This is a genomic window from Streptomyces sp. NPDC003720 (assembly GCF_042875075.1).
Classification (GTDB): Bacteria; Actinomycetota; Actinomycetes; order Streptomycetales; family Streptomycetaceae; genus Streptomyces.
Window position 1 is genome coordinate 1 of the sequence record NZ_JBIANZ010000021.1, and the last position, 41,568, is coordinate 41,568.

The following is a 41,568-nucleotide window of genomic DNA, read 5'->3' on the forward strand; positions in this document are numbered from 1 at the left end:
GCCTTCGGCCGGGGGGACCCCCAGAGCACGCACCGGACGCCGCGACGCCCGCCCTGCGGGCGAACGACGCGACTTTGCGGACACGACCTAGGCCGCCCAGCGCCCCGCGGCGCCGTCGGCGTCCTTCAGTCGCGCCCTTCCGGCCGCTCGATCCGGCACAGGCAGAACGGGTGCCCGGCCGGATCGGCGTACACCTGGAAGTCCTTCTTCTCCCGGTCCGCGAGGTCCAGCGGCCGGGCTCCCAGCGCGAGGACCTTCTCGTGGGCCGCGTCGATCTCCGCCCAGGTCGACCCCCCGTCGAAGTCCAGGTGGAACTGCTGCGAGTCCCGGTCGGCGCGCGGCCACTCGGGCGGGGTGAACCCCTCGGCGCGCTGGAAGGAGAGCCGCGGCCCGTCGGGCACCCGCAGGACGACCCAGTCGTCGTCCTCGGCCTCCGGAGTGCCTCCCGCCACCGCCGCGTAGAACGCGGCCAGCGCGTGCGGGTCGGGGCAGTCGAGAACGACGCTACGCAGACGGGCGACGGCCATGGATCCTCCTGAGGTGAGGCGGTGTCAGCAGGCGCAGAGGCAGAACGGGTGCCCGGCCGGGTCGGCGTAAACCCGGAAGCTGGTCCCGCCCTGCTCGCCCAGCGGCTTCGCGCCCAGTGCCAGCACCCCCTTCTCCGCCTCGTCCAGGTCCTCCACCACCAGGTCCAGGTGGAGCTGCTGCGAGGCGTCGGCGGCAGGCCAGTTCGGCGGGACGTGCCCGGGGGCCCGCTGGAAGGCGAGCGCCTGCCCGCCCGGCACCTTCAGGTCCACCCACTCCGCGTCCGCTTCCCCCTCCGGGGTGCCGCCGAGCACGTCGGCGTAGAAACCGGCGAGCGCGTGCGGGTCGGGGCAGTCCAGGACGACCACACCCAGCTTGGCGAGAGCCATGACTTCCTCCACGACGTCCGAGTTACCGTTGAAACCGGTTATCCGGTAACGGTTACCGCATGCTCCCGCATGGCGGGTAACGTCGCAACCGGATTGCGGAGGTGAGTGGCGGACATGACCGAGCGATCGCCCGCCCCGGACGGCCTGGCGCTGATCGAGTCCCTGGTGAACACGCTCGACATCGGCAGCGGCCGGGACACGCTCGACACGGCCGGCGGCCGGGAGCCGTTCGGGCTCACCGAGGACGAACTGCCCGGCGCCGTCGCCCTGCGCGAGTCCCTGCGGGCCACCCTGCTCGCCCACGCCGGACACCCGCCGCACCGCGAGGTCACCCCGCTCGGCGAGCTGCTGGCCCACGCCCCGCTGCACGTCACCGTCGACCCCGCCGACGGCTCGGCGGCCCTCGCCCCGGCCGACACCGGCCCGCTGCTCTCCCGTGTCGCCGCGGCCGTCGCCGAGGCCCTGGTCGCGGGCACCTGGAGCCGGCTGAAGGCCTGCGCCGCCGACACCTGCCACTGGGCGTACTACGACCGCAGCCCCGCCGGCCGCGGCCGCTGGTGCTCCATGCAGGTGTGCGGAGCGCGCGCGAAGATGCGCCGCTACCGCGCGAAGGAGCCGCACACCACCGAGATTTCGACGGCCACATAGCCGCCCTGTGGGGCAGAATGCGGGAAGACGCCGGTTCGGCCGACTGAGCCTCGGCCGAACCGGCGTCCTCCTTGGAGCGATTGGCGCCGGCGCTATGCGGTCGGCCGGCCCATCGCCCGGTACGTCCATCCGGCCCGCCGCCACAGCTCCGGGTCCAGCGCGTTGCGCCCGTCCAGGATCAGCCGGGCCGCCGCCACCTCGCCCAGCGCCGCCGGGTCCAGCTCGCGGAACTCCCGCCACTCCGTCAGGTGCAGCACGACGTCGGCGCCCCGGACCGCCTCCAGGGCGGAGTCCGCGTAACCCAGCGTCGGGAAGACCTTGCGGGCGTTCGCCATGCCCTTCGGGTCGTACACGGTCACCTGACCGCCCTGCAGATGGATCTGCCCGGCCACGTTCAGCGCCGGCGAGTCCCGCACGTCGTCCGAGTCGGGCTTGAAGGCGGCGCCCAGCACCGCCACCCGCTTGCCCAGGAACGAGCCGCCGCCGAGCGCCTCCCGGGCCATCTCCACCATCTGGCCGCGCCGGCGCATGTTGATGGAGTCGATCTCCCGCAGGAAGGTGAGCGCCTGGTCCGCGCCCAGCTCGCCGGCGCGCGCCATGAACGCCCGGATGTCCTTCGGCAGACAGCCGCCGCCGAAGCCGATCCCGGCGCGCAGGAACTTCCGCCCGATCCGGTCGTCGTACCCGATGGCCTCCGCGAGCTGCGCCACGTCACCGCCGCCCGCCTCGCAGACCTCCGCCATCGCGTTGATGAACGAGATCTTCGTCGCGAGGAACGAGTTCGCCGCGGTCTTCACCAGCTCGGCCGTCGGGAAGTCCGTCACCACGAACGGGGTCCCCTCGCCGACCGGCGTCGCGTACACCTCGCGCAGCAGCTTCTCGGCCCGCTCGCTGCGCACCCCGACCACGATCCGGTCCGGGTGCAGCGTGTCCTCGACCGCGAAGCCCTCGCGCAGGAACTCCGGGTTCCAGGCCAGCTCCGCGTCCGCGCCGGCGGGCGCGTGGTCCGCGAGGTAGGCGGCCAGCCGGTCCGCCGAACCCACCGGCACGGTCGACTTGCCGACCACCAGCGCCGGGCCGCGTAGATGCGGGGCGAGCGAGGCGACGGCCGCGTCGACGTACGACATGTCGGCCGCGTACTCGCCGTGCCGCTGCGGGGTGTTCACGCACACGAAGTGCACGTCGCCGAACTCGGCCACCTCGGCCCAGTCGGTGGTGAACCGCAGCCGCCCCGAGGACCCCTCGAAGCCGGCCACGTGCCGGCGCAGCAGCTCCTCCAGTCCCGGCTCGTACATCGGGGTCTCGCCGCGCTCCAGCATGGCGATCTTCTCCGGCACGACGTCGAGTCCCAGCACCTCGAAGCCCAGCTCGGCCATGGCCGCGGCGTGCGTGGCGCCGAGATAGCCGGTGCCGATCACGGTGATCTTCAGGCTCATGGGTGCGCTCCAGCTCGGGGACTCGGTCATGCGGTGCCTGAGCATAGTCGGGCCGCCCACCGGGCAATTTCCCAGCTGTCGCCAAGGTCACGTAGGCGGGTTCCGGGCGGCCTACTAAAATTTGAGTTACTTAACGGTAATTAGCGTCAGTATCACTGCGTCTTTGGAGCGTGAGAGACCGTGGCCGGAACGGCTGACTTCGACCTGTACCGCCCGTCCGAGGAGCACGACATGCTCCGGGACGCCGTCCGTTCGCTGGTCGAGGCGAAGATCGCGCCGTTCGCCGCGGCGGTCGACGAGGAGGCGCGCTTCCCCCAGGAGGCGCTCGACGCGCTGGTCGCGAACGACCTCGCCGCCGTGCACGTCCCCGAGGAGTACGGCGGCGCCGGCGCCGACGCGCTCGCCACGGTCATCGTGATCGAGGAAGTGGCCCGCGCCTGCGTCTCCTCCTCCCTGATCCCCGCGGTGAACAAGCTGGGCTCCCTGCCGGTGATCCTCTCCGGCGGCGAGGAGCTGAAGAAGAAGTACCTGACGCCGCTCGCCAAGGGCGACGCGATGTTCTCGTACTGCCTGTCCGAGCCGGACGCGGGTTCGGACGCGGCCGGGATGAAGACCAAGGCGGTCCGCGACGGCGACCACTGGATCCTCAACGGCGTGAAGCGCTGGATCACCAACGCGGGCGTCTCCGAGTTCTACACGGTGATGGCGGTCACCGACCCGAGCAAGCGCTCGAAGGGCATCTCGGCGTTCGTCGTCGAGAAGTCGGACGAGGGCGTCTCCTTCGGCGCCCCGGAGAAGAAGCTCGGCATCAAGGGCTCCCCGACCCGCGAGGTCTACTTCGACAACGTCCGCATCCCCGCCGACCGCATGATCGGCGAGGAGGGCACCGGCTTCGCCACCGCGATGAAGACCCTGGACCACACCCGCATCACCATCGCCGCGCAGGCGCTCGGCGTCGCTCAGGGCGCCCTCGACTACGCCAAGGGCTACGTCCAGGAGCGCAAGCAGTTCGGCAAGCCGATCGCGGACTTCCAGGGCATCCAGTTCATGCTCGCGGACATGTCGATGAAGATCTCGGCGGCCCGCGCCCTCACCTACCAGGCCGCCGCCGCCTCCGAGCGCGGCGACGCCGACCTCACCTACCTGGGCGCCGCGGCCAAGTGCTTCGCCTCGGACACGGCGATGGAGGTCACCACCGACGCCGTCCAGCTCCTCGGCGGCTACGGCTACACCCGCGACTACCCGGTGGAGCGCATGATGCGCGACGCGAAGATCACCCAGATCTACGAAGGCACCAACCAGGTCCAGCGCATCGTCATGGCGCGCAACCTGCCGTAGCCGACGCGGATCCACGCACTCCGGAAGGCGCCCCGCGGGGCGCCTTCCGTCTGTTCCGGGGCGCCTTACGACCGGTCGGTCACATGCGGGCGGGGGCGGGTGGGCGTAGGACAGAAGCACACGGGACCCGGTCGGGGTCCCAGCCTTCCCAGGAGGAGCCATGACCCAGCCCGGAACCATGACCCCGATGAGCAAGGAGATGCAGGACTGCGTCGAGGCCTGCATGGCGGCGCACACCATGTGCGAGGAGGCCATGAGTTCCTGCATGCACATGGGCGGCCAGCCCCAGATGCAGATCATGCGCGCGCTCATGGACTGCTCCGAGATGACGCGCATGTGCTCCGACATGATGATGCGCCGCTCGCCCATGGCGCAGGAGATGTGCGCGATGTGCGCCAAGGCCTGCGACATGTGCGCCGAGGCGTGTATGTCCATGCCCGACGACCAGCAGCTCATGCGCTGCGCCGAGGCGTGTCGCCGCTGCGCGGAGATGTGCCGGACGATGGCGGGCGCCCGGATGTGATCCGGAGCGCCCGCGTGTGATCAAGGGCACCTTCCTGGTGCCCTTGATCGTTTGTGCGGCAGGCTGGGCGCATGACCGAGACGGATGCGACGGCCGCCTTCGACGCCGCCGAACGGACCATGTGGGCCGGGCGGACCGAGGCCTACGCCGGGAGCTTCGGGCGCCTGTGCGCCCACACCGTGCCCGCCCTGCTGGACGCCGCCGGCGTCGGCGCGGGGACCCGGGTGCTCGACGTCGGCACCGGTACCGGGACGGCCGCGCTGGCGGCGGGGGAGCGGGGCGCGCTGGTGCGGGCCGTGGACGCCGATCCCGGGATGGCCGCCGAGGCCCGCCGGCGCGGGGTGGCCGCCGAGGTGGCCGTGCTTCCCGTACTCCCCTTCGCGGACGGCGAGTTCGACGCGGTCGTCGGCAACTTCGTGCTCAACCACGTGGGCCGTCCGCGTACCGCCCTCGCCGAGCTGCGCAGGGTGCTGCGGCCCGGCGGGCGGATCGCGGTGACGCTCTGGGGCGCCCGGCGCGGGGGCGGGCAGGAGCTGCTGGGCGCCGCGTGCGCGGCGGGCGGCGCCGTACCGCCGTCGTACCTGCCCCGCCTCGCCCCGGACGAGGACTTCGAGCGCACCCCTCGCGGCCTGGCCGGACTGCTCACGGAGGCCGGCTTCGGCGGCGCCGGGGCGGAGGAGCTGGAGTGGGACCACCGGGCGACCGTCGAGGAGTGGTGGGGCGGCGCGGCCGGTGGGGTCGCCACCGTCGGTCTCGTCGTGACGTCGCAGGACGCGGAGACCACGGGCCGCATCCGGCGCGAGTACGAGCGGCTGTGCGCCCGGTACGACGATGGGGAAGGGCGGCTCGCCCTTCCCCATGTCGCGCTGCTGGCCCGCGGGACCGCCTAGTTGCCGGAGACGGTCACCTTCTCGTCGTTCTTCAGCTCGTCCACCAGGGTCTTCACCTTCGCCTTGTCCCAGACGAGGTTGCCGCCGGAGGAACCGGAGACCGGCATGTTCATGGACTTGCCGTCACCGCCGCTCACGCCCTTCATCGCCCAGAACATCGACGCCAGGTCCCACAGGCTCATGTCCTTGTCGACCGTGAGGGAGTCCAGGCCGGCGCCCATGGTCGGGTAGAACTTGAACGGGTTGAGGACCGTCGACGGGGTGGCGACCTGGTGGGCCAGCGCGGACAAGAACTTCTGCTGGTTCTTGGTGCGCTGCAGGTCGCTCGCCGCGAAGGCGTGCCGGGTGCGGACGAAGGCCAGGGCCTGCTCGCCGTTCAGGGTCTGCTTGCCGGCCTTGAAGTCGGCGCCGGACCACTTGTCCTTGAAGCCCTGGTCGAGGGTCATCTCGACCCCGCCGACCGCGTCCACGATCTTCGCGAAGCCGCCGAAGCCGATCTCCACGTAGTGGTCGATGTGCAGGCCGGTGTTGAACTCGACCGTGCGGACCAGGAGCGTCGGGCCGTCCTCGGCGTAGGCCGCGTTCAGCTTCGTGTGCCGGCCCTGGTTCGGGTAGACCTTCCCGGACGTCGACCCCTTGTAGGAGGGGATCGCCACGTCGGAGTCACGCGGCAGCGAGATCAGGGTGTCGCCGTTGCCGCCGACGTGCAGGATCATCATCGAGTCGGTGCGCTGGCCCGGCGCCGAGCCCGTGTGCAGCTTCTTCTTGTCCTCGGCCGTCATGCCCTTGCGGCTGTCGGAGCCGACGATCAGGTAGTTCGTGCCCTCGCCGGTCTCCGGCCGGTCGATGACCTTGGAGAGGTCGACGTCCCGGTTCAGCTTGGAGTCGGCCCAGAAGTAGGTGGCCACGGATGTGACGACGAGCACGGTCACGAGCGTCAGAGCCGTCAGCTTGATCCGCCGCCGCCAGTTCGGGGCCGGACGCGGGCCCCTGCCGTAGGGCTCCTCGGGGCCGCCCGGGCCGCCTCCGCCGTAGACCTGGCCGGTGTTGTAGCCGCTGTCGTAGTCGTCGTAACCCTGGCCGTCGACGTACGAGGGCTGCTGCGGCACCCCGGCGCCGTAGGGCGCCGACGAGCCGGGCGTGCCGTAGGGGCGCTGGCCGGGCGGAACCGCCGGGCCGCGCCGCACCTGACGCATGACGCGGGCGCCTTCCGGCTGCACGCCGCCGCTGCCGCGTCCGTAGCGCGGGCCGCGGTTGTCGTCGGACCATCCCTGGGGCCAGTCATTCATGCGCCCCAGTGTGCAGGTCGGGGCCGTGGGCCCCACAAGGGTTGTCGGAAAATAAGGGCGCCGCTGTTGCGAAGCTGACACAAATTCCGTGAATGTCACTTCGTCATAAGGTAGGGGTCATGACAGATCAGGCCCCGGACGCGGATCCGGACATCCCGGGCAAGCCCACATCCGCTTCCCGCACCACGCTCAGCCACATCATGACCCACAACGACACCAACCTGCTGGGGACGGTGCACGGCGGGGTGATCATGAAGCTCGTCGACGACGCGGCGGGCGCGGTGGCCGGCCGGCACTCGGGCGGTCCTGCCGTCACCGCGTCCATGGACGAGATGGTGTTCCTCGAGCCGGTACGCGTGGGCGATCTGGTGCATGTGAAGGCCCAGGTGAACTGGACCGGCCGGACCTCGATGGAGATCGGCGTGCGGGTGCTCGCCGAACGCTGGAACGAGTCCGCCCCGGCCACCCAGGTCGGCTCCGCCTATCTGGTCTTCGCCGCGGTGGACGCCGACGGCAAGCCGCGCCGGGTGCCGCAGGTGCACCCGGAGACCGACCGCGACCGCCGCCGCAACCAGGAGGCGCAGATCCGCCGGACCCACCGCCTGGCCCGTCGCCGCGCGATCCGCGAGCTGCGCGAGCAGCGGGCGGCGGAGGGCTTCGAGGACTGATCCGGCGCGGGTCCCGCCCGCGCCGGTGAGCCGTTCGGCGGCCCTGCCCGGTCAGCCCTCGGGGCACACCACCTCGTTGCCGCGCAGCACGCTGTGCTCCGGCCGCGCCGGGTTCCCGGCCCGCACCTTGCGCACCTTGCCGGCGTCCAGGAAGTCGGACCCGGTGGTCACCTTCATCAGCGGCCCCTGCCCGCGCACCGCGCGCAGCTCGCTGCCGGGCAGGGCGGCGGCCAGCGAGCGGGCCGAGCGGTCCCAGCGGGGGTCGTAGGAGATCACCGTGCGCGTGACGTCGTGGGCGGCCGCGGTGACCGGCCGGCGGGTGGCGGCGAAGCCGGCCGCGGCGAGCGCCGCGTCGAGCCGTTTGGCGACCCCTTCGGTGCGGGTGCCGTTCTCCACCTGGACCCGGATCTGCCGCGGGTCGACCTCCACCGGGGCCGGTCCGGCGGCGGGCCGCGGCCGTTCCGCGCTGAGCGGTTCGTCCTCGCGCAGCGCCGCGAACAGCCGGCCGGACGCCGCGTCGTCCCACTTCAGGGTCGAGCCGAGCCCCTTGACCTGGTAGTTCATCTGCCCGATGGGCACGGTGGTGAACTCGGAGGAGGACGGCGAGAAGTTCCGCATCGCCCGCCCCAGGTCGAGCAGCTCGTCGGTGCCGAAGCCCACGTCGGCGCGCACCGAGCCGAGCACCGCCCGGGTCACGTCGCGGAACCGCATGGGGTTCAGCAGCACTCCGGAGGAGGTGGCCCGGTCGATCAGCGCGGCCAGGAAGCGCTGCTGCCGTTTCATCCGGCCCAGGTCGCTGGCCCCGTCGACGTGCCGGGCGCGGACGTACTGCAGCGCCTGCCCGCCCTTGAGGGTGTGGGTGCCGGGCGCGAGGTCGAGTCCGGTGTACGAGTCCTTCAGCGGTGCCGCGGTGCAGACCCGGACGCCCCCGAGCACGTCCACGGTCCGCATGAAGCTGGTGAAGTCGACCTCCAGATAGTGGTCGATCTTCACACGGGTCATGTTCTCCACGGTGCCGATGGTCAGCCGGGGGCCGCCCTCGGCGTAGGCCGCGTTCAGCCGGGCGGGGTGCGCGGCGCGCTGCCGGCCGGTGGCCGGGTCGGTGTGCGCGGGCACCTCGGCGTAGGAGTCGCGGGGCAGGCTCACCACGCTGGCCCGCTCCCGGTCCGCCGAGATGTGCACGATCATCATCGTGTCGGTGCAGTGGCAGGGCTGGCCGCCGAGGTGGTAGGCCCGACGCTCCCGGTCGCCGATCTTGTCGCGGCCGTCGGTGCCGACCAGCAGGACGTTCGTGCCGTGCCCCGCGCTGGGCCGGTTCTTCATGTCCTTGAAGGCGTCGACCCGCGTGATGCCGGCGTCCAGGCTGGTGACGACCGCGTGGCCGATCCCGGCCGAGGCGAGGACGACCACGGACAGCGTTGTCACCGCCCGCATAGCCCAGCGCGGCCGCCTGGGCCGCATCGCCCGTCCGGCCGGCCGGACGGACCTGGGCGGCCTGGGCGGCCGGGGCGGCCTGGGTACGCGGGGGGACGGCTGCGGCCGGCGTTGCGGCCTGGGGGCGTCTCCCGCGCCCTTGGCGGCGGGGGAGGGGGACCGTGGCGGGCTGGGCAATGGGAACCTCCGGACGACGGCCGTACGTGGGATCCGTGAGCACGGTAGGCCGATACGATCCTCAGCCCGCCGATCGGCCCCGGCGGCGCGCACCGGTGTCCCCCGTTCGCGGTAACGTGAGCCCCCTATGAACACCAAGCCCGACGTGCGGCACCCCGCCGTGTCTGTGATCATGCCCGTCCTCAATGAGGAGCGGCATCTGCGCGGGGCCGTCCAAGCGATCCTCGCGCAGGAGTACGCCGGCGAGCTGGAGGTCGTGATCGCCCTCGGTCCGTCCACGGACCGCACGGACGAGATCGCCGCCGAGCTGGTCGCGGAACATCCCCGCGTACACACCGTCCCGAACCCGACCGGCCGCACCCCCGCCGCGCTGAACGCGGCGATCAAGGCCTCCCGGCATCCGATCGTGGTCCGCGTCGACGGCCACGGCATGCTCTCGCCGAACTACATAGCCACCGCCGTCCGGCTCCTGGACGAGACCGGCGCGCAGAACGTCGGCGGTGTCATGCACGCCGAGGGCGAGAACGACTGGGAGCACGCCGTCGCCGCCGCGATGACCTCGAAGATCGGCGTCGGCAACGCGGCCTTCCACACCGGTGGCCAGGCGGGCCCCGCCGAGACGGTCTACCTCGGGGTGTTCCGCCGCGAGGCCCTGGAGCAGCAGGGCGGCTACAACGAGGAGTTCATCCGCGCCCAGGACTGGGAGCTGAACTTCCGCATCCGTGAGGCGGGCGGCCTGATCTGGTTCTCGCCGGAGCTGAGGGTGTCGTACCGGCCGCGGCCCAGCGTGAAGGCGCTGGCCAAGCAGTACAAGGACTACGGCCGCTGGCGCCACGTCGTGGCCCGGTACCACGAGGGCTCGATCAACCTGCGCTATCTCGCCCCGCCGACCGCGGTGTGCGCGATCGCCGCGGGTCTCGTGGTGGGCGCCGCCCTCACCCCGTGGGGTCTGGTGATACCCGGCGGCTACCTGGCGGCGATCCTCGCGGGCTCGGTCCCGGCGGGCAAGGGGCTGCCCCTCAAGGCCCGGCTGCAGATCCCGGTGGCCCTGGCGACCATGCACATGACGTGGGGCTGGGGCTTCCTGACCAGCCCCAGGTCACTGGCGAGGCGCGTGATCGCCTCGCGGCGCCCGGCGGTGCTCGAACCCCGCTGACGACGGCACACGAAGAGGGCCCCGCCTGTCCGAGGCGGGGCCCTCTTCCCGTCCGCTCGGCGCACTACCACCGGTAGGGCTTGTACACGTCCATGCACTTGGAGGTGTCCGAGCCGTTGAGGGCGTCGGAGTTCTCCGGCACGTCACCGGCCTCCGGGGCCGACTTCTTCGGATAGGCGGAGCCCGTCCGCCAGTCCGCGCCCACGACGACGGTGACGCCGGACACGTCAGTCGACCGCTTCACCTGGCTCGCCGGGATGCCCAGCGCCTTGGCCACGGCCTGTGCGTCGCCCTGCAGGTCGGCGCTCGGGTAGCGCACGACGGTCTCGTCCGCCGACACGGCCGCCGAGGTGTCGGCGGCCGCCCTGCCGTACCCGTGTCCTACGAGGACCTCGCCGATCGCGCGTGCCCGGCCCGGCACCGCGGCCCCGGACGAGGACTGGGTGGCGTTCTGCACGAGCACCCCGAGTTCGGCCGCGTCCATCGACGGGGACTTGGCCGGCTCGTCCTTGCTCTTCTTCTTCGCTTCCTTGCCGTTCTTGTCGAAGGGCACGTCGTCGCGGAGCATCTGCCACATCCTGTCGGCGCCGCCCTTCTCCGGCACCACGTGCTGCCCGTTCACCGGGTCCTCGACGTTGGGCATCGTCACCGACGTGATGCGGTTGGTCGGCACCGACTTCAGCTCCATGCCGAGGTCGTAGAGCTTCTTGACGGTGCCGATCTCCTCCGACACGGTCAGCGACTTGGTGGCCGCCTCGGCCAGGTCCGTCAGCCGGCCGGTGTCGGTGAAGATGTTCTGCTGCTTCAGCGTCCGCAGCATCGAGTTCAGGTACATGTGCTGGGCGCGGGCCCGCATCAGGTCGCTGCCCCAGGCGTGCCGCGTGCGCAGCCACTGCAGGGCCTGCACGCCCTTGACCTTCTTCCGCCCGGCCTTCATCTTCAGCCCGGAGCCGCCCGGCTGATCGGGCGTCGGACGGTCCCAGACGTTCTGGTTCACACAGACCTCGACGCCGCCGATGGCGTCCGCCATCCGCACCACGCCGGAGAAGTCGATCGTCATCCAGTGGTCGATGTAGACCCCGGTGAGATTCTCCCAGGTGGCCAGGGTGCAGCCGGCGCCGCCCCGGGCCAGCGAGGTGTTGATGATGCCGTTGGTGGCCGGATACGTCCTGCCGGTCTTCGGGTCCTCGCACTTGGGGATGTCCACGCGGGTGTCCCGGGGAATGCTCACCATCGCGGCGCTCTTGCGGTCCGCGGAGAGGTGGATGAGCATCTGCACGTCGCCGAGCGGCGGATTGCCCCGGTTGTTCTTGCTGCCGCCGAGCTTGACGTTCTCGGCGGAGTTGCGGCTGTCGGAGCCGATCAGCAGGATGTTCAGCGGAGTCTGGCCGGCCGCGTTCGGACGGGTGCGCTGCGCCTTGGAGTCGTCGGCGCTGGTCCGCCGGCCCTTCTGAATATTTCCGTTCAGATGCTCGTAATACAGATAGCCCGCACCCGCGGTGCCGATTATGACCACGGCCAGCACGGTCGCCGACCAGCGCAGCGCGCGCCGCCGGCGCGGCCGCCGGTCCGTCCCCGGGCCGCCGCCGCGGCGCCCGCCGCCATGCCGTCCGGACCCCTCCGGCGCGCCCGCCGTTCGCGGCGTGAGCGCCATCGTGTCCTCGACCGCAGGAGGCTCCCCCCGAACACCGCTCTGCGACAACTCCCCGCCCTCCCCCCACTTGCGCCAAGCAGCGGGCCCGTCCCGCGTCGGGTTAGACGCACGACGGGCCCGTTGGGTTACCTGTGAACGACGCTGAACTATGAACTGCCTTGACTGTCAACTTCCTGTGTCCCGGACCGCCTTGGCTACGAGGCGCACTGCACCTTGTCCGCCGTGGACTGGCCGTCGACCTCGGGCGCCTTCGTCGGGGCGGTCAGGGACACGCCCGCGCCCTTGAAGTCCTTGCCCAGGGTCAGCGTCATCGCGGGCAGCCCCTGGGAGTTGGTCACGCTCTTGCCGGGCTTCAGCGCCGAACCGGACAGGCCCATGACGGCGGCCAGCCTGCGCGCCTGAGCCGCCTGGCCGGGCGCGTACTCCAGCGTGGTCCTGCTCAGCTGGGCCGGGGCGTTGCCCCCGTTCTCCGACTTGAGCACGCCCGCGGTGTTCTGCAGCCAGTTCAGCTCGGCCTGGGCGCTGCCCGACGGGGCGCCGCCGTTGAGGATCCGCACCCGCACCTCGGAGGGGTCGGACTTGGTGCCCTTCAGCCGGGCGGCCGCCTCGTCCTTCGCCTTGGCCTTGGCCGCCTTCTCCTTCTTCTTCACGGCGGTGAAGGAGACGTCGTTGTTGATGGCGTCGAAGACCGCGGGCCCCTTGGCCTCGTTGACGATCACCGTCTTGTGCACGACGCCGTCGGCCGGGTTGTCGAGGACGGGGACCGTCAGGAACGTGATGTTCTTCGGCGGCACCTTCTTCAGCTCCAGCGCCACGTCCTTGAGCGTGCTGACCGAGTTGATGCCCTGGTCGACGGTCAGCGCCTTGGTGGCGGCCTCCGCCAGCTTCACCAGCTTGGTCGGGCTGGTGAGGGTGTCGCTGGAGGACATCTTGCGCATCAGCGAGCCCATGAACTGCTGCTGGACCTTGATGCGGTCCAGGTCGCCCTGGTTGCCCCAGCTGTGCCGGGTGCGGACGAACGCCAGCGCCTGCTCGCCCGCGACCTTCGACGGGCCGGCGGGCAGGTCGAGGTGCGAGTCCTTGTCCTTGACGGCGTGCTTGAGGCACACGTCGACACCGCCGACCGCCGTCGTCAGCGTCTTCACCGCGTTGAAGTCGACCATCATGAAGTGGTCCGGCGTGATCCCGGTGACCGCCTTCACGGTGTTCATGGTGCAGCCCGGGTCCCGGCCGTCCTGTCCCAGGCTGGTGTTGAACCGGACGTCGCTGGTGCCGGCGATGATCTTCTTGCTGCCGTCGGGCTGGATGGTCTCGCAGTCCGGGACGTCCACGACCAGGTCGCGCGGGATGCTCAGCGCGGTGGCGTTCGTCCGGTCCTTGGCCACGTGCAGCAGGATGTTGGTGTCCGCGTGGCCGATGCTGCCCTTGTCGCCGTAGCCCTCGTTGCCCTTGCCGGTCCGCTTGTCGGTGCCGATGATCAGGATGTTGAAGGCGTCGTCCTTGCTGAAGCCGTCCTTGGCCGCGCTGGTCTCCGTCGTGGTGACGTTGCCCTCGAGGTGCTTGAGGTAGAGATAGCCGGCCGTGCCGACGGCGACGAGCACGAACGCCGTGCCGCCCGCGGTCCAGGCCAGCACCTTCTTCGCCGTCGACTTCTTCTTCACCGGCCGCCGGTTGCGCCGCCCCTGCGGCGGCTCCGGCTCGGGCTCGGCGCCGCGGCGCCTGCGCGGGCCCGGCACGTCCGCGCCGCGCGCCTGCCTCATCTCGCGCGTCCCGCCCGCCGCCGAGTCGCCGCGACCCCGAGCTCCGCCCCCGGCGGCCCGGTTGCCCGCTCTGCGCGGGCCGGGAACGGCCGACTGCGGAGCGGAAGGGCCCAGTCGCAATTCGTATTCGCCGGTGTTCGGATTGAGCACCCACTGGTCTGCGGGATCGATGTTGTCCGCCCGCCCACGGCCTTGCGCGTCCACGGTTGTCCGAATCCTCCGTCGGGGCCACGCGGCGCCTTCCCCCTCAAAGGCGCTCGGGTCTCGGTGAAACAGTGCACGACCCCAGGACAGACCTCGCGGCCGGGTGCACCGGATCGCTCACACTATCCGCCCAGTTCAGCGTCGAGCGACGGCGGTGACAAATTCCACGTTCCTACAACCGGGCAATCCCCCTCATATTTCCGAACAAAAGTTTGTAGGCCCGGCCGTGCGGCTCACTCGCAGGAGTGCTCGTCGGCGGTGTTGCCGCGGAAGGTGGGAGCGGGGGAGGGGGCATTCTTACGGTTTTCTTCCCCACCGCCGCCGCCGGAAGCCTCCCGGGAAACGGGTTGCACCGCGACCGGCTGGTCCGCCCGCAGTCGCGCGAACAGCTTCTCGGCCTCCGGCTCCACCAGTTGGTCGCGGTTGGCGTCGTAGACGTACGACCTGCGCGGCACCGTCAGGAACTGGACGTGGTCGGTGGGGATGTCGCGCAGTCCGCGCACCAACTGGTACAAACCGCGCAGACTCGCCAGTTCCGGATCGGTGGTGAGCGAGGAGGTCGCCGCGTCGAGCAGCGGGTAGAGCTTCACCGGGTTCAGCAGCACGCCGTTGCTCTGCACCTTGTTCACGAGCGCCCCGAGGAACTGCTGCTGCCGGTCGATCCGGTCGGTGTCGCTGCCGTTGCCCAGCGACTTGCGGGCCCGTACGTAACCGAGCGCCTGTTCCCCGTCGAGCGTCACCTTCCCGGCCGGCAGCCTGAGTCTGGCGGCCTTGTCGTCGATGGGTTCCCGCAGGCACAACCGCACCCCGTCGACGGCGTCCACCATCTCCTTGAACCCGCTGAAGTCGACCACCATGTGATGGTCGACGCGGATGTCCGTCAGCTTCTCGACGGTGCGGATGGTGCAGGCCGAACCGCCCACCTGGAAGGCCCGGTTGAACATCGCGAACACCGGCTCGCTGCGGCTGCCGTCCGCCTTGTGGCAGCCGGGGATGTCCACCATCAGGTCGCGCGGCAGCGAGACGGCCGTGGCGCTGCGCCGGTCGGCGGCCAGGTGCAGCAGGATCGTGGTGTCGGACCGCTCGCTGCCCACGTCCCGCCCGTACTCCCGGTTGCCCTGCCCGGCCCGCGTGTCGGAGCCGATCAGCAGGATGTTCTGCGCGCCCCGCACCAGCGACGTGGGTCGCTCCCGCTCGTACTCGGCGAGTTCGGCGGCGGCCGCCTCGTCGGCGGTGATGTTGCCGTTGAGCTTGGCGTAGACCACCCAGCCGATCCCCGACGAGGCCATCAGGAACGCGGTCACGCCCAGTGCAGTGGCCCACACCCAGCGCCGCCGGTGCCGCCGTGCCAGGCCCTCCCCGCCGGCCGATGACCCGAGGCCGGGTCCGAGGGGCTTGCCTGCGCTGTCGGGCACGTCCGGTCACACCCCTCCATGGCGTACGAGCGTCACGTGCTGCTCCTACGACGATGGCGGCAGGGGACCGGGGGAGCCGCCCTTTACTACTCCGTTCGGGTGACGGCGGCGGAGTCGGGCGGGCACGGAGGCGGTGCCGTCACCTAGGGGCTAGGGGCTAGGGGCTAGGGGCTAGGGGCTAGGGGCCAGGGGCCAGGCGCTCAGTGGCGGGACGCCGTCACCCGTTCGCTCTCGATCCGCTTGGCCAGGCTCTCCCCGTCCAGCCGGTCCAGGTTCCGGCACAGCACCACGGACCCGCCGACGGCCAGCGGCGCGTAGAGCCCCGCGCTCAGCCCGTCCCACGTGTCGTACGGCAGCCCCGACAGCAGCCGCGACCCGGGCCCCGTCAGATCCAGCGACGGCGCCTCGGACAGCGCCCGCTCGACCACCTCGGCCCCGCTGAACTCCGCCCCCGCGACGATCAGCGCGGGGTCCTCGGGGTCCACCGGGGCGAACGGCGCGAACCGGTCGCCCTGGCTCGGCGCCTCCACCGCGTAGTCGACGAACCCGTCCGGCGTCCGGGGGAACCGCCCGCCGAGCGGCCGCAGCGCGAGCGCGACCCGCTCGCCGCGGCAGGCCCGGGCCGCCTCCAGGGTGTCGGGCCCGCTCACCACGACATCGGCGGCGGCCGGGTCGCCGGCCATGTCCGCGACCGCCCCCACCGACGAGCAGGCGAGCAGCCAGACCGCCGTCTGCCAGTGGGCGGGCAGCAGCAGCGCGACCCGGTCACCGGGCTCGACGGACAGGTCGCCCTGCAGCAGGTTCGCGGTCTTGGCCACCCAATTGGCGAAGGTGGCGACGGACAGTTCCACGCGCTCGCCCGTGGCGTCGTCGTAGAAGGTCACCAGGGGGCGTCCGGCGTCCGCGGCGAGCGCGGAACGCAGCAGGTCGGCAGGGGTGCGATCGGTGGCGTTCACCCGCGCAAGAGTACGCCGGGGCGGCCCGGCGCACCGCGTGCCGGGGCCACCGGTTCGGCGCAACGGCCGCCGACGCACCGTCAGTTCCCCGATGGCGGGCCGCGGCGGGCGTGTCCAGGATCAAGGGCATGCGTGGATTCCTCAGCCTCCCGGTAGGCGCCACCTCGATCGGCGTCACCTGCGCGGCCGCCCTCGTCCTCCCGGCCGCCCTGCCCGCGACCGCCGCGTCCCCGCGCGCGGGGAGTCCGGCCGGGGCCGCGGTCCCGGGCAGCACCCAGTCACTGCCACTGGCCCCGCTCGACCAGGAGCGCACCCCGGGGAGCGCCCCCGAACAGGGCCTGTTCCGCACCGACGTACGGCACTTCTCGCTCGTCGGGGTGATCTGGGACGACCCGGACACCGCACTGCGCGGCGCGGTGCAGGTGCGCACCCGGTCGACGGCGTCCGGCAAGTGGTCCGGCTGGCAGGACGTCGATACGCACAACGAGGAGCACGGCGCCGACCCGGCCACCGCCGAACGCTCCTCCGGCCGGGTGCGCGGAGCCACCGCGCCGCTGTGGGTGGGCGACTCGGACGGCGTGGACGTACGGGTGCGCGCCGACGCGGCGCCGGGCCGCGCCGTCGCGGGCCGCGGCCGGGGCGGCGACCCGGGCCCGGCCCTGCCGTCCGGGCTGCGCCTGGAACTCGTCGACCCCGGCGGCGGGACGACGGCCCAGGGCCCGCAGGCGGACAGCCCCCGTACCCTCCCCGCGCTGAGCAGGCGCGACACCGAGCGCGAGATGGACCGGCTGTGGGCCGACGGCGAACTGGAGGGCGCGGACGTCGGCGCGCCCCGGGCCAAGCCCTACATCGGGCCCCGTCCGGGAATCGTGACGCGCCGGGGCTGGGGCGCGGACGAGTCACTGCGCGGGCGCGGCTTCGTCTACACGAAGAAGATCAAGGCCGCGTTCGTGCACCACACGTCCACGGGCAACAACTACTCCTGCTCGCAGGCCCCGTCCGTCATCCGCGGCATCTACCGCTACCACGTCAAGAGCATGGGCTGGCGGGACATCGGCTACAACTTCCTCGTCGACAAGTGCGGAACCATCTACGAGGGCCGGGCCGGGGGAGTGGCGAAGGCCGTCCTGGGCGCCCACACCCTCGGGTTCAACAGCAACAGCATGGGTGTCGCCGTCATCGGCAGCTACAACTCGAGCAAGCCGTCCGGCGCCGCCGTGAAGGCCGTCGCCAAGCTCACCGCGTGGAAACTCGGCCTCTACGGCGCCAATCCGCGCGGGAAGACATATCTGACATCGGGCGGTGGCAATCTCTACCCGAAGGGGAAAAGCGTACGACTCAACGTGATCTCGGGACATAGGGACGGATTCGCCACCGACTGCCCGGGCAAGCGGCTCTACGCCAAGCTCGGCTCGGCCCGTTCCAGCGCCGCGCGGTACCAGGGCCGCTGAGGCCGCGTCACGGCCGCCGTCGCGGCCGTGCGCGCAGTGGAGGGAATCCTGGCGCCGATCCCGCCGGACACCGCGCGGCCGGCGGAGGTGTCGCCGACCGGTCTGCATACACTGACCGGCCGAAACGAGAAGTTCGGCCGGTCCCGGCAGGAAGCAGAGACGACAGGTGACAGAAGCGATCCTCCTGGTCGGCGGCAAAGGCACCCGGCTGCGTCCGCTCACGGTGCACACGCCCAAGCCCATGGTCCCGGCGGCCGGGGTGCCGTTCCTCACGCACCAGCTCGCGCGAGCGAGAGCGGCGGGCGTCGAGCACATCGTCCTCGCCACGAGCTACCTCGCCGAGGTCTTCGAGCCCTACTTCGGCGACGGCGCCGCGCTGGGCCTGCACATCGAGTACGTCACCGAGGTGGAGCCCCTCGGCACCGGCGGCGCCATCCGCAACGTGGCCTCGCGTCTGCACTCCGGGCCCGACGACCCGGTACTGGTCTTCAACGGCGACATCCTGACCGGCCTGGACATCCGGGCCCTGGTCGACACGCACGAGTCGACGGGCGCGGACGTCTCCCTGCACCTGACGAAGGTGACGGACCCGCGCGCCTACGGACTGGTCCCCACCGACGGCACCGGCCGCGTGCTCGCCTTCCTGGAGAAGCCGCAGACGCCGGAGGAGATCGTCACCGACCAGATCAACGCCGGGGCGTACGTCTTCCGCCGCTCGGTGATCGACACCATCCCGGCGGGCCGTCCGGTCTCCGTCGAGCGCGAGACCTTCCCGGAGCTGCTGTCCGCCGGGGCCCACCTGCAGGGCATGGTCGACTCGACGTACTGGCTCGACCTCGGTACGCCCGCGGCCTTCGTGCGCGGCTCCGCCGACCTGGTCCTCGGCCGGGCCCCGTCGCCGGCCGTCCCAGGCCGCTGCGGCGACCGGCTGGTGCTGCCCACGGCCGTCGTCGCCCCGAACGCCAAGCTGACCGGGGGCACGGTGGTCGGCGAGGGCGCGTTCGTCGCGGACGGCGCCCGGGTCTCCGGTTCCACGATCCTGCCCGGCGCGGTCATCGAGCCCGGCGCCGTCATCACCGACTCCCTCATCGGCAGCCGCGCCCGGGTGGGCGAACGCTCCGTCCTCACCGGCACGGTCATCGGCGACGGCGCGGTGGTCGGCCCCGACAACGAACTCCGCGAGGGCGTCCGAGTCTGGTGCGACGCCCACATCCCCCAGGCCGCTCTCCGCTTCTCCTCAGACCAGTAACCCTCAGAGCCGCCCAAGCTGTGTGCGCCGGGCCCGCCCGGCTGCGGGCATGCGTACTCCGCCCAGCGAGGGACGCCGGGCCCGCCCCCGCTGCGGGCATGCGTGCCGCTAGGGGCGGCACGGGTGGGCGGTGGGGGTCCCCCCGCTCGAGCGAAGCCGAGAGTGGGGGAGGCACCCCGCGAGCGCGGGCGAGCGAAAACCCCTGGGCCGGCACCAACGCCGAGCACCTGACAAGCGCGGGCAAGCGAGGCACCTCCAGCCGCACCGTCGCCGAGCACCCGTCAAAGCCGGCCCAGCCCAGCGGAGCTCAAAGCAACCCGATATCCACCCGAGGCATCTTCGGCGCCCGCCGCCGCGGCCCCTGCCCACTGAGCAGAATCAGCCGGGCCGCCCGATGCCGCTGCCCCGCATAAGGCTCAAGCAGCCGCAGCATCTCCGCGTCGTCCGCGTCCCGGTTCCGCCCCAGCACCCACCCCACGATCCCCGGCAGATGCAGATCCCCGACGGTCACCTCGTCCGCCGCCCCGTGACTGCGCTGCACCACCTCCGCCGACGTCCACGGCCCGATCCCCGGCACGACCTCCAGCCGCGCCCGAGCCTCGGCCGCCGGCATCCCCACCGCCTGCTCCAGCCGCGCGGCCACCCGCACGGCCCGCAGGATCGTCGAGGCCCGCTTGTCGTCGACGCCGGCCCGGTGCCAGTCCCAGGAGGGGATCAGCGCCCACGTCCGCGCCGCGGGCATCACCCACATCGGCCGCTCGAACGCCCCCGCGGGGCCGGGCGCCGGCTCCCCGAACCTCCGCACCAGCAGGCGCCACGCACGGTACGCCTCGTCGGTCGTGACCTTCTGCTCCAGCACCGACGGGATCAGCGACTCCAGCACCAGCCCGGTCCGCGTCAGCCGCAGCCCCGGCCGCCGGTGCCGCGCCAGCGCCACCACCCGGTGCCGGGGCACGAAAGCGTCCGGATCGTCGGCGGCTCCCAGCAGCCCGGGCAACTGCTCCAGCAGCCACTGCGCACCCGGCCCCCACGCCTCACCGAGCACCTCGCCGCCGTACGCGCGCACCCGCAGCGTGCCCGGGCCGGCCGGTGTCAGGGTGGCCCGCCACACGGACCCGTCCGGCGTGGTCCGGAACGTCGGATCGCCCGGCCCGCGCCGCAGCGGACCGAGCACCAGGCCGAGGTCCAGCGGCCCCTCCGGCGTCCAGCGCCGCACCCGGGCCGGCCCCGCGGCCTGCCGGGGTATCCCGGCGGCGGGCACACCGACGTGCCCGCCGCGCACAGGCTTGGGGGCCCCTCCCACGCCTTTCGGGCTGTGGGGGAGCGTGGGACGCGGAGCGAATCGTCCTGCCACTGGTGGTTCCTCGGGGTGCCGGGCTGTCCTAAGAGACTAGGCGGTCGCCGGGCGTGCCGGACGCGACTTCGCCCACCGGCCTCACCGCACCTCGATGAACGCCTCCGCGCCCCGCTCCGGGCGCGGCCGCGGTTCCCCTGCCGGATGGCCCACCGCCACCGCGCCCATGGGGTCCCAGTCCGCGGGCAGTCCCAGCACCTCGCGCACCGTGTCCCGGCAGAACATCGTCGAAGACACCCAGGCCGAGCCCAGCCGCTCCCCGGCCAGCGCGACCAGGAGGTTCTGCACGCCCGCGCCCGTCGCGACCACGAACATCTCCCGCTCGGCGGCGTCCCGCCGCGCGTCGCCGTAGGTGTGCGAGCCGTCCATGACGAGGCACGGCACGACCAGGTACGGCGCGTTGCGGAGCACGTCCCCGCGCCGGACCCGCTTGGCGATGGACTCCTCGCTCTTGCCGTCCCGGCGCAGGTCGGCGATCCAGGCGTCCCGCATCGCGTCGAGCAGCCGCACCCGCGACTCCTCGGACTCCAGCAGTACGAACCGCCAGGGCGTGGTGTGGTGCGGGGCCGGCGCGGTGACCGCCGCGGCCACCGCGCGTCGTACCGCGCCGGGGTCGACGGGCTCGTCGGTGAAGGCCCGTACGGTACGGCGCTGGGTCACGGCCTCCCGCACCGCCTCGGACGTGCCGAGCCGGAACATGTCGTCCCGGGCGTCGCGCACCAGCGCCCGCGCCCCCTCGCCGTCCCCGCCGTCCACCACGTGGGGCAGCCCGCGGACCACGGCGACCGGGAGTCCGGCGGCCTTGCCCTTGACCAGGTCGCCCGCGGCGGCCAGTTCGTCGGCGGTGGCGACGACGGTGGCGCCGAGCGGGTTGCCGTGCGCGTCCGTGCCGCCGCGCAGGTCGTCCAGCACGCGCACCCCGGCGGCGCCGATCGCGACGTCGGTGAGTCCCGCGCGCCAGGGCCGGCCGAAGGTGTCGGTGACGACGACGCCGACCCGGACGCCGAGGGCGTCGCGCAGTCCGTCGCGGATCGCGCGCGCCGACGCGTCGGGGTCCTCGGGGAGCAACAGCACGGTGCCGGAAGGAGTGTTGGAGGCGTCGACCCCGGCGGCCGCCATCACCAGGCCCTGCCGGTTCTCGACGATGCGCAGGGGGCCGCGCCGGGCCACCACCCGCACGGTCTCCGCGTCGATCGCGGCCTCGCGGTCGTCCGCCCGGACGACGCGGCCCTCCGCCTTGGACACGATCTTGGACGTGACGAGCAGCACGTCCCCGTCGGCCAGCCCGGGCTCGGCGGCGGCGATCAGCTTGGCCAGGTCGTCGCCCGGCCGTACCTCGGCGATTCCGGACGGGGCCCAGACCCGGTACTCGGGGCGCTGACCACTCACGCTCCCCGCACCTCCTCGGCCAGCGCCAGCGCCTCCCGCGCCATCTGCGCGGCCGCGTCCACGTCGGTCATCATCAGCGGCACGGCCCGGCAGCGGATCCCGTCCGCCTCCACCCGCTCCACCACGCCCGCGTCCACGGTGTCGACCAGCCAGCCGTCCAGCAGCCCCGAGCCGTAGTGCTCGGCGACCGCGGCGGCCGTGGACTCCACGCCCACGGCGGCGAGCACCTTGTCGGCCATCCCGCGCACCGGCGCGTCCCCCACGATGGGGGAAAGGCCCACCACGGGCACGCCGGCCTCCGCGATCGCCTCCCGGACACCGGGCACGGCCAGGATGGTGCCGATGGACACGACCGGGTTGGACGGCGGGAAGAGGATGACGTCCGCCTCCGCGATGGCCTCCAGGACGCCCGGCGCCGGCTTGGCCTGCTCGGCGCCGACCGGCACGACCGCCTCGGCGGCGACCGAGGCGCGCAGCCGCACCCAGTACTCCTGGAAGTGGATCGCCTTGCGTTCGCCGTCGATGTCCACGGCCACATGGGTCTCCACGCGGTCGTCGGTCATCGGGATCAGCCGCACCCCCGGCTTCCAGCGGTCGCAGAGCGCCTCGGTGACCGCGCTCAGCGGAAAGCCGGCGCCCAGCATCTGCGTCCGCACGATGTGCGTGGCGAAGTCCCGGTCGCCGAGCCCGAACCACTCCGGGCCGACCCCGTAGGCCGCCAGTTCCTCCTTGAGGTGGAAGGTCTCGTCCGTCCGCCCCCAGCCCTGCTCCTCGTTGATGCCGCCGCCCAGCGTGTACATCACCGTGTCGAGGTCCGGGCAGACCTTCAGCCCGAAGAGGTGGATGTCGTCGCCGGTGTTGCCGATGACCGTGACGTCCGCGTCCGGCACGGCCCGCTTCAGACCGCGCAGGAACCGGGCACCACCGATGCCGCCTGCCAGAACCACAATGCGCATGCGCCGATTCTCGCAGGCGGGTGCGACATCGTGTCAGGCAGTCACCGGACGCGGTCCGGTCCGCGCCTCGCAGTGCGGGGAGTCGTGCATCGGCATCTCGGTCAAGCCCGGGTAGTAGACGTGCAGGCTCACCGCGGGCTCCAGCGCGTCGTTCACCACCTCGTGCACGTAGCCCGGCGCGAACACCCGCTGGGCGCCGGCCGCCAGCGCGCGCGTGCCCCGCCCGGTGCGCTCGGTCAGCGTCCCGTCCAGGACGGTGAGGACACCGGAGGAACGGCCGTGGTCGTGCGGTCCGCTGCCCTGCCCGGGCACCCAGGACAGCAGCCAGACCTCGTAGCCGGGGCCGGTGCGGAGCCGGTGGTACCAGCGGGTGGCGGCGTCGTAGCGGACGAGGTGCGCCCACTGGGAGCGGTCGGCGGCGATGGCGCGGGCGAGGCCCACGAACTCGGCGACGGTGGCGGGGTGCTCACGCGGCGGCTGGAGCAGGTGCGGGACTTCGAGGATGTCGCCGGCGATCTGGAGGTCGTTGTCGCTGTTCATCGGGTGAGGGGGTTCCTCGGCGGAGAGTGGGGGCTGGGTGTCGCTCTGCGTCCGCCCGGGTCGCGGGCGAGGAGAGGTGTCCCGGATGAGGGTCAAGGACAGGGAAACGCGGCCGAGCCGGGGTGGACTCGGGAGCAGCCGGAGCGCGATGGGCTCAACAGCTGGGACAGCAACAACAGCTACAGCGCGCGCGTGCGGCACCGAGGGACCCGGCGGTGCGGGTCGAGACGGGCGCCAAGTTCGCGAGCATGCCCACAAGGACACCGGCTCACACCCGGACTGTCAACTCGGCGCCCGGAAAGTGCGACATGGTTCACCTCATCCGGTTCATCTGTCAGGTGAAAGGTTTGTTCGCCCGGATCCCGGGACACATGGCGCACAACCGAGCGCTCGAGCCTCCCGGAACGAGATCGAACGCGGGGGCGTCCTTCTTCGTACAGGGAGCTGTGCGGGGTCCGCCGCCCCAACGGGCCCTTTTCTGTGTGTCAGGGTTTAAGGCGATTTGAACACTTTCCGCACGGCCTTGGTTCCGCAGAGTGAATAACGGGCTCAATAGCAGATCTCGGCTTGACTCGCCCGGAGCAGCACACTTGTAATTTCACTCGTGTCGTTCAGCCGAAATCGGTAGCGGCTACGCACGGGGACGTGGAGACAGACGAGGGGCGCACATGACCGAGCTGGTGCAGCAACTGCTGGTCGACGACGCGGACGAGGAACTCGGCTGGCAGGAGCGCGCACTGTGCGCCCAGACCGACCCCGAGTCCTTCTTCCCCGAGAAGGGCGGCTCGACGAGAGAGGCGAAGAAGGTCTGCCTCGCCTGCGAGGTGCGCTCCGAATGCCTCGAGTACGCCCTCGCCAACGACGAGCGCTTCGGCATCTGGGGCGGTCTGTCCGAGCGTGAGCGCCGCCGGCTGAAGAAGGCCGCCGTCTGACCGGCGCCCGGTCGCCCCTGCGGCCGCCGCACCGCCGAGCGGCCGGACGGCACCCCAGCACATGTCGCGAACGGCCCGTCGCCCGTGGGTTATCCACAGGCGGCGGGTCGTCCTCATGGTCAGCCGATAGTGTGGTCGCTCGTCCGAGACGCACCGCTGTCCCCTCGGGACACAGGCGTCCACCGCAGTCCATCGAACCGGGGCCCGTACCTCGATGTCCGTGCACAGCCAAACGGCAGCTCAAGACCCGGCTGCCCATCCTGAGTTCCCGCGTCATGTGGTGACGGCGGTCCTCGTCTCCCACGACGGCGCCCGCTGGCTGCCCGACGCGCTGGCCGGACTGCTCGGCCAGGAGCGCCCCGTCCAGAACGCGGTGGCGGCCGACACCGGCAGCGCGGACGACTCCGCCCAGCTGGTCGCCGAGGCCCTCGGCGACGACCGCGTGCTGCACCTGGCCCGGCGCACCGGCTTCGGCCAGGCGGTGGAGGAGGCGAGCCGCATCGCCCCCCTCCTCACCCCCGACGAGCTTCCCTACCTCAGGCGCCCCAGCGGCTGGGACCCGGTCACGCGCTCGTGGCGCGACGACGCCTACGACCTGCCCGAACTGCCGCACGGCGAGCCCGTCCAGTGGCTCTGGCTGCTGCACGACGACTGCGCCCCCGAACCCGACGCCCTCGCGCAGCTGCTGCGGGTCGTCGACAACGAACTCGAACTCGGCCGCGACGACGTGGCGATCGTCGGTCCCAAGCTGCGCGGCTGGTACGACCGCAGGCAGCTGCTGGAGGTCGGCGTCTCCATCGCCAACTCCGGCCGCCGCTGGACCGGCCTGGACCGCCGGGAGCAGGACCAGGGCCAGCACGACCACGTCCGCACCGTGCTGTCCGTCTCCACCGCCGGCATGCTCGTCCGCCGCGACGTCTTCGAACAGCTCGGTGGATTCGACCGCCGGCTGCCCCTGATGCGCGACGACGTCGACCTGTGCTGGCGGGCCCACACGGCCGGCCACCGGGTCCTCGTCGCCCCGGACGCCGTCGTGCGACACGCCGAGGCGGCCTCCCGCGAGCGCCGCACCGTCGACTGCGTGGGCCGCACCGCCGCCTCCCCGCACAAGGTCGACAAGGCCGGCGCCATCTACACCCTGCTCGTCAACACCCGCACGGCCGCGCTGCCCTGGGTGCTGCTGCGGCTCGTCCTCGGCACCCTGCTGAGGACCGTCGCCTACCTGGTCGGCAAGGTCCCCGGGCAGGCCGTCGACGAGATCCGCGGTCTCCTGGGAACCCTGCTGCGGCCCGAGCGGATCCTCGCCGGCCGGCGCCGCCGCGGCCCCTCCCAGATCGACAAGACCGAGCTGCGCCGGCTCTTCCCGCCCCCCGGCGCGACCATCCGCGCCACCGTGGAACAGGTCGCGGGCAACTTCTCCGGCCGCTCCGACAGCGAGACCTCCTCGGCCGGCCGGCACGGCGGCGCCGTGGAGTCCGGGCCCGGCGGCGACGACGCCGACTTCCTGGAGATCGAGCAGTTCGCCCGGCTGAAGCGGATCGCCCGCAAGCCCGGCCCGGTGCTCTTCCTGGCCCTGCTGCTGGTCTCGCTCGTCGCCTGCCGCGCCCTGCTCGGCGGCGGCGCCCTCGCGGGCGGCGCCCTGCTGCCCGCCCCGGCGAGCGCCGGCGACCTGTGGTCCCGCTACCTGGACGCCTGGCACCCGGTGGGCGCCGGCGGCACCGCCGCCGCACCGCCCTACCTCGCCATCGTCGCGACCCTCGCCTCGATCCTGTTCGGCTCCACCGGACTCGCCGTCACCGTGCTGCTGGTCTGCTCGGTCCCGCTGGCCGGCCTCACCGCCTACTTCGCCTCCCGGCCCCTGGTCACCTCCCGCCTGCTGCGCGCCTGGGCCGCGATCGCCTACGCCTTCCTGCCCGCCGCCACCGGCGCCCTGGCCGGCGGCCGCATCGGCACCGCCGTCCTCGCCGTGCTGCTGCCGCTCATCGCGCGCGCGGGCATCGCCGCGAGCGGCCTCACCCGCGCCTCCGGTGCGCGCGGCAGCTGGCGCGCCACCTGGGCGTACGCGCTGCTGCTGACCATCACCACGGCGTTCACCCCGATCGTCTGGCCCATCGCGCTGATCCTCGGCATCGGTGTGCTGGTCCTGCGCCGCGGCGACCTCGTCGCCCACGGCCTGCGCTTCCTCGCCCAGCTCGGCACCCCGCTGCTGATCCTCGCCCCCTGGTCGCTGACGCTGCTCCCGACCGGCTTCTTCACGGAGGCGGGCCTGGAGTACGGCGCCTCCAGCGCCTCCGCGCTCGACCTGCTCGGCGCGGGCCCGGGCGGCCCCGGCACCGTCGACGGTCTGATGCTCATCGGCATCGTCCTCGCCGCCCTTGCCGCACTGCTGCGCTCCGAACGCCAGTTGGGCATCCGGACCGCCTGGGCGGTCGCCCTCGTGGCCCTCGTCTTCGCCGTCCTGTCCAACCGCTCCACGTGGGCCGGACCGGCCACCCTCGTCTACGGCATCGCCCTGCTGTCCGCCGCCGCGCTCGGCGCCGACGGGGCCCGCGCGCGCGTCGCCGAGCAGAGCTTCGGCTGGCGCCAGCCCGTCGCCGCCCTGATCGCCTTCGCCTCGGCCGCGGGCCCGCTGCTCGTCGCCGCCGGCTGGATGATCGGCGGCGCCGACGGCCCGCTGGAGCGCCGCGACCCGGTGCAGGTCCCCGCGTTCGTCGCCGAGGACGCCACCACCCGCGACCAGGCCCGCACCCTGGTCCTGGACAGCGACTCCACCGCACGCGTGCGCTACAGCCTGGTCCGCGGCTCCGGCGCCCGGATGGGAGACGCCGAACTCGCCGCCACCGACGGCGAGAACGCCAGGCTCGACAAGGTCGTCGCCAACCTGGTCGCGGGCTCCGGCGCCGACCAGGCGGGCCAGCTTGGCGGCTTCGCCGTGCGCTACGTCCTGGTCCACAAGGGCGCGCCCCGCGACATCACCCGCGTCCTGGACGCCACACCCGGCCTGAGCCGGCTCAGCCAGCAGGACGGCAGCGCCCTCTGGCGCGTCGACCAGCAGGTCTCCCGCGCCACCATCGTGCCGGCGGGCGGCACCGGCGCCGCGCAATCCGTCGCCTCCGGGCCCGTGGAGATCCACACGACCGTCCCCTCCGGCTCCGGCGGCCGTGTGCTGCGGCTGGCCGACGCCGCCTCCGACGGGTGGACGGCCACCCTGGACGGCAAGCCGCTCACCTCCACCACGGTCGACGGCTGGGCGCAGGGCTTCCAACTGCCCTCCACCGGCGGCCGGCTGGACGTCGTGCACGACGACCCGATCACCCACACCGCCTGGCTGTGGGCACAGGGCGCGCTGGCCGTCGTCCTGGTCGTCCTCGCCCTGCCCGGCCGCCGCCGCGACATCGACGACGACCTGCCCGAGGAGGAGCCGGTGCCCGCCGAGGCCACCGCCGGCGAGGGCCGCCGCGCCCGCCGGCTGCGCGCCCAGGCCGAGGAGGCCGCCGTCCCGGAGGAGCCCGAGGCGGCCGTCCCGCACCAGCCCGGTCCCGCCGACGTGCCGCCACCCCCGCAGCAGGCCCCCGCGGCCGTCCCCCAGCAGCCGGCGTACGGCGAGTGGGACTACCCGAGCGGCGACTACCCCGGCTACGGCACCGGCCAGTACCAGGACGCCGGCCAGTACCAGGAAGCCAACCAGTACCAGGAAGCCGGGCAGTACCCGGCCGAGGGCTACGACCAGCAGGCGTACGGGGCCGACGCCTACCAGAACGGCCAGTACGACCCCTACGCCTACGGCGGCACGGCCGAGCAGCAGGCGTACGACCAGCAGGCGTACCAGCATGGTTACGACCCGGCCCAGCAGCAGTACGGCACCGGCAGCGAGCGCCCCGACGGGAGCCAGCAGTGAACCGCACGACCCTGTCCCTGATCGCCTGCACGACCGCGCTGGCCGCCGTCACCGCCTTCGCCGCGCTCGACACCCCGTCCGCGTCCGGCGCGGCCCCGGCCGAGGCCGCCGCGGAACTGCCCGTGGAGCGCACCAGCCTGCTGTGCCCCGCGCCCAGTTCCTCCGACATCGCCGACACCTCGTACACGTCGTTCACGCCCGTCACGAGGGGCACGGCGAGCGGCGGCAAGGCGCAACTCCAGGCGGCCGACGAGCAGTCGGACGGCGCGGGCGGGTCGAAGAAGGGCGGGGACGCCAAGAAGCCCGCCAAGGCGGTCCTCACCCCGAAGAACCCCGGCACGCCGGCCACCGGCGACACCTCGGGCGCCGAGACCCCGGCGCAGATCGGCACCGCCGACGGCAGGTACGCGCCCGGCTGGACGGTGCAGGAGACCACCGAGGTGGTCGCGGGTACCGGCCGTGGGCTGCAGGGCGTCAACTGCACGGCCCCGGACACCGAGTTCTGGTTCCCCGGCGCCAGCACGGCCGCCGGCCGCACCGACTACGTGCACCTCACCAACCCGGAGGACTCGGCCGCCGTCGTCGACATCGAGCTGTACGGCAAGGACGGCGCGATCAAGTCCTCGGTCACGGACGGCTTCACGATCCCGGCGCACGGGAGCGAGCCCGTCCTGCTCTCCACGCTCACCGACGAACGGCAGAGCGATCTGACCGTGCACGTCAGCGTGCGCAGCGGCCGGGTCGGTGCGGCGGTGCAGGCACTGGACGACAAGGTGGGCGGCGACTGGCTGGCCGCGGCGGACGATCCCTCCGGCAGCCTGGTGCTGCCCGGCATCCCCAAGGACGCCACCGACGTCCGCCTGATCGCCTTCACCCCCGGCGACACCGACGCGGACCTGAAGGTCCGCCTGGCCTCGCCCGACGGCCTGATCACCCCGGCCGGGAACGAGACCCTGCACGTCAAGGCCGGGATGACGACCTCGGCCGACCTCGGCGACGTCACCCGTGGCGAGGCGGGCTCCCTGGTACTCACGCCCACCGACCAGTCCGTGCCCGTGGTGGCGGCCCTGCGCGTGGTCCGGGGCAAGGGGGCCAAGCAGGAGACGGCCTTCATCCCCGCCACCGCCCCCGTCGGCAAGCGGGCCACGTCGGCCGACAACCGCGGCAAGACCTCGACCCTCTCCCTGACCGCGCCGACGGCCACCACCACGGTGAAGGTCACGGCCTCGGCGGGCAGCGAGGGCGGCGCCCCGGTGACGAAGACCTTCACCGTCAAGTCCGGCACCACGCAGGACATCCCGGCCCTCGTCCCGTCCGGTCTGAAGGGCACCTACGCCCTGACGGTGGAACCCGTCTCCGGCGGTCCCCTCTACGCCGCGCGCACCCTCACGTCCACGGCGGCCGGCGTCCCGGCCTTCACCGTCCAGACCCTGCCCAGTGACCGGGGCCTGGTCTCGGTCCCCCGGACGGAAGAGGACCTGTCCCTCCTGCAGAAGTGACCCGGGGCACGCGTCCCGCCGAGCCGCGGCCGAGCCGCCCGGCTCGGGGGACGCCTGCGGCGGGGCGCGGCCCTAGTCCTCCCCGTACCGGGGATCAACCGTCTCCGGAGTCAGTCCCAGCAGCTCCGCCACCTGCTCCACCACGACCTCGTGCACCAGCGCGGCCCGCTCGTCCCGCCCTTTGGTGCGGATCTCCACCGGCCGCCGGTACACCACGACCCGGGCCCGCCGCCCGTCCCGTGCGGGAATGATCCCGCCCAGCGGCACGGCCTCGTCGCCCCAGAGGTCCGCGTCCCGGACCTCGAGCCGCGGCACCTCGAGCACCATGAAGTCCATGTCGGCCAGCTGCGGCCACCGCCGCTCGAGACGCTCCACGGAGTCCTGCACCAGGTCCGCGAACACCTCGGCGCGGCTGGCCGCCAGCGGTACCTGCGGCGGCGCGATCGGCCCACGCATGCCCCGCCCGTGGCGATCACGGCGACGGGGCCCGGGGCCGGTGGCGCGGGGCGGTACACGGTTGTCCATCACCGCAGAAGCCTAGTCCCCGCCCGGTCCGCCCGCCCGACCCCACGCGGCAACCGGCCACCGGCACTCCGTGTCGCCGGGCGCGGCGAAACACGGGTCATCGGGCATGTCAGAGGTTGACCATTCAAGCCAAGGTCTGGCTCGTTTCCGTAACCCTCCAAGACCGGTTGACTCAAGGCATTTGACGATGTTTGTGCTGACTCGTGACCGAACGCCTCCCCGCCCGGAACCCGGTCCGACCCCGTACCCGCAGGTCAGCAGGGTCCGTTCGGAGGTGCCTGTGGGGCGTCTCACAGTCCGACACGGTGGCGTGACCTGGAGGAGAGTCGTCGCGGCCCGCTCAAGAGTGCGGTACCGTCCATCGTCGTGAGCCCTGTACGTCGCTGTTCGCGCACCGCCTGCGGCCGACCCGCCGTCGCGACGCTGACGTACGTCTACGCCGACTCGACCGCGGTCCTCGGCCCGCTCGCCACCTACGCCGAGCCCCACTGCTACGACCTGTGCGCCGAGCACTCCGAGCGCCTCACCGCGCCCCGCGGCTGGGAGGTCGTCCGGCTCCTGGACGGCTCCGCGCCCGCGCGGCCCAGCGGGGACGACCTGGAAGCGCTCGCCAACGCCGTGCGCGAGGCGGCCCGCCCCCAGCAGCGGGCGGCCGAGGCGGGCGGCGGCGGGGCCCGTACGCCGGACCCCATGGAGGTCGCCCGCCGCGGGCACCTGCGCATCCTGCGCTCACCGGACAACTGACTCCGCATCCCGCGGAGAACCGATCCGGCACCCACCCGGACGGCCCGCGAGCCCACTTGCCCGCCCCGCGCCGCCCGGTTGCCCGTCCGTACAGCGTCCGGCGGGTGTCCGCACACCCGCCTCTCACCCCCGACGGGTAGTTTGTGGGCACCCATAGGACTTCAGGAGGGTTGGCCGTGGCTGCTGATCTGTCGCAGATCGTGAAGGCGTACGACGTACGCGGAGTGGTCCCGGACCAGTGGGACGAGCCGCTGGCCGCCCTCTTCGGCGCCGCCTTCGCCGAGGTGACGGACGCGACGGCCATCGTCGTCGGCCACGACATGCGCCCCTCGTCCCCCGGCCTGTCCCGCGCCTTCGCGCGCGGCGCCGCCGACCGCGGGGTGGACGTCACCGAGATCGGCCTGTGCTCGACGGACCAGCTCTACTACGCCTCGGGCGCGCTGAACCTGCCGGGCGCGATGTTCACGGCCTCCCACAACCCGGCGCAGTACAACGGCATCAAGATGTGCCGGGCGGGCGCCGCCCCGGTCGGCCAGGACACGGGCCTGACGCAGATCCGCGAACTCGTCGAGCGGTGGCTGGAGTCGGGCGCACCCGGGCCGGCCGCCGAGCCGGGGACCCTCACCACCCGCGAGACGCTGGAGGACTACGCGGCCCACCTGCGGTCCCTCGTCGACCTCACCGCCGTCCGCCCCCTGAAGGTCGTCGTCGACGCCGGCAACGGCATGGGCGGCCACACGGTCCCCACCGTCTTCGCCGGCCTGCCCCTGACCCTCGTGCCGATGTACTTCGAACTGGACGGCACCTTCCCGAACCACGAGGCCAACCCCCTCGACCCGGCCAACATCGTGGACCTGCAGAAGCGGGTCCCCGCCGAGGGCGCCGACCTGGGCATCGCCTTCGACGGAGACGCCGACCGCTGCTTCGTCGTGGACGAGAACGGCGACCCGGTCTCCCCGTCCGCGATCACCGCCCTGGTCGCGGCACGCGAACTGGCCCGCACCGGCGGCAGCGGCACCGTCATCCACAACCTGATCACGTCCCGCACCGTCCCGGAGGTGGTGAAGGAGAACGGCGGCACCCCGGTCCGCACCCGTGTCGGGCACTCCTTCATCAAGGCCGAGATGGCCCGCTCCGGCGCGATCTTCGGCGGCGAGCACTCCGCGCACTACTACTTCAAGGACTTCTGGAACGCCGACACGGGCATGCTGGCCGCCCTCCACGTCCTCGCGGCCCTCGGCGGCCAGGACGGGCCGCTGTCCGCCCTGACCGCCCAGTACGACCGCTACGCGGGCTCCGGCGAGATCAACTCCACCGTCGCCGACCAGACCGCCCGCCTCGCCGCGATCCGCGCCGCCTACGAGGGCCGCCCGGGCATCGACCTCGACGACCTCGACGGCCTCACGGTCTCCGCCGCCGACTGGTGGTTCAACGTCCGCCCGTCCAACACGGAGCCGCTGCTGCGCCTGAACGCCGAGGCGAAGGACGAGGCGACGATGATCCGGATCCGCGACGAGGCCCTGGCGATCATCAGGGCCTGAGCCGCCCGCCCGACCCGCACCGGGGCCGGGTAGAGCGGGGTCAGGCGGGCAGCGCGCCTCCCGCCCGCACCCGCAGGCCCGGCCCCACCCCGCCACCAGCGGTACGCTGACCAGCACATCGGCAATAGAACTTCCGCCCCGAAGGGACACCCTCATGCCGCTCGAAGCCGGCCTTCTGGAGATCCTCGCCTGCCCCGCCTGTCACGCCCCCCTCAAGGAGCAGGACACCGAGCTGATCTGCACCGGTCAGGACTGCGGCCTGGCATACCCGGTCCGCGACGGCATCCCGGTCCTGCTCGTCGACGAGGCCCGCCGCCCCGCGTAACCGCGGCGCTCCCGCCCCGCCCGCTCCGCGGCGCCGCCGCCGCGCACCGACGAGGCGCCCACCCGCGTTCGAACCCCGCACAGGACCCCGGCGATCGGAGGCTGCCGCCCATGCTCGACGAATCGCTGCTCGACAGTCCGGAGGGCCTCGCCGACGCCGACCGCCGCGGCCTCCTCCGCGGCGCGGCCGAGGCCGGCGCCCGCGTACGCACCGCCGTCCGGCACGCCGCCGAGGCCGGCGTGGCCCAGCTCAAGCCCGACGGCCGCCCCCGCGCCGTGCTGATCGCGGGCCCCGGTGCCGCCGCCACCCACACCGCCGACCTGCTCGGCACCCTGGCCGGCGCCGGCAGCCCCGTCATCCGGCTGGCGCCCACCGGCGTCGCTCCCGCCGCCGGCGCCCTGCGCTGGGAGATCCCGGGCTGGGTCGGCTCCGTCGACCTGCTGCTCATCGCCACCCCGGACGGCAGCGAGCCCAGCCTCTCCCTGCTCGCCGAGCAGGCCTACCGCCGGGGCTGCACGGTCGTCGCCGTCGCCCCGGCCGACACCCCGCTCGCCGAGGCGGTCGCCGCGGCGCACGGCATGTTCGTGCCGATGGCGACGGCGCCCTACGACCAGGAAGAACCCCTCGCCGCGTCCTCCCCGGGCGTCTTCTGGGCCCTGTTCACCCCGCTGCTCGCGCTGCTGGACCGCATCGGACTGCTGGACGCGCCGCCGGACACCCTGGAGAAGGTCGCCGACCGCCTGGACCACATCGCCGAGCGCTGCGGGCCGGCCATCGCGGCCTACAGCAACCCGGCCAAGACCCTCGCCGCCGAACTCGCCGACGCCCTCCCCGTCGTGTGGACGGAGGGCCCCGCGACCGGGCCCGCAGGCCGCCGTTTCGTCGCGGCCCTCGCCGAACTGGCCGGCCGCCCCGCCCTCGTCGCCGAACTCCCCGAGGCGCTCGCCGAGCACAGCGCCCTGCTGGCCGGCCCGCTCGCGGCCAGCGCCGACCCGGACGACTTCTTCCGTGACCGCGTGGACGAGCCGCCCGCGATGCACGCGCGCGTGGTGCTGCTGCGCGACCGCCCGATCGGCGGCCTCACCGCCGCCCCCGCCGCCCGTGACCTGGCGCTCAGCCACGACACGCCGGTCAGCGAACTCGAACCGGAGGAGGGCGACGAGCTGGAGACCCTCGCGGAGCTGATCGCCGTCACGGATTTCGCCGCCGTTTACCTGGCGCTCGCTTCCGGGGCCTGATCTTGCCCAGGGCGGCCCATCCGGGCCCGCCCGGGCCGGGCCGCCCGCGCCTCATGACCGGAACACCGGCCGGCACCGGCACACCACCGGCGCCGGCCGAGCCGCGTACGTACGGAGACAGAGAAACCACATGGACCGCCTCGACAACACCGTCCGCCCCTACGCCTGGGGTTCCACCACCGCCATCCCGCACCTCCTCGGCGTCGAGCCGAGCGGCGAACCGCAGGCGGAGATGTGGATGGGCGCCCACCCGGGCGCCCCCTCACGCACCGCGCGCGGGACGCTCGTCGAGGTCATCGACGCGAATCCGGAGCGCGAACTGGGCCCCGCGGCGGTCGCCAGGTTCGGTCCGCGGCTGCCGTTCCTGCTCAAGATCCTCGCCGCCGGCGCGCCCCTCTCCCTCCAGGTGCACCCCGACCTGCGGCAGGCCGGGGAGGGCTTCGCCGACGAGGAGCGCCGCGGCATCCCCGTCGACGCCCCGCACCGCAACTACAAGGACGCCAACCACAAGCCCGAACTGATCTGCGCGCTCACCGAGTTCGACGGCCTGTGCGGGTTCCGCGCCCCTGCCGAGGCGGCCGATCTGCTCGACGGGCTCGGCGTCGACTCCCTGAAGCCGTACGTGGACCTGCTGCGGGCGCGCCCCGAGGACGCGGCCCTCCGCGAGGTCCTCACCGCCGTCCTCACCGCCGACCCGCAGGAGATGGCGCACACGGTCGCCGAGGCCACCGCCGCCTGCACCCGCCTCGGCGGCGACTACGCCCCCTACGCCGGCCTCGCCCACCACTACCCGGGCGACCCCGGCGTCATCGCGGCCATGCTCCTCAACCACGTCCGCCTGCAGCCCGGCGAGGCGCTGTTCCTCGGCGCCGGCATCCCGCACGCCTACCTCGACGGCCTCGGCGTCGAGATCATGGCCAACTCCGACAACGTCCTGCGCTGCGGCCTGACCCCCAAGCACGTCGACGTCCCCGAACTGCTGCGCGTCGTCCGCTTCGAGGCGGGCGACCCGGGCGTCCTGCGCCCCGAGGCCTCCCCGGACGGCGAGGAGGTCTACGAGACCCCGATCGACGAGTTCCGGCTCTCCCGGTACGCCCTGTCCGAGGGCGGCACCGCCCACGACCTCACCCTGGACACCCCGCAGATCCTGCTCTGCACGGCCGGGTCCGTCCGGGCCGGCGAGCACGGACTGGCCCCCGGCCAGTCGGTCTTCGTTCCCGCGGGCGAGAAGGCCGAGGTCTCCGGCGCGGGCACGCTCTTCCGGGCCACTGTGATCGTATGACCGGGCTTGTGGACACCTGACGCGTCGCCACCCGGACGGGCTGCAACAATGGCCCACCGGCAAAGCACGGGCAAAGACGGGTACACGCCTGGACGGCGTAGACGGACGAGGGCGAAGGGACAACGCGGACACATGAGCGCGTCAGGCGGTACCAGGGCGATCGTGGCGGCACTCGGCGCCAATCTCGCGATCGCGGCATCGAAGTTCGTGGCCTTCGCGTTCAGCGGCTCGTCGTCGATGCTCGCCGAAGGTGTCCACTCGGTCGCCGACTCCGGCAACCAGTTCCTGCTGCTCGTCGGCGGCAAGAAGGCGCAGCGCGAGGCGACCCCGCAGCACCCCTTCGGCTACGGCCGCGAGCGCTACATCTACGCCTTCCTCGTCTCGATCGTGCTCTTCTCCATCGGCGGCATGTTCGCCATCTACGAGGGCTACGAGAAGATCACCCACCCCCACGAGGTCGAGCACTGGTACTGGCCGGTGGGGGTCCTGCTCTTCGCGATCATCGCCGAGGGCTTCTCCTTCCGCACGGCCATGAAGGAGTCCAACGAACTCCGCGGCAAGCTGTCCTGGTCGCAGTTCATCCGCCGCGCCAAGGCCCCCGAGCTGCCCGTCGTGCTCCTCGAGGACTTCGGCGCGCTCATCGGTCTGGTCCTCGCCCTCGGCGGCGTCGGCCTGGCCCTGCTCACCGGTGACGGCGTCTGGGACGGCATCGGCACGGTCTGCATCGGTGTCCTGCTGGTCTGCATCGCCCTCGTGCTCGCCGCCGAGACCAAGTCGCTGCTCCTCGGCGAGGCCGCGGGCCTCGAGGAGGTCAAGAAGATCGAGGCCGCGATCGTCGACGGCGACACCGTCACCCGGATCATCCACATGCGCACCCTCCACCTCGGCCCCGAGGAACTGCTGGTCGCCGCCAAGATCGCCGTCCAGCACGACGACACGGCCACGGAGGTCGCCCGGGCCATCGACGCCGCCGAGGCCCGTATCCGGACGGCCGTCCCCATCGCCCGCGTGATCTACCTGGAACCCGACATCTACAGCGAGGCCGAGGCCGCCAAGGGCCCGGACCCGGAGGCCACCCCTGGCGGCCCCACCCCGCACGCGGCCGGACACTGATTGACGGGAACTCGTCGAAGGCGGACTGGGGGCTCTCCCGTCTCCCGGTGTAGCTTGGGACGGAGCCAGACGTCGCTGCTGATGGCGGTCGGGCGGTCCCGAAGCGGACCGGCCGAGGGAGAGAGGGCCTCCGACGGACTGCGCTGCGCGCACGTGGGCATGCCTGTGTCCTCTTCTCGGGCATTCCTGTGTCCGCCGTCGCGCAGACCAGCCGTACCCACCCTCGACCCAACCCCGAGGAGCAGCTCCCAATGACGACTGTCGACAACCGACAGGACTTCAAGGTCGCCGACCTCTCCCTGGCCGAGTTCGGCCGCAAGGAGATCACCCTCGCCGAGCACGAGATGCCGGGCCTGATGGCGATCCGCAAGGAATACGCCGAGGCCCAGCCCCTCGCCGGCGCCCGCGTCACCGGCTCCCTGCACATGACCGTGCAGACCGCCGTCCTCATCGAGACCCTGGTCGCCCTCGGCGCGCGGGTCCGCTGGGCCTCCTGCAACATCTTCTCCACCCAGGACCACGCGGCCGCCGCCATCGCCGTCGGTCCGAACGGCACGCCGGACAACCCGCAGGGCGTCCCGGTCTTCGCCTGGAAGGGCGAGACCCTGGAGGAGTACTGGTGGTGCACCGAGCAGGCGCTGACCTGGCCTGACAGCGCCACCGGCGGCCCGAACATGATCCTCGACGACGGCGGCGACGCCACCCTGCTCGTCCACAAGGGCGTCGAGTACGAGAAGGACGGCAAGGTCCCCGGCCTGGAGACCGCCGAGTCCGACGAGCACCGCGTCATCCTCCAGCTGCTGCACCGCACCCTGGGCGAGAACCCCCAGAAGTGGACCCAGCTCGCCTCGGAGATCCGCGGCGTCACCGAGGAGACCACGACCGGCGTCCACCGTCTGTACGAGATGCAGCGCGACGGCGTCCTCCTCTTCCCCGCGATCAACGTCAACGACGCCGTCACCAAGTCGAAGTTCGACAACAAGTACGGCTGCCGCCACTCCCTGGTCGACGGCATCAACCGCGCCACCGACGTCCTCATCGGCGGCAAGACCGCCGTCGTCTGCGGCTACGGCGACGTGGGCAAGGGCTGCGCGGAGTCCCTGCGCGGCCAGGGCGCCCGCGTGATCATCACCGAGATCGACCCGATCTGCGCCCTGCAGGCGGCGATGGACGGCTACCAGGTCACCACCCTGGACGAGGTCGTCGAGACCGCCGACATCTTCGTCACCACCACCGGCAACAAGGACATCATCCTCGCCTCGGACATGGCGAAGATGAAGCACCAGGCGATCGTCGGCAACATCGGCCACTTCGACAACGAGATCGACATGGCCGGCCTCGCCCAGATCCCGGGCATCGTCAAGGACGAGGTCAAGCCGCAGGTCCACACCTGGACGTTCCCCGACGGCAAGGTCATCATCGTGCTGTCCGAGGGCCGCCTGCTGAACCTCGGCAACGCCACCGGTCACCCGTCGTTCGTGATGTCCAACTCCTTCGCGGACCAGACCCTGGCCCAGATCGAGCTGTTCACCAAGCCCGACGAGTACCCGACCGGCGTCTACGTGCTGCCCAAGCACCTCGACGAGAAGGTCGCCCGCCTCCACCTGGACGCCCTCGGCGTGAAGCTCACCAAGCTGCGCCCCGAGCAGGCCTCCTACATCGGCGTGGAGGTCGACGGCCCCTACAAGTCGGACCACTACCGCTACTGAGTCCGCAGTCCCGCCCGCCGGGGAGCACACCGGTGCACCGCCGCGCTCCCCGGCAGCAGGTCCGCAAGATCCGCAGAGGCAGGCCCCCGCACCCCCTTGCCGGGGGCCTGCCCCCTTTGGCCCGGACCGGACCAGCAGCCGCAGCCGGACCGCCGGCCCGTCAAGACCCAGGACCCCCATGCCACGCGGCCGATATTCGCTTCACGATCCGCACGATCACACCCCCTTCGCCGAAGAGCACTTCCAGTGCGCGCCCGGCCCCTCCGGCTGGCGCTACGTCTCCCAGCTGACCACCCCCGCCGGTGACCACCGCGGCTCGGTCGACCTCACCCTGGACGACCTCGGCCGCCCCATCCGCCTCGAACTGCACGCGGAAGGCTGGCAGGTGCGAGGCGCCGCCCTCGACGGCGTCACCTGGGTCCGCACCGACGCCACCGGAACCCATGCCACCGAAGGCAATGTGCGCGCCCACGCCTTCACCGGCACGTCCCCCGCGTTCCTCGTCGCCACCGCCCGACTCCTGCGCCTCACCCCCTCCTCGGCGACCCGCGTACGCCTCGTCGCATTCACCGACCCGGTCCTCGCCCCCCGCACCCTGGACCAGTCCTGGACCTTGGTGAAGAGCGAAGCACACGCCACTGACAACGGCCCCCTGACCGTGGACGAATACCAGGTCACAGCCCTGGACACGGGCGAGAGCCACACCGTGCACATCGCCGGGGACGTGGTCCTGTCCGCGCCCGGGATCGAACTGGAGGACCTCCAGTCACCGCCGTCCAGCTTCGACTGAGCGACCGCCGACGCTTCAGGCCGGCGGCGCCTCAGCCGCCGACGCTTCAGGCCGGCGGCGCGAATCCGGTGGCGGGGCGACCGGCCGGCGGCTCGTCCGGGCGGACCGGTGCGTCCGGCGCGGAAGACGACGGCACGGGAACCCGAGGCCCAGCGGTGACCGGGGACCCGTGGATGCCCGGCGCGGGCGGCTGCGTCGACGGCGGCGCGAAGCCCCCGGGCGCACCGCCGCCCGTCGCCGGAGGCCCCACAGGCTCCGCGGACACTCCCGGAGAGAAGGGTGAGGACGACGGGCCCGCCGCGACGGACCCGGTCCCGCCGAACGTCAGCCGGGCCTCGCGGGACTGCCGCTCCTGGAGCACGGCGGCCAGAAAGGCCGCCGGGTGCTCGCCCTGCGGCACGGGAGCGGCCGTGCGCGCCGCCACGTCCGCCGCGAGCCGCTGCGCCATCTCCCAGGACACCTGCGCGTCCAGCTGCCGCATCCGGGTCAGGTACTGCCGGATCGCGAGCCACAGCCCGTCCGGTACGGCCGACAGGTCCAGCTCGGCGAACCGCCCTGACAGCCACGGCGGCGGCGGAGGCACCTGACCGGCCTGCCCGGCGGGTATCCGCTCGCGAACGACCAGGGTGCCCGCGAACACGTCACCGAGCCGCCGCCCCCGCGCCGACACCAGCGAGGCGATACAGGCCACCACCCCGAACGTCATCAGGATCTCGACCACACCGATGGCGCCGCGCACCAACGCGTGCCGGAACCGGACGGGACCACCGTCGTCCCGCACCACACGCAGCCCGAACGCCAGCTTTCCCAGCGAACGGCCGTGACTGAGCGTCTCCACCGCGATCGGCCCGCCCACCAGCACCAGCAGGAAGGTGGCGATCGACAGCGCGACCTGAGCGGCCTCGTCGAGGGACGCCGTCGCCGCCACCAGCGCCAGCGTCGCGGCCATGTACACGAATACCGCCACGACCAGATCGAGCAACACGGCCAACGCCCTGCTCGGCAGCTTCGCGGGCCGCAGTTCGAGTGCCACCGCCTCGCCGGTCACCAGCTCACTCACGCCCGTCGTCCTTCCCCTGGCCTGCCCCGTGAACCGCAAGTCTGCCAAGCTGAGGGCGCATCGCGCCGCAGTACGACAAGCTGACGGCAACAAGAGCCTCCACGACGAGCAGTGGACGACCAGCCGAGGAGCAGGCAGACCCCATGGACCTGGACGTCTTCGTCGCCGCACACCGCGCCGAGTGGGACCGCCTCGACTCCCTGCTCCGCCGCCGGCGCCGGCTCAACGGAACCGAGGCGGACGAGCTCGTCGCCCTCTACCAGCGCACCGCCACCCACCTCTCCCTCATCCAGTCCAGCGCCCCCGACCCGCAGCTGACCGGCAGGCTCAGCCAACTGGTGGCACGCGCGCGCAGCGCCGTGACCGGCACCCGCCGTTCGTCATGGCGGGACGTCACACGCTTCCTGGGACAGGGATTCCCCGCCGCGGTCTACCGCGCGCGTCGCTGGTGGGTGCCCACCGCGCTCGTCTCCACAGCCGTCGCGATCCTCCTGGGCTGGTGGATAGGCACCCATCCGGAGGTGCAGTCGACCATCGCGGCCCCCAGCCAGCTGCGCGAGCTGACCCGCCCCGGCGGCGAGTACGAGACCTACTACTCGAGCCACCCCGCGGCGTCCTTCGCCGCCCAGGTCTGGACGAACAACGCCCAGGCGGCGGCGATGTGCCTGGTCCTGGGCATCTTCCTGGGCCTGCCCGTGCTCTTCATCCTCTTCGAGAACATGCTCAACCTGGGCGTCGGCTTCGGCCTGATGTCGTCCGCCGGCCGCCTCGACACGTTCCTCGGACTGATCCTTCCGCACGGCCTGCTCGAACTGACCGCGGTGTTCGTCGCCGCCGGCACCGGTCTGCGCCTCGGCTGGACCCTCATCGACCCGGGGCCGCGCACCCGACGGGTCGCCCTCGCCGAGGAGGGCCGAGCCGCGGTCGGCATGGCCATCGGCCTGGCGCTCGTCCTCTTCGTCTCCGGTGCCATCGAAGGCTTCGTCACCCCGTCCGGCCTGCCCACCTGGGCTCGGATCGGCATCGGGATCGCGGCCGAGCTGGCGTTCCTGGCGTACGTCTTCGTCCTGGGCGGCCGTGCGGTGCGGGCCGGAGAGACGGGGGACGTCGAGGCGACCGAACGGAGTTCCACCGTGCCCACGGCCGCCTGATGTGCATCCACGGTCTCTGAGCTGCTAGTCTCTCCATCGCCCCGCAAGAGCCGTTGACACGGCGCGAGCGGGGAGGTAGATTCAAACAGTTGCCTAGAACTGGACAAGTTCGGGGCTGATCGTTTAGAATCTACTCGCTTCCCAAGAGCCGCTGACGCGGCCGAGAGAAGCACTCCTCCGAATTACTCAGAAATGAGCAGCCGGTCAGACCGGCTGAAAACTTCTGATAAAGTCGGAACCGCCGGAAAGGGAAACGCGAGAGCGAGAACCTGGAAAGCACCGAGGAAATCGGGTCGAGAAAAGATCTGATAGAGTCGGAAACGCAAGAACGAAGGGAAGCGCCCGGAGGAAAGCCCGAGA

The 41,568-nt window shown here is 72.5% G+C and carries 35 protein-coding genes; 20 read left to right on the top strand and 15 right to left on the bottom strand.

The window, feature by feature from the left end:
• Window positions 1-125: 125 nt before the first annotated feature.
• Together ACFYU0_RS35180 and ACFYU0_RS35185 are read right to left on the bottom strand one after the other, a co-directional pair.
• The gene (locus ACFYU0_RS35180) at window positions 126-527 is read right to left on the bottom strand and encodes a VOC family protein (RefSeq protein ID WP_389306482.1); all 402 of its coding nucleotides are present in this window, start codon (window positions 525-527) and stop codon (window positions 126-128) included.
• Window positions 528-551: 24 nt separating this feature from the next.
• Window positions 552-914, bottom strand: coding sequence for a VOC family protein (locus ACFYU0_RS35185; RefSeq protein ID WP_389306484.1), 363 nt, complete (start codon window positions 912-914; stop codon window positions 552-554).
• Window positions 915-1,028: 114 nt separating this feature from the next.
• On the opposite strand from ACFYU0_RS35185, the gene ACFYU0_RS35190 reads away from it, so the two are divergent.
• A complete protein-coding gene (locus ACFYU0_RS35190; protein ID WP_389306486.1) occupies window positions 1,029-1,562 on the top strand; it encodes a CGNR zinc finger domain-containing protein in 534 nt (177 codons plus the stop codon).
• A 92-nt stretch (window positions 1,563-1,654) separates the two neighbouring features.
• On the opposite strand, the gene ACFYU0_RS35195 is transcribed toward ACFYU0_RS35190, so the two are convergent.
• The gene (locus ACFYU0_RS35195; protein WP_351665045.1) at window positions 1,655-2,998 is read right to left on the bottom strand and encodes a UDP-glucose/GDP-mannose dehydrogenase family protein; all 1,344 of its coding nucleotides are present in this window, start codon (window positions 2,996-2,998) and stop codon (window positions 1,655-1,657) included.
• Window positions 2,999-3,178: 180 nt separating this feature from the next.
• Between ACFYU0_RS35195 and ACFYU0_RS35200 the strand changes: the two genes are divergently transcribed.
• From ACFYU0_RS35200 to ACFYU0_RS35210, 3 genes are all read left to right on the top strand, one after another.
• Window positions 3,179-4,336 carry an acyl-CoA dehydrogenase gene (locus tag ACFYU0_RS35200; RefSeq protein WP_351664677.1) on the top strand — a complete coding sequence of 386 codons (1,158 nt, stop codon included), beginning with the start codon at window positions 3,179-3,181 and terminating at the stop codon, window positions 4,334-4,336.
• Window positions 4,337-4,496: 160 nt separating this feature from the next.
• Window positions 4,497-4,859 carry a four-helix bundle copper-binding protein gene (locus ACFYU0_RS35205; RefSeq protein ID WP_351664675.1) on the top strand — a complete coding sequence of 121 codons (363 nt, stop codon included), beginning with the start codon at window positions 4,497-4,499 and terminating at the stop codon, window positions 4,857-4,859.
• 71 nt (window positions 4,860-4,930) lie between these two features.
• A complete protein-coding gene (locus ACFYU0_RS35210; protein WP_351664673.1) occupies window positions 4,931-5,749 on the top strand; it encodes a class I SAM-dependent methyltransferase in 819 nt (272 codons plus the stop codon).
• On the opposite strand, the gene ACFYU0_RS35215 is transcribed toward ACFYU0_RS35210, so the two are convergent.
• Entirely contained in the window at window positions 5,746-7,038 is a 1,293-nt protein-coding gene (locus ACFYU0_RS35215; RefSeq protein WP_389306489.1) for an LCP family protein, read from the bottom strand. The two genes, ACFYU0_RS35210 and ACFYU0_RS35215, sit on opposite strands and share 4 nt — an antisense overlap.
• 119 nt (window positions 7,039-7,157) lie before the next feature.
• On the opposite strand from ACFYU0_RS35215, the gene ACFYU0_RS35220 reads away from it, so the two are divergent.
• Window positions 7,158-7,706, top strand: coding sequence for an acyl-CoA thioesterase (locus ACFYU0_RS35220; protein WP_351664669.1), 549 nt, complete (start codon window positions 7,158-7,160; stop codon window positions 7,704-7,706).
• Window positions 7,707-7,757: 51 nt separating this feature from the next.
• On the opposite strand, the gene ACFYU0_RS35225 is transcribed toward ACFYU0_RS35220, so the two are convergent.
• Window positions 7,758-9,140, bottom strand: coding sequence for an LCP family protein (locus tag ACFYU0_RS35225; RefSeq protein ID WP_389306491.1), 1,383 nt, complete (start codon window positions 9,138-9,140; stop codon window positions 7,758-7,760).
• A 304-nt stretch (window positions 9,141-9,444) separates the two neighbouring features.
• Here ACFYU0_RS35225 and ACFYU0_RS35230 point away from each other — a divergent pair, with 304 nt between their 5' ends.
• On the top strand, window positions 9,445-10,473 hold the full coding sequence (locus ACFYU0_RS35230) for a glycosyltransferase family 2 protein (RefSeq protein WP_389306493.1): 1,029 nt from the start codon (window positions 9,445-9,447) through the stop codon (window positions 10,471-10,473).
• Between the two features lie 64 nt (window positions 10,474-10,537).
• Here ACFYU0_RS35230 and ACFYU0_RS35235 read toward each other — a convergent pair whose 3' ends face one another.
• The 4 genes from ACFYU0_RS35235 to ACFYU0_RS35250 form a co-directional block, all read right to left on the bottom strand.
• Window positions 10,538-12,127: an LCP family protein gene (locus ACFYU0_RS35235; protein ID WP_351664665.1), complete on the bottom strand. Its 1,590-nt coding sequence runs from the start codon at window positions 12,125-12,127 to the stop codon at window positions 10,538-10,540.
• A 194-nt stretch (window positions 12,128-12,321) separates the two neighbouring features.
• On the bottom strand, window positions 12,322-14,091 hold the full coding sequence (locus ACFYU0_RS35240) for an LCP family protein (protein ID WP_389306495.1): 1,770 nt from the start codon (window positions 14,089-14,091) through the stop codon (window positions 12,322-12,324).
• Between the two features lie 233 nt (window positions 14,092-14,324).
• Window positions 14,325-15,506, bottom strand: a complete 1,182-nt coding sequence (locus ACFYU0_RS35245) for an LCP family protein (RefSeq protein WP_389306497.1) — start codon at window positions 15,504-15,506, stop codon at window positions 14,325-14,327.
• A 200-nt stretch (window positions 15,507-15,706) separates the two neighbouring features.
• On the bottom strand, window positions 15,707-16,462 hold the full coding sequence (locus ACFYU0_RS35250) for a TIGR03089 family protein (protein WP_389306499.1): 756 nt from the start codon (window positions 16,460-16,462) through the stop codon (window positions 15,707-15,709).
• Between the two features lie 128 nt (window positions 16,463-16,590).
• Here ACFYU0_RS35250 and ACFYU0_RS35255 point away from each other — a divergent pair, with 128 nt between their 5' ends.
• Window positions 16,591-17,913 carry a peptidoglycan recognition protein gene (locus ACFYU0_RS35255; RefSeq protein WP_389306501.1) on the top strand — a complete coding sequence of 441 codons (1,323 nt, stop codon included), beginning with the start codon at window positions 16,591-16,593 and terminating at the stop codon, window positions 17,911-17,913.
• A 166-nt stretch (window positions 17,914-18,079) separates the two neighbouring features.
• The gene (locus tag ACFYU0_RS35260) at window positions 18,080-19,162 is read left to right on the top strand and encodes a sugar phosphate nucleotidyltransferase (RefSeq protein ID WP_389306503.1); all 1,083 of its coding nucleotides are present in this window, start codon (window positions 18,080-18,082) and stop codon (window positions 19,160-19,162) included.
• Between the two features lie 307 nt (window positions 19,163-19,469).
• On the opposite strand, the gene ACFYU0_RS35265 is transcribed toward ACFYU0_RS35260, so the two are convergent.
• The 4 genes from ACFYU0_RS35265 to ACFYU0_RS35280 form a co-directional block, all read right to left on the bottom strand.
• Entirely contained in the window at window positions 19,470-20,516 is a 1,047-nt protein-coding gene (locus ACFYU0_RS35265; protein ID WP_389306505.1) for a DNA-3-methyladenine glycosylase family protein, read from the bottom strand.
• An 81-nt stretch (window positions 20,517-20,597) separates the two neighbouring features.
• Complete coding sequence (locus tag ACFYU0_RS35270; RefSeq protein ID WP_389306507.1) at window positions 20,598-21,905, bottom strand: coenzyme F420-0:L-glutamate ligase; 1,308 nt, start codon at window positions 21,903-21,905, stop codon at window positions 20,598-20,600.
• The gene (gene cofD, locus ACFYU0_RS35275; RefSeq protein WP_351664649.1) at window positions 21,902-22,861 is read right to left on the bottom strand and encodes a 2-phospho-L-lactate transferase; all 960 of its coding nucleotides are present in this window, start codon (window positions 22,859-22,861) and stop codon (window positions 21,902-21,904) included. The genes ACFYU0_RS35270 and cofD overlap by 4 nt, the downstream gene beginning before the upstream one ends.
• Before the next feature lie 33 nt (window positions 22,862-22,894).
• Window positions 22,895-23,401 (bottom strand): cysteine dioxygenase family protein, encoded by a 507-nt coding sequence (locus tag ACFYU0_RS35280; RefSeq protein WP_351664647.1) that lies wholly within the window; start codon window positions 23,399-23,401, stop codon window positions 22,895-22,897.
• 668 nt (window positions 23,402-24,069) lie between these two features.
• Between ACFYU0_RS35280 and ACFYU0_RS35285 the strand changes: the two genes are divergently transcribed.
• From ACFYU0_RS35285 to ACFYU0_RS35295, 3 genes are all read left to right on the top strand, one after another.
• On the top strand, window positions 24,070-24,333 hold the full coding sequence (locus tag ACFYU0_RS35285) for a WhiB family transcriptional regulator (protein ID WP_003975777.1): 264 nt from the start codon (window positions 24,070-24,072) through the stop codon (window positions 24,331-24,333).
• 214 nt (window positions 24,334-24,547) lie between these two features.
• The gene (locus ACFYU0_RS35290) at window positions 24,548-28,231 is read left to right on the top strand and encodes a glycosyltransferase (RefSeq protein WP_389306510.1); all 3,684 of its coding nucleotides are present in this window, start codon (window positions 24,548-24,550) and stop codon (window positions 28,229-28,231) included.
• A complete protein-coding gene (locus tag ACFYU0_RS35295) occupies window positions 28,228-29,730 on the top strand; it encodes a DUF5719 family protein (protein ID WP_351664643.1) in 1,503 nt (500 codons plus the stop codon). Before ACFYU0_RS35290 ends, ACFYU0_RS35295 begins: the two co-directional genes overlap by 4 nt.
• A 72-nt stretch (window positions 29,731-29,802) precedes the next feature.
• Here the strand turns inward: ACFYU0_RS35295 and ACFYU0_RS35300 are convergent, their stop codons facing one another.
• Window positions 29,803-30,255 carry a metallopeptidase family protein gene (locus tag ACFYU0_RS35300; protein ID WP_389306527.1) on the bottom strand — a complete coding sequence of 151 codons (453 nt, stop codon included), beginning with the start codon at window positions 30,253-30,255 and terminating at the stop codon, window positions 29,803-29,805.
• A 366-nt stretch (window positions 30,256-30,621) separates the two neighbouring features.
• Between ACFYU0_RS35300 and ACFYU0_RS35305 the strand changes: the two genes are divergently transcribed.
• The 8 genes from ACFYU0_RS35305 to ACFYU0_RS35340 all read left to right on the top strand — a co-directional run bounded on the left by ACFYU0_RS35305 (window position 30,622) and on the right by ACFYU0_RS35340 (window position 38,997).
• Window positions 30,622-30,999: a DUF3499 domain-containing protein gene (locus ACFYU0_RS35305; RefSeq protein WP_250404864.1), complete on the top strand. Its 378-nt coding sequence runs from the start codon at window positions 30,622-30,624 to the stop codon at window positions 30,997-30,999.
• Window positions 31,000-31,175: 176 nt separating this feature from the next.
• Window positions 31,176-32,540 (top strand): phosphomannomutase/phosphoglucomutase, encoded by a 1,365-nt coding sequence (locus tag ACFYU0_RS35310; RefSeq protein WP_389306513.1) that lies wholly within the window; start codon window positions 31,176-31,178, stop codon window positions 32,538-32,540.
• 154 nt (window positions 32,541-32,694) lie between these two features.
• Entirely contained in the window at window positions 32,695-32,865 is a 171-nt protein-coding gene (locus tag ACFYU0_RS35315) for a Trm112 family protein (RefSeq protein ID WP_007382472.1), read from the top strand.
• A gap of 110 nt (window positions 32,866-32,975) precedes the next feature.
• The gene (locus ACFYU0_RS35320; protein ID WP_389306515.1) at window positions 32,976-34,103 is read left to right on the top strand and encodes an SIS domain-containing protein; all 1,128 of its coding nucleotides are present in this window, start codon (window positions 32,976-32,978) and stop codon (window positions 34,101-34,103) included.
• A 130-nt stretch (window positions 34,104-34,233) separates the two neighbouring features.
• Window positions 34,234-35,385, top strand: a complete 1,152-nt coding sequence (manA, locus tag ACFYU0_RS35325; protein ID WP_389306518.1) for a mannose-6-phosphate isomerase, class I — start codon at window positions 34,234-34,236, stop codon at window positions 35,383-35,385.
• 132 nt (window positions 35,386-35,517) lie between these two features.
• Window positions 35,518-36,498: a cation diffusion facilitator family transporter gene (locus ACFYU0_RS35330; protein ID WP_351664635.1), complete on the top strand. Its 981-nt coding sequence runs from the start codon at window positions 35,518-35,520 to the stop codon at window positions 36,496-36,498.
• 251 nt (window positions 36,499-36,749) lie between these two features.
• Window positions 36,750-38,207: an adenosylhomocysteinase gene (gene ahcY, locus ACFYU0_RS35335; RefSeq protein WP_351664633.1), complete on the top strand. Its 1,458-nt coding sequence runs from the start codon at window positions 36,750-36,752 to the stop codon at window positions 38,205-38,207.
• 178 nt (window positions 38,208-38,385) lie between these two features.
• Complete coding sequence (locus tag ACFYU0_RS35340) at window positions 38,386-38,997, top strand: hypothetical protein (protein WP_389306521.1); 612 nt, start codon at window positions 38,386-38,388, stop codon at window positions 38,995-38,997.
• A 46-nt stretch (window positions 38,998-39,043) separates the two neighbouring features.
• Here ACFYU0_RS35340 and ACFYU0_RS35345 read toward each other — a convergent pair whose 3' ends face one another.
• Entirely contained in the window at window positions 39,044-40,057 is a 1,014-nt protein-coding gene (locus tag ACFYU0_RS35345) for an RDD family protein (RefSeq protein ID WP_389306523.1), read from the bottom strand.
• A gap of 143 nt (window positions 40,058-40,200) precedes the next feature.
• Here ACFYU0_RS35345 and ACFYU0_RS35350 point away from each other — a divergent pair, with 143 nt between their 5' ends.
• Window positions 40,201-41,208, top strand: coding sequence for a stage II sporulation protein M (locus ACFYU0_RS35350; protein WP_389306525.1), 1,008 nt, complete (start codon window positions 40,201-40,203; stop codon window positions 41,206-41,208).
• The last annotated feature ends 360 nt before the right edge of the window (window positions 41,209-41,568 follow it).

What these genes read in the sequence shown, in the direction of transcription:
- ACFYU0_RS35180 (WP_389306482.1), bottom strand. Translation starts at nt 527, where the DNA reads ATGGCCGTCGCCCGTCTGCGTAGCGTCGTTCTCGACTGCCCCGACCCG.
- ACFYU0_RS35185 (WP_389306484.1), bottom strand. Translation starts at nt 914, where the DNA reads ATGGCTCTCGCCAAGCTGGGTGTGGTCGTCCTGGACTGCCCCGACCCG.
- ACFYU0_RS35190 (WP_389306486.1), top strand. Translation starts at nt 1,029, where the DNA reads ATGACCGAGCGATCGCCCGCCCCGGACGGCCTGGCGCTGATCGAGTCC.
- ACFYU0_RS35195 (WP_351665045.1), bottom strand. Translation starts at nt 2,998, where the DNA reads ATGAGCCTGAAGATCACCGTGATCGGCACCGGCTATCTCGGCGCCACG.
- ACFYU0_RS35205 (WP_351664675.1), top strand. Translation starts at nt 4,497, where the DNA reads ATGACCCAGCCCGGAACCATGACCCCGATGAGCAAGGAGATGCAGGAC.
- ACFYU0_RS35210 (WP_351664673.1), top strand. Translation starts at nt 4,931, where the DNA reads ATGACCGAGACGGATGCGACGGCCGCCTTCGACGCCGCCGAACGGACC.
- ACFYU0_RS35215 (WP_389306489.1), bottom strand. Translation starts at nt 7,038, where the DNA reads ATGAATGACTGGCCCCAGGGATGGTCCGACGACAACCGCGGCCCGCGC.
- ACFYU0_RS35220 (WP_351664669.1), top strand. Translation starts at nt 7,158, where the DNA reads ATGACAGATCAGGCCCCGGACGCGGATCCGGACATCCCGGGCAAGCCC.
- ACFYU0_RS35225 (WP_389306491.1), bottom strand. Translation starts at nt 9,140, where the DNA reads ATGCGGGCGGTGACAACGCTGTCCGTGGTCGTCCTCGCCTCGGCCGGG.
- ACFYU0_RS35230 (WP_389306493.1), top strand. Translation starts at nt 9,445, where the DNA reads ATGAACACCAAGCCCGACGTGCGGCACCCCGCCGTGTCTGTGATCATG.
- ACFYU0_RS35235 (WP_351664665.1), bottom strand. Translation starts at nt 12,127, where the DNA reads ATGGCGCTCACGCCGCGAACGGCGGGCGCGCCGGAGGGGTCCGGACGG.
- ACFYU0_RS35255 (WP_389306501.1), top strand. Translation starts at nt 16,591, where the DNA reads ATGCGTGGATTCCTCAGCCTCCCGGTAGGCGCCACCTCGATCGGCGTC.
- cofD (WP_351664649.1), bottom strand. Translation starts at nt 22,861, where the DNA reads ATGCGCATTGTGGTTCTGGCAGGCGGCATCGGTGGTGCCCGGTTCCTG.
- ACFYU0_RS35280 (WP_351664647.1), bottom strand. Translation starts at nt 23,401, where the DNA reads ATGAACAGCGACAACGACCTCCAGATCGCCGGCGACATCCTCGAAGTC.
- ACFYU0_RS35285 (WP_003975777.1), top strand. Translation starts at nt 24,070, where the DNA reads ATGACCGAGCTGGTGCAGCAACTGCTGGTCGACGACGCGGACGAGGAA.
- ACFYU0_RS35290 (WP_389306510.1), top strand. Translation starts at nt 24,548, where the DNA reads ATGTCCGTGCACAGCCAAACGGCAGCTCAAGACCCGGCTGCCCATCCT.
- ACFYU0_RS35300 (WP_389306527.1), bottom strand. Translation starts at nt 30,255, where the DNA reads ATGGACAACCGTGTACCGCCCCGCGCCACCGGCCCCGGGCCCCGTCGC.
- ACFYU0_RS35315 (WP_007382472.1), top strand. Translation starts at nt 32,695, where the DNA reads ATGCCGCTCGAAGCCGGCCTTCTGGAGATCCTCGCCTGCCCCGCCTGT.
- ACFYU0_RS35320 (WP_389306515.1), top strand. Translation starts at nt 32,976, where the DNA reads ATGCTCGACGAATCGCTGCTCGACAGTCCGGAGGGCCTCGCCGACGCC.
- manA (WP_389306518.1), top strand. Translation starts at nt 34,234, where the DNA reads ATGGACCGCCTCGACAACACCGTCCGCCCCTACGCCTGGGGTTCCACC.
- ACFYU0_RS35330 (WP_351664635.1), top strand. Translation starts at nt 35,518, where the DNA reads ATGAGCGCGTCAGGCGGTACCAGGGCGATCGTGGCGGCACTCGGCGCC.
- ahcY (WP_351664633.1), top strand. Translation starts at nt 36,750, where the DNA reads ATGACGACTGTCGACAACCGACAGGACTTCAAGGTCGCCGACCTCTCC.
- ACFYU0_RS35340 (WP_389306521.1), top strand. Translation starts at nt 38,386, where the DNA reads ATGCCACGCGGCCGATATTCGCTTCACGATCCGCACGATCACACCCCC.
- ACFYU0_RS35350 (WP_389306525.1), top strand. Translation starts at nt 40,201, where the DNA reads ATGGACCTGGACGTCTTCGTCGCCGCACACCGCGCCGAGTGGGACCGC.